General features: G+C 70.5%; 52 protein-coding genes and 1 rRNA gene (1 of these 53 cut by a window edge). 20 read left to right on the top strand and 33 right to left on the bottom strand.

From position 1 onward, the window contains the following. Positions 1-85, bottom strand: partial view of a response regulator transcription factor gene (locus AC067N_RS24780; protein ID WP_478681076.1) — the start only. It extends 665 nt beyond the left edge of the window; 85 of the gene's 750 nt are visible here — the first part of the coding sequence; the start codon lies at positions 83-85; the stop codon falls past the left edge of the window. A 244-nt stretch (positions 86-329) separates the two neighbouring features. Here AC067N_RS24780 and AC067N_RS24775 point away from each other — a divergent pair, with 244 nt between their 5' ends. After that, the gene (locus AC067N_RS24775; protein WP_478681223.1) at positions 330-1,634 is read left to right on the top strand and encodes a glycosyltransferase family 4 protein; all 1,305 of its coding nucleotides are present in this window, start codon (positions 330-332) and stop codon (positions 1,632-1,634) included. A gap of 26 nt (positions 1,635-1,660) precedes the next feature. Here the strand turns inward: AC067N_RS24775 and AC067N_RS24770 are convergent, their stop codons facing one another. Next, on the bottom strand, positions 1,661-2,740 hold the full coding sequence (locus tag AC067N_RS24770; RefSeq protein WP_478681222.1) for an LLM class flavin-dependent oxidoreductase: 1,080 nt from the start codon (positions 2,738-2,740) through the stop codon (positions 1,661-1,663). A 140-nt stretch (positions 2,741-2,880) separates the two neighbouring features. On the opposite strand from AC067N_RS24770, the gene AC067N_RS24765 reads away from it, so the two are divergent. Then, positions 2,881-3,699: a DUF6597 domain-containing transcriptional factor gene (locus tag AC067N_RS24765; protein ID WP_478681075.1), complete on the top strand. Its 819-nt coding sequence runs from the start codon at positions 2,881-2,883 to the stop codon at positions 3,697-3,699. Here AC067N_RS24765 and AC067N_RS24760 read toward each other — a convergent pair whose 3' ends face one another. Then, the gene (locus tag AC067N_RS24760; protein WP_478681074.1) at positions 3,700-3,855 is read right to left on the bottom strand and encodes a hypothetical protein; all 156 of its coding nucleotides are present in this window, start codon (positions 3,853-3,855) and stop codon (positions 3,700-3,702) included. Further along, a complete protein-coding gene (locus AC067N_RS24755) occupies positions 3,855-4,631 on the bottom strand; it encodes an SDR family NAD(P)-dependent oxidoreductase (protein WP_478681073.1) in 777 nt (258 codons plus the stop codon). Before AC067N_RS24755 ends, AC067N_RS24760 begins: the two co-directional genes overlap by 1 nt. A 104-nt stretch (positions 4,632-4,735) precedes the next feature. Here AC067N_RS24755 and AC067N_RS24750 point away from each other — a divergent pair, with 104 nt between their 5' ends. After that, positions 4,736-5,173, top strand: a complete 438-nt coding sequence (locus AC067N_RS24750) for an ester cyclase (RefSeq protein ID WP_478681072.1) — start codon at positions 4,736-4,738, stop codon at positions 5,171-5,173. 98 nt (positions 5,174-5,271) lie between these two features. Here AC067N_RS24750 and AC067N_RS24745 read toward each other — a convergent pair whose 3' ends face one another. Continuing rightward, entirely contained in the window at positions 5,272-6,465 is a 1,194-nt protein-coding gene (locus AC067N_RS24745) for an RtcB family protein (RefSeq protein WP_478681071.1), read from the bottom strand. 214 nt (positions 6,466-6,679) lie between these two features. Here AC067N_RS24745 and AC067N_RS24740 point away from each other — a divergent pair, with 214 nt between their 5' ends. From AC067N_RS24740 to AC067N_RS24730, 3 genes are all read left to right on the top strand, one after another. Next, positions 6,680-7,558 (top strand): DUF3558 domain-containing protein, encoded by an 879-nt coding sequence (locus tag AC067N_RS24740; protein ID WP_478681070.1) that lies wholly within the window; start codon positions 6,680-6,682, stop codon positions 7,556-7,558. Positions 7,559-7,700: 142 nt separating this feature from the next. Continuing rightward, on the top strand, positions 7,701-8,678 hold the full coding sequence (locus AC067N_RS24735) for a hypothetical protein (protein WP_478681069.1): 978 nt from the start codon (positions 7,701-7,703) through the stop codon (positions 8,676-8,678). A 264-nt stretch (positions 8,679-8,942) separates the two neighbouring features. Continuing rightward, positions 8,943-10,304: a DUF2637 domain-containing protein gene (locus AC067N_RS24730; protein ID WP_478681221.1), complete on the top strand. Its 1,362-nt coding sequence runs from the start codon at positions 8,943-8,945 to the stop codon at positions 10,302-10,304. A gap of 70 nt (positions 10,305-10,374) precedes the next feature. On the opposite strand, the gene lysS is transcribed toward AC067N_RS24730, so the two are convergent. Next, positions 10,375-12,120: a lysine--tRNA ligase gene (gene lysS / locus AC067N_RS24725; RefSeq protein WP_478681068.1), complete on the bottom strand. Its 1,746-nt coding sequence runs from the start codon at positions 12,118-12,120 to the stop codon at positions 10,375-10,377. 452 nt (positions 12,121-12,572) lie between these two features. Here lysS and argS point away from each other — a divergent pair, with 452 nt between their 5' ends. Beyond that, the gene (argS, locus tag AC067N_RS24720) at positions 12,573-14,360 is read left to right on the top strand and encodes an arginine--tRNA ligase (RefSeq protein ID WP_478681067.1); all 1,788 of its coding nucleotides are present in this window, start codon (positions 12,573-12,575) and stop codon (positions 14,358-14,360) included. Between the two features lie 66 nt (positions 14,361-14,426). Here the strand turns inward: argS and AC067N_RS24715 are convergent, their stop codons facing one another. Both AC067N_RS24715 and AC067N_RS24710 read right to left on the bottom strand, forming a co-directional pair. After that, positions 14,427-15,134, bottom strand: a complete 708-nt coding sequence (locus AC067N_RS24715; RefSeq protein WP_478681066.1) for a hypothetical protein — start codon at positions 15,132-15,134, stop codon at positions 14,427-14,429. Positions 15,135-15,363: 229 nt separating this feature from the next. Continuing rightward, entirely contained in the window at positions 15,364-16,599 is a 1,236-nt protein-coding gene (locus AC067N_RS24710; RefSeq protein ID WP_478681065.1) for an aminotransferase-like domain-containing protein, read from the bottom strand. Positions 16,600-16,784: 185 nt separating this feature from the next. Here AC067N_RS24710 and AC067N_RS24705 point away from each other — a divergent pair, with 185 nt between their 5' ends. Next, on the top strand, positions 16,785-17,717 hold the full coding sequence (locus AC067N_RS24705) for a phosphotransferase family protein (protein ID WP_478681064.1): 933 nt from the start codon (positions 16,785-16,787) through the stop codon (positions 17,715-17,717). Between the two features lie 261 nt (positions 17,718-17,978). Here AC067N_RS24705 and AC067N_RS24700 read toward each other — a convergent pair whose 3' ends face one another. Next, entirely contained in the window at positions 17,979-18,881 is a 903-nt protein-coding gene (locus AC067N_RS24700) for an SAM-dependent methyltransferase (protein WP_478681063.1), read from the bottom strand. Between the two features lie 289 nt (positions 18,882-19,170). Further along, entirely contained in the window at positions 19,171-20,622 is a 1,452-nt protein-coding gene (locus tag AC067N_RS24695; RefSeq protein ID WP_478681062.1) for a helix-turn-helix domain-containing protein, read from the bottom strand. Between the two features lie 248 nt (positions 20,623-20,870). Here AC067N_RS24695 and AC067N_RS24690 point away from each other — a divergent pair, with 248 nt between their 5' ends. Continuing rightward, entirely contained in the window at positions 20,871-21,632 is a 762-nt protein-coding gene (locus AC067N_RS24690; protein ID WP_478681061.1) for a DUF4232 domain-containing protein, read from the top strand. 169 nt (positions 21,633-21,801) lie between these two features. On the opposite strand, the gene hemB is transcribed toward AC067N_RS24690, so the two are convergent. Next, complete coding sequence (hemB, locus tag AC067N_RS24685) at positions 21,802-22,794, bottom strand: porphobilinogen synthase (protein WP_478681060.1); 993 nt, start codon at positions 22,792-22,794, stop codon at positions 21,802-21,804. A gap of 213 nt (positions 22,795-23,007) precedes the next feature. On the opposite strand from hemB, the gene AC067N_RS24680 reads away from it, so the two are divergent. Beyond that, positions 23,008-24,837 carry an APC family permease gene (locus tag AC067N_RS24680; RefSeq protein ID WP_478681059.1) on the top strand — a complete coding sequence of 610 codons (1,830 nt, stop codon included), beginning with the start codon at positions 23,008-23,010 and terminating at the stop codon, positions 24,835-24,837. On the opposite strand, the gene AC067N_RS24675 is transcribed toward AC067N_RS24680, so the two are convergent. The 7 genes from AC067N_RS24675 to AC067N_RS24645 all read right to left on the bottom strand — a co-directional run bounded on the left by AC067N_RS24675 (position 24,821) and on the right by AC067N_RS24645 (position 31,763). After that, positions 24,821-26,563: a hypothetical protein gene (locus tag AC067N_RS24675; RefSeq protein WP_478681058.1), complete on the bottom strand. Its 1,743-nt coding sequence runs from the start codon at positions 26,561-26,563 to the stop codon at positions 24,821-24,823. The genes AC067N_RS24680 and AC067N_RS24675 overlap by 17 nt on opposite strands. Next, complete coding sequence (locus AC067N_RS24670; protein ID WP_478681057.1) at positions 26,560-27,588, bottom strand: hypothetical protein; 1,029 nt, start codon at positions 27,586-27,588, stop codon at positions 26,560-26,562. Before AC067N_RS24670 ends, AC067N_RS24675 begins: the two co-directional genes overlap by 4 nt. Positions 27,589-27,593: 5 nt before the next feature. After that, positions 27,594-27,995, bottom strand: a complete 402-nt coding sequence (locus AC067N_RS24665; RefSeq protein ID WP_478681056.1) for a hypothetical protein — start codon at positions 27,993-27,995, stop codon at positions 27,594-27,596. Positions 27,996-28,093: 98 nt separating this feature from the next. After that, on the bottom strand, positions 28,094-28,456 hold the full coding sequence (locus AC067N_RS24660; RefSeq protein ID WP_478681055.1) for a hypothetical protein: 363 nt from the start codon (positions 28,454-28,456) through the stop codon (positions 28,094-28,096). A gap of 77 nt (positions 28,457-28,533) precedes the next feature. Further along, entirely contained in the window at positions 28,534-29,559 is a 1,026-nt protein-coding gene (locus AC067N_RS24655; RefSeq protein WP_478681054.1) for a helix-turn-helix domain-containing protein, read from the bottom strand. Between the two features lie 378 nt (positions 29,560-29,937). Beyond that, positions 29,938-30,477, bottom strand: coding sequence for an N-acetyltransferase family protein (locus tag AC067N_RS24650; protein ID WP_478681053.1), 540 nt, complete (start codon positions 30,475-30,477; stop codon positions 29,938-29,940). After that, positions 30,474-31,763: an XRE family transcriptional regulator gene (locus AC067N_RS24645; RefSeq protein WP_478681052.1), complete on the bottom strand. Its 1,290-nt coding sequence runs from the start codon at positions 31,761-31,763 to the stop codon at positions 30,474-30,476. Before AC067N_RS24645 ends, AC067N_RS24650 begins: the two co-directional genes overlap by 4 nt. 233 nt (positions 31,764-31,996) lie before the next feature. On the opposite strand from AC067N_RS24645, the gene AC067N_RS24640 reads away from it, so the two are divergent. The 5 genes from AC067N_RS24640 (at position 31,997) to AC067N_RS24620 (ending at position 38,015) form a co-directional block, all read left to right on the top strand. Next, positions 31,997-32,443 carry an ATP-binding protein gene (locus tag AC067N_RS24640; protein ID WP_478681051.1) on the top strand — a complete coding sequence of 149 codons (447 nt, stop codon included), beginning with the start codon at positions 31,997-31,999 and terminating at the stop codon, positions 32,441-32,443. A 437-nt stretch (positions 32,444-32,880) separates the two neighbouring features. Beyond that, positions 32,881-33,342, top strand: a complete 462-nt coding sequence (locus AC067N_RS24635; protein WP_478681050.1) for a glycine-rich domain-containing protein — start codon at positions 32,881-32,883, stop codon at positions 33,340-33,342. Between the two features lie 568 nt (positions 33,343-33,910). Continuing rightward, a complete protein-coding gene (locus AC067N_RS24630) occupies positions 33,911-34,258 on the top strand; it encodes a hypothetical protein (protein ID WP_478681049.1) in 348 nt (115 codons plus the stop codon). Between the two features lie 344 nt (positions 34,259-34,602). Then, the gene (locus tag AC067N_RS24625; RefSeq protein ID WP_478681048.1) at positions 34,603-37,152 is read left to right on the top strand and encodes a hypothetical protein; all 2,550 of its coding nucleotides are present in this window, start codon (positions 34,603-34,605) and stop codon (positions 37,150-37,152) included. Further along, entirely contained in the window at positions 37,152-38,015 is an 864-nt protein-coding gene (locus AC067N_RS24620; protein WP_478681047.1) for an immunity 49 family protein, read from the top strand. Before AC067N_RS24625 ends, AC067N_RS24620 begins: the two co-directional genes overlap by 1 nt. Here the strand turns inward: AC067N_RS24620 and AC067N_RS24615 are convergent. Beyond that, positions 37,945-38,490 (bottom strand): ATP-binding protein, encoded by a 546-nt coding sequence (locus AC067N_RS24615; RefSeq protein ID WP_478681046.1) that lies wholly within the window; start codon positions 38,488-38,490, stop codon positions 37,945-37,947. The genes AC067N_RS24620 and AC067N_RS24615 overlap by 71 nt on opposite strands. A gap of 163 nt (positions 38,491-38,653) precedes the next feature. Here AC067N_RS24615 and AC067N_RS24610 point away from each other — a divergent pair, with 163 nt between their 5' ends. Together AC067N_RS24610 and AC067N_RS24605 are read left to right on the top strand one after the other, a co-directional pair. Next, a complete protein-coding gene (locus AC067N_RS24610; RefSeq protein ID WP_478681045.1) occupies positions 38,654-39,490 on the top strand; it encodes a helix-turn-helix domain-containing protein in 837 nt (278 codons plus the stop codon). Then, positions 39,487-39,699, top strand: coding sequence for a DUF397 domain-containing protein (locus tag AC067N_RS24605; RefSeq protein WP_478681044.1), 213 nt, complete (start codon positions 39,487-39,489; stop codon positions 39,697-39,699). The genes AC067N_RS24610 and AC067N_RS24605 overlap by 4 nt, the downstream gene beginning before the upstream one ends. A gap of 73 nt (positions 39,700-39,772) precedes the next feature. On the opposite strand, the gene AC067N_RS24600 is transcribed toward AC067N_RS24605, so the two are convergent. The 5 genes from AC067N_RS24600 to AC067N_RS24580 all read right to left on the bottom strand — a co-directional run bounded on the left by AC067N_RS24600 (position 39,773) and on the right by AC067N_RS24580 (position 45,597). Next, positions 39,773-41,524 carry a bifunctional uroporphyrinogen-III C-methyltransferase/uroporphyrinogen-III synthase gene (locus tag AC067N_RS24600; RefSeq protein ID WP_478681043.1) on the bottom strand — a complete coding sequence of 584 codons (1,752 nt, stop codon included), beginning with the start codon at positions 41,522-41,524 and terminating at the stop codon, positions 39,773-39,775. Continuing rightward, complete coding sequence (gene hemC / locus AC067N_RS24595; RefSeq protein WP_478681042.1) at positions 41,521-42,513, bottom strand: hydroxymethylbilane synthase; 993 nt, start codon at positions 42,511-42,513, stop codon at positions 41,521-41,523. The genes AC067N_RS24600 and hemC overlap by 4 nt, the downstream gene beginning before the upstream one ends. After that, a complete protein-coding gene (locus AC067N_RS24590) occupies positions 42,510-44,249 on the bottom strand; it encodes a glutamyl-tRNA reductase (RefSeq protein ID WP_478681041.1) in 1,740 nt (579 codons plus the stop codon). The genes hemC and AC067N_RS24590 overlap by 4 nt, the downstream gene beginning before the upstream one ends. After that, entirely contained in the window at positions 44,246-45,001 is a 756-nt protein-coding gene (locus AC067N_RS24585) for a redox-sensing transcriptional repressor Rex (RefSeq protein WP_478681040.1), read from the bottom strand. The genes AC067N_RS24590 and AC067N_RS24585 overlap by 4 nt, the downstream gene beginning before the upstream one ends. Before the next feature lie 317 nt (positions 45,002-45,318). Further along, a complete protein-coding gene (locus AC067N_RS24580) occupies positions 45,319-45,597 on the bottom strand; it encodes a glutaredoxin family protein (protein ID WP_478681039.1) in 279 nt (92 codons plus the stop codon). A 158-nt stretch (positions 45,598-45,755) separates the two neighbouring features. Between AC067N_RS24580 and AC067N_RS24575 the strand changes: the two genes are divergently transcribed. The 3 genes from AC067N_RS24575 (at position 45,756) to AC067N_RS24565 (ending at position 49,472) form a co-directional block, all read left to right on the top strand. After that, complete coding sequence (locus AC067N_RS24575; protein WP_478681038.1) at positions 45,756-46,694, top strand: HAD family hydrolase; 939 nt, start codon at positions 45,756-45,758, stop codon at positions 46,692-46,694. Positions 46,695-47,072: 378 nt separating this feature from the next. Further along, complete coding sequence (locus AC067N_RS24570; protein ID WP_478681037.1) at positions 47,073-47,897, top strand: ECF subfamily RNA polymerase sigma factor, BldN family; 825 nt, start codon at positions 47,073-47,075, stop codon at positions 47,895-47,897. 294 nt (positions 47,898-48,191) lie between these two features. Then, positions 48,192-49,472: a DUF5667 domain-containing protein gene (locus AC067N_RS24565; protein ID WP_478681036.1), complete on the top strand. Its 1,281-nt coding sequence runs from the start codon at positions 48,192-48,194 to the stop codon at positions 49,470-49,472. 87 nt (positions 49,473-49,559) lie between these two features. Here the strand turns inward: AC067N_RS24565 and AC067N_RS24560 are convergent, their stop codons facing one another. The 9 genes from AC067N_RS24560 to rrf form a co-directional block, all read right to left on the bottom strand. Next, complete coding sequence (locus AC067N_RS24560; RefSeq protein WP_478681035.1) at positions 49,560-50,639, bottom strand: lysophospholipid acyltransferase family protein; 1,080 nt, start codon at positions 50,637-50,639, stop codon at positions 49,560-49,562. A gap of 14 nt (positions 50,640-50,653) precedes the next feature. Continuing rightward, the gene (locus AC067N_RS24555; protein WP_478681034.1) at positions 50,654-51,721 is read right to left on the bottom strand and encodes an NAD-dependent epimerase/dehydratase family protein; all 1,068 of its coding nucleotides are present in this window, start codon (positions 51,719-51,721) and stop codon (positions 50,654-50,656) included. 274 nt (positions 51,722-51,995) lie between these two features. Further along, positions 51,996-52,094, bottom strand: a complete 99-nt coding sequence (locus AC067N_RS24550; RefSeq protein ID WP_003948845.1) for a 30S ribosomal protein bS22 — start codon at positions 52,092-52,094, stop codon at positions 51,996-51,998. 167 nt (positions 52,095-52,261) lie between these two features. After that, positions 52,262-52,474 (bottom strand): helix-turn-helix domain-containing protein, encoded by a 213-nt coding sequence (locus AC067N_RS24545; protein ID WP_004984898.1) that lies wholly within the window; start codon positions 52,472-52,474, stop codon positions 52,262-52,264. A 129-nt stretch (positions 52,475-52,603) separates the two neighbouring features. Continuing rightward, entirely contained in the window at positions 52,604-53,419 is an 816-nt protein-coding gene (locus AC067N_RS24540) for a phosphatase (RefSeq protein ID WP_478681033.1), read from the bottom strand. Between the two features lie 183 nt (positions 53,420-53,602). Beyond that, the gene (locus tag AC067N_RS24535) at positions 53,603-54,775 is read right to left on the bottom strand and encodes an acetoin utilization protein AcuC (protein WP_478681032.1); all 1,173 of its coding nucleotides are present in this window, start codon (positions 54,773-54,775) and stop codon (positions 53,603-53,605) included. Beyond that, a complete protein-coding gene (locus AC067N_RS24530; protein ID WP_478681031.1) occupies positions 54,726-55,946 on the bottom strand; it encodes an MFS transporter in 1,221 nt (406 codons plus the stop codon). The genes AC067N_RS24535 and AC067N_RS24530 overlap by 50 nt, the downstream gene beginning before the upstream one ends. Before the next feature lie 54 nt (positions 55,947-56,000). Continuing rightward, positions 56,001-56,645: an HAD family hydrolase gene (locus AC067N_RS24525; RefSeq protein ID WP_478681030.1), complete on the bottom strand. Its 645-nt coding sequence runs from the start codon at positions 56,643-56,645 to the stop codon at positions 56,001-56,003. Positions 56,646-56,740: 95 nt separating this feature from the next. Continuing rightward, positions 56,741-56,827, bottom strand: a 5S ribosomal RNA gene (gene rrf, locus AC067N_RS24520); the annotation flags it as partial.

Below are 56,827 nucleotides of genomic sequence, written 5' to 3'. Positions count from 1 at the left end.
CCTCGTAGCCCTCCAGCGTCAGCGCCCGCTCCAGGGCATGGCGGATGGCGCGGTCGTCCTCGGCGAGCAGCACGTTCTGGGGCACCTCACCAGTCTGCCAAGGCCACGGCCGCGCACCACCTCGCCGAGTGCGCCCGATCGCCCCTTCTTACCGGCCTCTCACCCCGGCCGTGCGGCCGTCTCACCCCGCCGAAGCACCGTGTTCGTGTGACACGGGCCCGCAAGGGAACCCGGGCGGAGAGGGCGCATGAAGTAAAAAGGGTCCGAACCCGCCCCAATTCTCCGATACATCACCAATACCGTCGGGAAGGTAGTGCATGAGCCGCCGGATGAAGATCGTCTTCCTGCTGCACAACGCGTACGCCATCGGCGGCACCGTCCGTACGACCCTGAACCTGGCGTCGGCGCTCGCGGACCACCACGACGTGGAGATCGCCTCGATGTCCCGCCACCGGGACGAACCCCGCTTCACGGTCGACCCCCGGATCACCCTCGTCCCGCTGGTGGACATCCGCCCGAACAGCCCGGACCTGCGCGACCCGGCCGTGATGCGGCCGGCCGTCGACTTCCCGGCCGCCGAGAAGCGCCACCACCAGTACAGCCGCCTCACCGACCGGCGCGTGCGCGGCTATCTGGCCGGCTGCGACGCCGACGTCGTCATCGGCACCCGCCCCGGCCTCAACGTGTACGTCTCCCGCTTCGCCCCGCGCCGCGCGCTGCGCATCGGCCAGGAGCACCTGCGCCACGACGCCCACTCCAGGCAGCTGCGCACGGTCCTCGCCCGCCACTACCGCACCCTGGACGCGGTCGTGACGACCACGGCCGCCGACGCCGAGGTGTACCGCACGCGGATGAGGCTGCCGGGCGTACGGGTCACGCCCGTACCCAACATCGTCCCCGCCACCGGCGTCACCCCGTCGGACGGCACGGCCCCCGTCATCGCCGCCGCCGGGCGCCTCGCGCGCGGCAAGCGCTTCGACCTCCTCCTGGAGGCGTTCGCCAAGGTCGCCCCGAAGGAACCCGAGTGGGAGCTGCGCATCTACGGCGGCGGGAAGCAGAAGGACCGCCTGGAGGCGCTGATCGAGGACCTCGGCCTCACCGGCCGCGCCCATCTGATGGGCGCGCGCACTCCCGTGGAGGCCGAGTTCGCCCGCGCCTCCCTCGTGGTCAGCGCCTCCGACGCCGAGTCCTTCGGCATGACCATCGTCGAGGCCATGCGCTGCGGCGTCCCCGTGGTGAGCACCGACTGCCCGCTGGGCCCCGCCGAGATCATCACCGACGGAGTCGACGGCCGCCTCGTCCCCGTCGACGACCCCCACGCCCTCGCCGACGCCGTCCTCGACCTCATCGGCGACGACGCCCTGCGCCGCGACATGGGCCGGGCGGCCCTGAAGTCCGCCCACCGCTACGACCCCGCCCCCATCGTCGCCAGGTACGAGGCCCTCTTCGAGGAGCTCCGCGCGACCAGGCTCCGGCGCACCTGGGAGAGGGAGACGACCAGGGCGAGGAGCTGGCTGCGCCGCCGGGCCGCGGCGTGGAGGAGGGCGACGCTGTCGGCCTCGGGGGCCGCGGGACTGTCACAGGTGCGGCTCCGCCGCGCGGGCGCGACCGGCCACGGACAACGCGCGGCCTGAAGAGACCGCACCCCCGACGGCGGGACTCAGCCCTTCGCCCCCGCGGCAGCCGCCGACCCATGGGTCGGCGCATCCGGTACCCCGGCCGGACGGCGCTTCGCGAACTCCTCCCGCAGCACCGGCACGACCTCCTCCCCCAGCATGTCGATCTGCTCCAGCACCGTCTTCAGCGGCAGACCGGCGTGGTCGACGAGGAACAACTGCCGCTGGTAGTCCCCCGCGTACTCCCGGAAGGACAACGTCTTCTCGATCACCTGCTGGGGCGATCCCACGGTCAGCGGCGTCTGCTCGGCGAAGTCCTCCAGGGACGGCCCGTTGCCGTACACCGGCGCCACGTCGAAGTACGGCCGGAACTCCCGTATCGCGTCCTGGGAGTTCTTCCGCATGAACACATGCCCGCCGAGCCCCACGATCGCCTGCTCGGGGGTGCCGTGCCCGTGGTGGGCGTACCGCTCGCGGTACAGCTCCACCATCCGCCGGGTGTGGTCGGCCGGCCAGAAGATGTTGTTGTGGAAGAAGCCGTCACCGTAGAAGGCGGCCTGCTCGGCGATCTCGGGCGAGCGGATCGACCCGTGCCAGACGAACGGCGGCACCCCGTCCAGCGGCCGCGGCGTGGAGGTGAAGCTCTGCAGCGGCGTACGGAACCTGCCCGCCCAGTTCACGACGTCCTCGCGCCACAGACGGTGCAGCAGCGCGTAGTTCTCGATGGCGATGTCGATGCCCTGCCGGATGTCCTGCCCGAACCAGGGGTAGACCGGCGCGGTGTTGCCGCGCCCCAGCATCAGGTCCACCCGGCCGTCGGCCAGGTGCTGGAGCATCGCGAAGTCCTCGGCGATCTTCACCGGGTCGTTGGTGGTGATGAGGGTGGTCGCGGTGGAGAGGATCAGCCGCTCGGTGCGGGCGGCGATCCAGCCCAGCATGGTCGTGGGCGACGACGGCACGAACGGCGGGTTGTGGTGCTCTCCGGTGGCGAAGACGTCGAGTCCGACCTCCTCCGCCTTCAGCGCGATCTCGACCATCGCCTTGATGCGCTCACGCTCGGTCGGCGTGCGGCCCGTCGTGGGGTCCGGCGTCACGTCACCGACGCTGAAGATCCCGAACTGCATCATCGTTGCCACCCTCTCAGGTTGTTTACGATTCAACCATACCCTCGAACGGGTGCCCCACCTCCACTATTCCGCCGACACCCGGCACCGGCCTCCCCGCACCACCGCTGAATGTCAGTCCCCGTCCCTACCCTCCTCCCATGGCCGCCCCACGCCGTGACACCCGAGGCATCGTGGACGCCGCGGAACTCTTCGCACGCGTCCGCTTCCGCCGCCGCGAACCCGCCGGACCGCTCCGCCCCTATCTGGAGCACTACTGGCTGATCGACTGGGACCTGCCCGAGCCCCACGTCTCCCGGGTCGTCCCGCACCCCTCGGTCAACATCGTCTTCCAGCGGTACGCGGGACAGGCCCCCTTCGCCGAGGTCTCCGGCATCGGGCTCGGCCTCTTCGCCCGGAAGCTGGAGGGCAGGGGCCGGGTCTGCGGCATCCAGTTCCGCCCGGGCGGCTTCCGCCCCTTCACCCCCCGCACCCCCGCGTCCCACTGGACCGGCCGACGCGTACGGCACCCCGAGGTGTTCCCGGACACCGACCCCGGCGACATCCTCGCCCCCGACGACGAGGACGCCCGCGTCGCCGCGCTGGACGCGTTCCTCCTGGGCCTCGGCCCCCGCCCCGACCCCCAGGCCGACCTCGCCATGACCCTCGTCGACCGCATCCGCACCGACCGCGCCATCCGCCGCGTCACCGACTTCGCCCGCGCCGAGGGCCTCTCCGTACGGCTCCTGCAACGCCTGTTCGCCGCGTACGTCGGGGTCGGCCCCAAGTGGGTCATCCTGCGCTACCGCATCCACGAGGCCCTGGAACACGCCGAGACCGAACGCGCGGTCGACTGGGCCGCGCTCGCCGCCGACCTCGGCTACGCCGACCAGGCCCACCTCGTCCGCGACTTCACGACGACGGTAGGCGTCCCGCCGACGGCGTACGCCCAGGCCCTGGCACCGTCCGCCCCCGTCTGATCACTCGGCGTGCATCACCGCGTAGATCATCACGAACGCCACCAGGTGGATACCGAAGAGGAAGTACGCCAGGTACCACCACACATACCGCTCGTTCTTCTTCTCCTCGGCGAGCCTGCGCCGCTCGGAGTCGAGGTCCCGCTCCCCGGACGGCATCACAGCTCCCGATGGACCTTGGTGTTGGAGGCCTGGGCACGAGGACGCACAATCAACAGGTCGACGTTGACATGGCTGGGCCGGGTGACCGCCCAGGTGATCGTCTCGGCCACGTCGTCGGCGGTCAGGGGCTCCGCGACCCCCTCGTACACACGCTCCGCCTTCGCCGCGTCACCGCCGAAACGGGTCAGGGCGAACTCCTCGGTCTTCACCATGCCCGGCGCGATCTCGATGACCCGCACCGGAGTCCCGACGATCTCCAGCCGCAGCGTCTCCGCGAGGACATGCGCCCCGTGCTTGGCGGCGACATAGCCCGCGCCGCCCTCGTACGTCCCGTGACCCGCCGTCGACGACACCACGACCACCGTGCCGTCACCGCTCGCGGTCAGCGCGGGCAGCAGGGCCTGGGTGACGTTCAGCGTGCCGATGACGTTCGTCTCGTACATCCGCCGCCAGTCGTCGGGGGCGCCGGTGGCCACCGGATCGGCGCCGAGCGCGCCGCCCGCGTTGTTCACCAGCACACCGATCGTCCGGAAGGCCGTGGCGAACTCGTCCACCGCCGCCCGGTCGGTCACGTCCAGCGCGTACGACGTGGCCTGGCCGCCCGCCGCGTTGATCTCCTCCGCCAGCGCCTCGATCCGGTCCTTGCGGCGCGCCGTCAGCACGACGCGGTACCCCGCAGCGGCCAGCTGCCGCGCCGTCGCGGCGCCGATCCCGCTGCTCGCACCCGTGACGACGGCGATACGGGAGGCGGCGGAGGGTGCGGCTGTGGCCATGAGCTGCTCCTGGTGCGCGAGGACTGTGTTGCCCGGCCAGGATAGGCATGCGGTGGGACAATGAGATGAACCAGACGGGTGATCCCCTGTTGAGGAGGTGGATCATGGGACAGGCGCGCGAGGTCATGGACCAGCTCACCGAGGCCCTCACCACACACCAGGACCCGAAGACCATCGGCAACCTCTTCGCGGAGGACGCCGTGGCCCACACACCCGACGGCGGAGAGATTCACGGCCGGGAGAACATCGCCGAGTACTGGCGCCAGATGACCGACGCCGTACCCGAGGCCAGGTTCGAGTCGCTCAGCGCCTTCGAGGTCGGCGACACCGCGATCGACGAGGGCATCTACAGCGGCAGGAACACCGGCCCCCTGGCATTCCCCGACGGCACGTCCCTCCCCCCGACCCAGAAGGACGTCAGCATCCGCGGCGTGGACTTCGCCACGGTGGAGAACGGCCAGATCACCAGCTACCGGCTGTACTTCGACCAGCTGGACTTCCTCGCCCAACTGGGCCTGCTGCCGGAGGAACTGACGCAGTAGCGCCCAGGCCCGCCAGCGGCGTCAGGTCCCGATGCCGACCAGCGCTCAGTGGAACCGCAGTGGCCCGAGCCGGCAAGGGCTCGGGCCGCTGGCGCTGTTCATCCCTTGACGCAGACGACCTGCTTCAGCTTCGCCACGACCTCGACCAGGTCCCGCTGCTGGTCGATGACCTGCTCGATCGGCTTGTAGGCACCCGGGATCTCGTCGACGACGCCGGAGTCCTTACGGCACTCCACGCCCCGTGTCTGCTCCTCCAGGTCCTTCGTCGAGAAGCGGCGCTTGGCCGCGTTGCGGCTCATCCGCCGGCCCGCGCCGTGCGACGCGGAGTTGAAGGCCTTCTCGTTTCCGAGGCCCTTCACGATGTACGAACCGGTGCCCATCGAACCGGGAATGATCCCGTAGTCGCCGGAACCCGCGCGGATCGCGCCCTTGCGGGTCACGAGGAGGTCCATGCCGTCGTAGCGCTCCTCGGCCACATAGTTGTGGTGCGCGCTGATCTCGGGCTCGAAGGCCGGCTTCGCCTTCCTGAACTCCTTGCGGATGACGTCCTTGAGGAGCGCCATCATGATCGAGCGGTTGTACTTCGCATACTCCTGCGCCCAGAACAGGTCGTTGCGATACGCCGCCATCTGCGGGGTGTCCGCGACGAAGACGGCGAGGTCGCGGTCGATCAGGCCCTGGTTGTGCGGAAGCTTCTGGGCCACACCGATGTGATGCTCCGCAAGCTCCTTGCCGATGTTGCGGGAGCCGGAGTGCAGCATGAGCCAAACAGAACCGATCGAATCAGTGCAAACTTCGACAAAGTGGTTTCCGCTGCCTAGCGTACCTATCTGCTTTTGTGCCCGTTCGTGACGGAATTTGACCGCTTCCGCCACACCGTCAAAGCGCCCCCAAAATCCGTCCCACCCTGCCGAGGCGAAGCCGTACAGCCGCCCCGGGTCGACGGGCTCGTCATGCATCCCCCGCCCCACCGGGATCGCCTGCTCGATCCTCGACCGCAGTCGGGAGAGATCGCCCGGCAGGTCGTTGGCCGTCAGGGACGTCTTCACCGCGGACATGCCGCAGCCGATGTCCACGCCCACCGCCGCGGGGCACACCGCGCCCTGCATCGCGATGACCGACCCGACCGTCGCGCCCTTCCCGTAGTGGACGTCCGGCATGACGGCCAGCCCCTTGATCCAGGGAAGGGTCGCGACATTGCGAAGCTGCTGGAGGGCGACGTCCTCCACCGACGCCGGGTCGGTCCACATACGGATCGGCACCTTCGCGCCCGGTATCTCTACATACGACATCTCGCCCTCATTCCCCCGCAATTCCATAAAAAGCCTCATAACGCAAAACCGGCGCCAAGGTCAACGAAAGGGATTCCGGACCGGCGTCCACGGCCGTGCGTGCGATACACATGGTGCCCGGGGGTCACCCCCGGTCGGCAAGCGAAATAAGCACAGGCCACGGCACAGGACTGCGCAGGCGTCCCCCAGGGACCCCGTCGAGAGGAGCCCCACGGTGCAGCGGAAGGCGTACGTACCCGGCGTCGCCGTGCTCCTCGCGGCACTGCTGACCGCGTGCACGGGTTCGGGCGACGGCGACGACAGCGACGACCCGCGCCCCGGCGAGGTCACCGCGTCCGCCTCGACCGCGCAGCCCGGCCGCTACGACACACTCCCCGAAGCCTGCGGTTCCATAGACGCCGAAACCCTCGACACCCTCCTCCCCGGCCTGAGGCAACTCCCGGACGCGGAGCAGCGCGAGGAGGCGTACGAGGGCGAGGCGACGCTGACCTACGACACGGACCGGAAGGCCGGCTGCCACTGGAAGGTGGAGTCGCCGACCGCCACCGACTATCTGTTCGTCGAATTCGAGCGCGTGGTGTCGTGGAAGGGCGCGGTCAGCGACGACAGCAAGGCGCAGGAGGTGTACGGCGGGAAGGTGGAGGCGGCGGACCTCCCGGAGCCGTCGCCGAGCGCGACCGAGGGAGAGGACGAGGGGGAGGGCGAGGACGGCGGCTCCACGGCGTCTCCGTCGCAGAGCGGTTCCCCCTCCGATTCGCCCAAGTCGCCCAAGCCGTCCGGCTCATCAGGTTCTTCCGATTCCTCCGGCTCTTCCGGTTCTTCCGATCCGTCCGGTTCCGCTACGGCGTCCGCGACTCCGGCCTCCCTTCAGCCCCGTACGCTCGACGGTCTCGGGGACGAGGCGTTCCTGGACGACACCCTCGGAACGAGTCGGCAGCGCACGGTGACTGTGGTGTTCCGCACGTCGAATGTGATCGTGACGGTCGAGTACGAGGAGCAGCCGGCGACGACGACGGACGTGCCGGACAGTGAGGAAATGCAGGACAGGGCCCGGAATCTGGCCGAGTCGCTGGCGGAGTCGTTCGACGAGTGAGCGGTTGCCGGGGGTGGTCGGGGCGGCCGGGCGAACCCCCTGATTCAGGACCGCGTTTCTTCCTCACCGCGTACCGTGGCCCCTCGGACCCGATCCGACCGCAGGAACCACGAGCGTGATGAACGTCATGAGTGAAGGAACCATGCAACGAGCCGCAGAGTCAGGTCATCGTCAGCAGCAGTCGCGTACCGCGGGGTGCACGGGCGCCGCTCGTGCCGGGCGTCCGGGGCGGGCACGGGTGCTCGTCGGCGCCGCTGTCGTCCCGGTGATGCTGTTGGCGGTCGGCTGTTCGTCGGACTCCGGCTCCGACGGCGCGTCGGAGGACAAGGCGTCGGCGGGGGCGACCTCGGCGGCGACCACGTCGCCGACGCCGGAGGTGGTCGAGGCGGCGTACGCGGTGCTGCCGGACGCGTGCGAGGTGTTCGCGTCGAAGACGCTGAAGTCGCTGGTCCCGCAGGGCACGAAGTCGGGGAAGGCGATCAACACCGCCGAGAAGAACGTGACCGGCGACTGCCGTTGGACCAGTCTCGACAACAACGGTGTGGACGGTTCGCAGTACCGCTGGCTGAGCGTGTCGCTGCATCTGCTGGCGTCGGACGCCGCGAACGGTCCGGGCGAGGACCGCGCGCACGAGGCGTTCGAGTCGAAGGTGGCCGCGGCGAAGGCCGTGGACGGGGCGAAGAAGGTCAAGACGGAGCCGGTGACGGGCCTGGGCGACGAGGCGACGGCGGTGCGTTACGACCTGAAGAAGGACGGCGACACCTTCAAGCAGCAGACGATCGTGGTGCGCACGGAGAACGTGGTCGTCACCCTCGACTACAACGGCGCCGGTCTGGCCGGTGACAAGACCCCGGACCCGGCGGCGCTGCTGAAGTCGGCGAAGTCGGCTGCGAAGGAGGCCGTGGAGGCGGTCGGGGACGCGAACGACGGCGACGGCGGCAAGTCGTCCCCGTCGGCGAGCGCGTCGAAGACGCCGTCCAAGGCGCCGTCGAAGACGCCGTCCAAGGGGGCCACGAAGGCGGCGGGCTCCGGTTCCGGCTCGGACCTCGGCTCCGGCTCGGATTCCGGCTCCAAGGACTCGACGAGCGGCTCGTCGTCGACCCGTAAGACCTCGCGGTAGCGGACGCGCGGGACCGGTCGGCACCGGGCAGGGCGCCGCGTCGGCGCGGTGCCGGTCGGGCCGGGGTCGCGTAGTGCCCAACTCGTAATGCGCGGCGGTTGGCGACCCGCCTCACCAGGGGTTTCGCCGGGGCCCGGTCCTCTCGTGGGCCGGGCCCGGTACGTACCGGCAACCCGTTCGCCGTACACATGTGCCACCCTGTTGCGCGCAACAACACGCAAGGGGAGGGGAGTACGGGTGGCCGCGCCAATGCAGCTGACTCGAATGCACCGCGTTCTCATCGGCGTGGTCGTGTTCGGCGCCGTCATCATCGCCGGGATCGGCTTCGCGGGTTCCTACGCGGCGGTGCGGGAACTGGCCGTCAAGAAGGGCTTCGGGAACTTCTCCTATGTCTTCCCGATCGGTATCGACGCGGGTATCTGTGTCCTGCTGGCCCTGGATCTGCTGCTGACCTGGATCCGCATCCCCTTCCCCCTGCTGCGTCAGACGGCGTGGCTGCTGACGGCGGCGACGATCGCGTTCAACGGCGCGGCGGCCTGGCCGGACCCGCTGGGTGTGGGCATGCACGCGGTGATCCCGGTGCTGTTCGTGGTGTCGGTCGAGGCGGCGCGGCACGCGATCGGCCGGATCGCCGACATCACCGCGGACAAGCACATGGAGGGCGTACGCCTGACGCGCTGGCTGCTCTCCCCCGTGCCCACGTTCCTTCTCTGGCGCCGGATGAAGCTCTGGGAGCTGCGCTCCTACGACCAGGTGATCAAGCTGGAGCAGGAACGTCTCGTCTACCAGGCCCGCCTGCGCTCCCGCTTCGGCCGGGCCTGGCGCCGCAAGGCCCCGGTGGAGTCCCTGATGCCGTTGCGGCTGGCCCGCTACGGCGTGCCCCTGGCGGACACGGCCCCGGCGGGCCTGGCGGCGGCGGGCATCGAACCGGCGCTGCTGCCGCCGGCGCCGCAGGCCGACGTCGACGTGACCGCGGGGAGCCGTCCCGCCGGGGCGGCTCGGGCGGGCGTGGCCGCGCCGGCCGGCGAGCAGCGCCCCCAGCTGGAGAGCGTCCCCGCCCAGCAGCCGGAGTACCCCGAGTACCGGCAGCAGGGGTACGCCGAGCAGGAACCGCCGGCCGAGGAAAGCCCGTGGCTCCACGCCCGCCATCCCCAGGAGGTCCCGTACCAGGGCGGCTACGACCCTTCGTACGACCCGGAGGAGGAGTACGAGCGGTGGTACGAGGAGCAGGACCCGGAGCAGTACCAGGCGGAGCAGTACCAGGCGGAGCAGTACCAGGCGGAGCAGTACCCGCCCGAGCGGTTCCGGCAGCGGTTCGAGGAGCCGGAGGCGCCGGAGGAGGAGCCCTCGCCGGAGGAGACGGGCAGCTTCCCGATCCCGGTGGCCCCGGGCCGCACCCGTGAACTGGGTGAGGGCGGCGGTACTCCGGAGCCGGACGAAGAGGCCTACTACCAGGTCTTCAAGCAGTCGATAAGCCCTGGCAGCGGCTACCCGACGCCCCGTGAGTTCAGCGACAACATCCAGATGACCTTCGGTGTCAGTGTCCTGGACGCCGAGGCCAAGCGCATGGTGCTGCGCTTCCAGAACCGCCACACCGCGGAGCTGGAGGACGACCACATCGCGTGAGCGGCGTGCAACGCGAGGAGGGGGCGCCCGGTGGTGATCACCGGGCGCCCCCTCGTCGTCTGTGCGGGTCCTACTCGCCGAGCAGGGCCCGTACCCGGTCCTGGCCGACCGCGAGGAGCAGCGTGGGCAGGCGCGGGCCGGTGTCACGGCCGACGAGCAGGTGGTAGAGCAGCGCGAAGAACGACCGCTGGGCGGTCTTGATCTCCGGCGGCAGTTCCTTGGGCGTGGCGTCCGCGGAGAACCCGGCCTGAACCTTGGGCACGCCGTAGACGAGGTGCGTGAGCCCGTCGAGGGACCAGTGGTCGGCGAGTCCGTCGAGCAGCAGCCTGAGGGAGCCCTGGGCCTGCTCGTCGAGGGACTTCAGCAGCTCGGCGTCGGGTTCGTCGCGCACGATGGTCCGCTGGTCGGCGGGGACGTGCGTGTTGATCCAGGCCTCGGCCTTGTCGAGGCGGGGCCGTACGGCGTCGAGGGAGGACAGCGGGTCGGTGGGGTCGAGCTCGCTGAGGATGCGCAGGGTCTGGTCCTCGGCGCCCGCGGTGATGTCGGCGACGGACGCGAGGGTCCGGTACGGCATCGGGCGGGGCGTGCGGGGCAGCTCGCCGGCGGCGGTGCGCACGGCACGGGAGTGGGCGGCCACGTCGGCCGGCAGCGCGGAGCCGTCGGCGACCTTGGCGTCGAGCTTGTCCCACTCGTCGTACAGGCGCTGGATCTCCTGGTCGAAGGCGATCTTGAAGGACTGGTTGGGGCGACGGCGGGCGTAGAGCCAGCGCAGGAGCTGCGGCTCCATGATCTTCAGCGCGTCGGCGGGGGTGGGCACACCGCCCTTGGACGACGACATCTTGGCCATGCCGCTGATGCCGACGAAGGCGTACATGGGTCCGATGGGCTGCTTGCCGCCGAAGATCCCGACGATCTGACCGCCGACCTGGAAGCTCGACCCGGGGGAGGAGTGGTCGACACCGCTGGGCTCGAAGACGACGCCCTCGTACGCCCAGCGCATCGGCCAGTCGACCTTCCAGACGAGCTTGCCGCGGTTGAACTCGTTCAGCGCGACGGTCTCGGCGAAGCCGCAGGCGGTGCAGGTGTAGGACAGCTCGGTGGTGTCGTCGTCGTAGGCGGTGACGGTGGTGAGGTCCTTCTCGCACTGCCCGCAGAAGGGCTTGTACGGGAAGTACCCGGCGGAGCCGGAGCTGCCGTCGTCCTCGGCGGCGGCGCCGGAGCCCTCCGCCGCCTCCAGCTCGGCCTCGTCGACGGGCTTCTGCGACTGCGGCTTCTTGGCCGGGTCCTTCTTGGTGCGGTACTGGGCGAGGATCGCGTCGATGTCGCCGCGGTGCTTCATGGCGTGCAGGATCTGCTCGCGGTACGCGCCCGAGGTGTACTGCTCGGTCTGGCTGATCCCGTCGAACTCGACGCCCATCTCGGCGAGCGCGTCGACCATCGCGGCCTTGAAGTGCTCGGCCCAGTTGGGGTGGGCGGAGCCCTTGGGGGCCGGGACGGAGGTGAGGGGCTTGCCGATGTGCTCGGCCCAGGTGCCGTCGACACCGTCGACGCCGTTGGGGACCTTGCGGTAGCGGTCGTAGTCGTCCCAGGAGATCAGATGGCGGACCTGGTGGCCGCGCCGGCGGATCTCGTCGGCGACGAGGTGCGGCGTCATCACCTCGCGGAGGTTGCCCAGGTGGATGGGGCCGGACGGGGAGAGCCCGGACGCGACGACGACCGGTTTGCCCGGGGCCCGACGCTCCGACTCCTCGATGACCTCATCCGCGAAACGGGAGACCCAGTCGGTGGTCTCGGTGCTCTGAGCCACGATCGGCACGTCCTCTTTTTCTGAGTGTTCTCCGGGGCAGACCGGTACGGTCCCCGGCCGACGGGGCCCATTCTCCCAGCTCTGGCCATAACCACGAAACCGCGTTTCGGAGGGGGCCGGGTGCCTCGGAGCTCGGGGGTACGCGTTCGTTGGCGGCTACGGGTGGTGTGTGGTTTCTCGCGCAGTTCCCCGCGCCCCTGAAGGCATGGGCCTGCGGCCCGGCCTTCAGAGGGTGTCGCCGTTGCGATCGGATGGGCGCCCGTTGAAAAGCACCGGACGCGGCCCCGGTCGTCTTTCAGGGGCGCGGGGAGCCACGCGACAAGCCCCCACCCACTCGCAGTCGCCCGACAACAGCGGCCCCTGAGCCATGAGGCGACCTCCGCTCGCCAGAAAAACCCCTTTACCCCCGTGGGATACTGAACGACATCCATCCGTACCCCGAGGAGAACGGCTCCCCTCTCATGGCCCCGGTCACGTCCCTCACCGCCTCCGTCCACCAGCGCCTCGCGACCGCCCTCTCGGCCACCCTGCCGGAGGCCCCCGCGGACCCGCTGCTGCGACGCAGCGACCGGGCGGACTTCCAGGCCAACGGCATCCTCGCCCTGGCGAAGAAGGCGAAGGCGAACCCGCGGGAGCTGGCGACGCAGGTCGTCGCGAAGGTCGAGTCGGGGGTGACCAGCGATCTGATCAAGGAGATCGAGGTCTCGGGCCCCGGCTTCCTCAACATCACCCTCACCGACGCGGCGATCATCCGTAACCTCGCGGAGCGCTACGCGGACGAGGCCCGCCTCGGCGTCCCCCTGGCGGAGCACCCGGGTACGACGGTCATCGACTACGCCCAGCCGAACGTGGCGAAGGAGATGCACGTCGGGCACCTCCGCTCCGCGGTGATCGGTGACGCGGTCGTCCAGATCCTGGAGTTCACCGGCGAGAACGTGGTCCGCAGGCACCACATCGGCGACTGGGGCACCCAGTTCGGCATGCTGATCCAGTATCTGCTGGAGCACCCGCACGAGCTGGACCACAGGGCGGACGGCGCGGACACGGCGGTCTCCGGCGAGGAGGCCATGTCGAACCTGAACCGCCTCTACAAGGCGTCGCGGGCGCTGTTCGACTCGGACGAGGAGTTCAAGACGCGGGCCCGGCGCCGGGTGGTCGACCTCCAGGCGGGCGAGCCGGAGACGCTCGCGCTGTGGCAGCGGTTCGTGGACGAGTCGAAGATCTACTTCTACTCGGTCTTCGAGAAGCTGGACATGGAGATCCGGGACCCGGACATCGTCGGCGAGTCGGGTTACAACGACATGCTGGACGAGACGTGCCGGCTGCTGGAGGAGTCGGGTGTCGCGGTCCGCTCCGAGGGCGCGCTCTGTGTCTTCTTCGACGACATCAAGGGCCCGGACGGCAACCCGGTGCCGCTGATCGTGCAGAAGTCGGACGGCGGCTACGGCTACGCGGCGACCGACCTGTCCGCGATCCGCGACCGGGTCTTCCAGCAGAAGGCGAACACGCTGCTGTACGTCGTGGACGCCCGGCAGTCGCTGCACTTCAAGATGGTCTTCGAGACGGCCCGCCGGGCGGGCTGGCTGAACGACGAGGTGAAGGCGCACCAGCTGGCGTTCGGCACGGTCCTCGGCAAGGACGGCAAGCCGTTCAAGACCCGTGCGGGCGAGACGGTCCGGCTGGAGGACCTGCTCGACGAGGCGGTGCAGCGGGCGACGGCGGTGGTCCGGGAGAAGGCCGAGAAGGTGGGCCTGTCCGAGCAGGAGATCGTCGAGAACGGCCGGTACGTGGGCATCGGCGCGGTGAAGTACGCCGACCTGTCGACGTCCGCCGTGCGGGACTACAAGTTCGACCTGGACCAGATGGTGTCGCTGAACGGCGACACGTCGGTGTACCTGCAGTACGCGTACGCCCGTATCCAGTCGATCCTCCGGAAGGCCGGCGAGACCCGTCCGGCCGCCCACCCGGAGCTGGAACTGGCCCCGGCGGAGCGGGCGCTGGGTCTGCACCTGGACCAGTTCGGCGAGACGATCGCGGAGGTCGCGGAGGGGTACGAGCCGCACAAGCTGGCCGCGTACCTCTACAAGCTGGCGACGCTGCTGACCACGTTCTACGACCAGTGCCAGGTGCTCTCCGCGGACAACGCGCCCGAGGTGGTGGAGAACCGCCTGTTCCTGGTGGACCTGACGGCCCGCACCCTCCACCACGGCATGGCGCTGCTCGGCATCAGGACGCCCGGGCGTCTCTGAGCGCGGAACGCCCCACCTCGTCACGCGGGGGCACCCCCACGTCGTGCCCCCGCGTGACGGTGTCCGTCAGCGCTTGCCGATCCAAGCGTTGAACTTCACGTTCACCGTGGAGGTGGTCTGCGGCAGGGCGAGCGTGGTGGTGCCCGCGGAGCGGTACAGCGGCTTGGCCTGCCACGTGGTGGTGGCCTGGATGTTGCGGCCGCTGACCCTGAGCGCGTCCTTCTGCAGCGGGGTGATGGCGAAGGCACCGTTGAGGTTGGTGACGGAGCGCTTGTACTTCGGGGACTTCACGGCGGTGCCGTAGTCGTAGGACAGGACGGTCTTCTGGGTGATGACCGTGATGCCGTAGATCCGCTCGCTGGCGGTGAAGGTCAGGGTGATGTGCGACCCGCCCGGGGCCTCCTTGCGGACGCCCTTGACGTCCGCCACGAAGCGGACGTCCTTGTTGTAGGCCTGCTCGTTGTGGCCGCCGCGGTTGATGTAGCCGCCGGCCCGGACCTTGTACGCCTCCTGGACCTTCCGGTTCTGGAGGTAGTCGACGAACTTCTGCTGCCTGGCCTTGGGCAGCTTGTCGAACGCCTTGAGCACCTTGAGGGAGGCGGCGCCCTCGTCGTTGTTCTTCAGCCAGTCGCGGTACTTGGCGACGGTGAGCTTGCTCGCCTTGCCCTGCGGGGCGGCGACGGCCGTGCCCTGGGCGGCGACGCCGGTGAACAGCAGGGCGCCGGCGGTGGCGGCGAGGACGCCGGTGCGGGTGGCGGTGGCGAAGGTGCGCATGGGTGAGGGGGGCCTTCCGAGACGGTTGGGGTTGTTCAACCAACGTAAATTGCACGCGAGTTGGCCGAAATCGTCTCTTGGGGCACTGCCCTTTGGGTCACGGCGGAGCGCCGCCGGGCCCGTTGCCGGCAGCCCGGGCGGGCCGCGGGCCCGTCCCTTCAGGGGCGCGGGGAACCTCGCCGGAAACCACGAACCGCCCGCACCCGCCGACGGGACCCGCACCCCCGGGCTATGGGGCGGCATCCACCCCCAATCCCTTCCCCAGCCTCCGCAGCCCCTCCCGGATCTCCCCCGGCGCCTGCGTCACGAAGCACAGACGCAGCGTCGAGCGGTCCGCCGCGCCCGCGTAGAACGGCGCACCCGGGACGTACGCGACGTCGTGCTCGACCACCCGTGGAAGGAGCGCCGTCGTGTCGTACGCCGCGGGCAGCCGGGCCCACAGGAACATGCCGCCCTCGGGCCGGTTCCAGGCGGAGCCCTCCGGCAGGGCGTCCGGCAGCCCCGCGAGCATCGCGTCGCGGCGCTCGCGGTAGGCGGCCGCGACGCGGGCCACATGCGCGTCGAGGTCCCGGTCGGCCAGGTATCGCGCCGCGGCGAGCTGGTTGACGGTCGGGGTGTGCAGATCGGCCGCCTGCTTGGCGACCGCGCAGGCCCGGCGCAGCGCGGCCGGCGCGCGCAGCCAGCCCAGCCGCATACCGGGGGCCATCACCTTGGAGAACGAGCCCAGCAGTGCCGTCCGGTCCTCGGCGCCGGGGAAGGAGGCGACCCACGGCACGCGCTCCCCCTCGAAGCGGAGTTCGCCGTACGGGTCGTCCTCGACGATCCACAGCCCGAGCCGGGCCGCGACGGAGGCGACGGCCGCCCGCCGCTGTGCGGGCAGCGTGCGCCCGGTGGGGTTCTGGAAGGTGGGCACGGTGTAGAAGAGCTTGGGCCGGGTCCGCGCCACCAGCTCCGCCAGCGCGTCGGGGTCGACGCCGTCCGCGTCGCCGGGCACGGCCAGCACCCGTGCCCCCGCGAGCCGGAACGCCTGAAGTGCGGCCAGGTAGCAGGGGTCCTCGACCAGGACGACGTCCCCCGGTTCGAGGAGAGCGGTGGCGAGCAGCGACAGCGCCTGCTGCGACCCGGTGGTGACGAGCAGTCCGTCGGCGTCCGTCGGCAGGCCCCGGGCGCCGTACCGGGCGGCGAGCGCCTCGCGGAGCACCGGCTCGCCCTCGGTCGTCGCGTACTGCAGCGCACGCCCGGCCGATCCGGCGAGGACGTCCCGGTAGGCCGCCGCCATCCCCTCGGTGTCGAAGAGCTCCGGCGCGGGCAGACCGCCCGCGAAGTTGACGACTTCGGGCCGTGAGGTGACGGCGAGGATGTCCCGTACGGGGGAACCTCCGACGGAGGTGACGCGCTCGGCGAGGGACGGTACGGGCGCCCCGGCGGCCACCGTCACCGGGCCTCGCACTTCGCGCGGAACCATCGAAACCTTGACAAAGTCTCCGCCGTTCACGGCCCGCACAGCGTCCACAGCACCCACCCCACACCCGTAGTGGCATATTCAGGGCGGTTCGGCGCCGCCCCGGCCCTCACTCTAAAGAGATATATGCCCCCTACATCCACCGATTCCGCGATACGGACCGCCCCCGTACCCCCTAGGCTGCGCGCATGCTGCCCAGCGTGGACACAAACGACGAACTGCAGGAAGTCGTCGGTGACGAGGCGCTGCTGCGACCGGCCGCCCAGGATCTCTGTGCTCAACTCGGTCTCGCAGGCGCGCGAATCGTGCGTTTCCCCGAGGGTTCGTTGCCGGTGTACGCGGTCGGTGACACCCTCGTCCTGAAGCTCTATCCGGCCTTCGAGGCGCCGGAAGCCGTGCGGGAGGCACGCCTGTTGTCCCACCTGTGGGGACAACTGCCGATACCCACACCCCGGTTGCACGCCGCCGAGCAGTACAAGAACGGCTGGCGCTTCGTCCTGATGTCCCGGCTGCCCGGCGAGGACCTCAACGAGGCCTGGCCGCGCATCCCGAGGGCCGACCGGGAGCGGATCGTCGCGGAGACCGCCGAGTGTCTCGCCGCCCTGCACTCCCTGGACCCGGCCCCGGTGTCCGCCGTCACCGGACCGCCCGACTGGTCCAGGTTCGTGGCCGGACAGCGGGCGGCCGCGGTCGAGCACCAGGCCGCCGGAGGCCTGCCGGAACTCTGGCTGGAACAGATCCCCGACTTCCTGCGCTCCGTACCGCTCCCCGCCCCCGTCCGGCCGGTGCTGCTCCACACGGAGCTCATGCGCGAGCACCTCACCGTCGACCCGCACGAAGGCTGGCGCCTCACCGGCCTGTTCGACTTCGAGCCCGCCATGATCGGCGCGCCCGCGTACGACTTCGTCAGCGTCGGCCTGTTCCTCACCGGCGCCGACCCGGCGCTCCTCAAACTCTTCTACGAGGCGTACGGCCGCCCCCCGTTCGACCCCCGGGAACTGATGGCGTACACCCTCCTGCACGTCTACAGCGACCTGAACTGGTATCTGCGCAGGCTCCCGGCGCCGCCCCGCCAGGACTTGGACAGCCTGGCGGAGACCTGGTTCGGGACGGGGGGCTGAGAGCTCCGAGCAAAAGTGGAGTCCGATCGGCTCGCGGCGTCTGGTGCGTGCGATCGCAAGGCGCCGGAAGCTCCTTGTAGCGGGGCTACCAGGGGCTTTCGGCAACGCGGCGAGCGTGCGTGCCAGGCGTCGCGAGCCGGGCTCCACTTCTGTTCGGAGCTCTGAAAGGGGAGGCGGTGCGGCCGCCGCCCCCTTCCCGGGCGGGGGCGGGGGCCGCTCCCCCCTGCCGCGGGGCCGGCTACCCCCTCCCTGCGGTGGCCGCTACCGCTTCCTGCCGGTGGCCGCGTACACGTTGATGTCCGCGTCGGTCACATCGTTGATGTCCCGGTAGCGGACCTTCTCGATGTCGTCCAACGCGGCGAACGCCTGCGGTTCCACCTCCGGAGGCAGCGGCGCGCCCTCCTCGAACCGCCAGTGGTGGACGGGAACGACCCCCGGCTCGTCCACCACGAGCCCGCTCTGCTCGAAGAACCGGGCGACCTCGTCCCTGGAGCGCAGCACGAAGGTGAACCCCCGTTTGGTGTACGTCTCCTGCACCGCGCGGATCTTCGACGGGTTCAGGTCCTCCGTGAGATGGGTGAGGACGAGCCGGCTCCCGGCGGGCAGCGCGTCGACCAGCCGGCGGACGACGGGGTAGGCGACCTCGTCCTCGACGAAGTGCAGCAGCGCCACCAGGCACAGCGCGATCGGTTGGTCGAAGTCGAGTGTCCTGGCGGCCTCTTCGAGAATGCGCGCCGGTTCCCGGAAGTCGGCGTCGACGTAGTCGGTGGCGCCCTCCGGCCCGCTGGTGAGCAGCGCCCGGGCGTGGGCGAGCACCACCGGGTCGTTGTCGACGTAGACGACCCGGGTGCCGGGGGTGATGTCCTGGGCGATCTGGTGGACGTTCTCGGCGGTCGGCAGCCCGGTGCCGATGTCGAGGAACTGCCGGACGCCCTCGTCCTTGGCGAGCGTGGTCACGGCGCGGCGCAGGAAGTCCCGGTTGTGCCGCACGTCGAGGTACCCGCGCGGGTTGGCCGCGAGTGCTGCGCCGGCCGCCTCACGGTCCACGGGGTAGTTGTCCTTGCCGCCGAGGAAGACGTCGTAGACACGTGCCGGATGCGCCTTGCCGGTGTCGATCCTCCTCCGCAAGTCGGCGGGGTCCTGGCTGAGCGCGTCACCGGCCATGAAGCCTCTCCTGGGGAGTCGTCGTTGAACGCACAACAACCTATCGTTAGGCGGGAGTTGATGTCGCCGAAATCCGGCCGTCCACCGACCCTCCGCCCACCCGGCCCTCCGCCCACCCGGGCCTCCGCCCGTCCGGGCCAGGGCCTCGGTCACGCGACCGGCCGCGCCCCGGTCACACCGCGAGCCCCTTCGGGTCGGCGCCGTACCGGTTCTCCCCGTGTTCCCCCTCGGTGGCCATGAAGGACGACCCTCACGATCGTGCCGACACACGCCGACCGACCGTCCCGGCTCAGCCGTCCCCGCCCAGCGTCGTCCCCTCCTTGACCCAGTTCTTCCCGTTCAGCGGGAACTCGTAGGCCGGGCGACCGTTGTTGCCGCTGGTGCGGAACGGCCTGCCGTCGTCCCCCACCGTCAGCGTGTCACTGCGGTCGCCGGCGGACCACGTGACCTCCAGGTACCAACTGACGTCGTACGCCGAGGCGTCGGCCGTGATGTAGTACACCTCCGGGTCGGACTCGCTGACGGAGTAGGGGAAGTCCCTGCTCCCGGCCACGGGCCGGACGAGGGGCCGCGCGGCGTCGAGGGCGACCGTGAAGGACCGGGTCGGCACACCGGCCCCGCATCCGACACCGGGATACCCCATGACGTAGTCGTTCCAGGGGAGCGGCTGGCGCTTGGCCACCGTGCGGACCTTGATGCTGTTCACGACGACCGTCTCCTTTCCGGTGCCCTGGAGGGTGAGCGTCAGGAACTGTTGGCCGGACGAGACGGCCCCGGCCGAAGCCACCCAGGAGGCCGCTTCCTGCTCCAGCGGCGGCTCGTCGACCTCCGTGGGCGGCCGGTTGACCAGGTACCGCTGGGAGCACGGGCTCTCCCAGGAGTACGGCTGCACCTTCACGGACAGCGGCGGGTCGAGGGAAGCGGAGTCATCGCCGCCCGCCCCGGAGCCCGTCGGCCCGGCGCCACCGGCGGATGCCCGCGCCCCCGTCCCCTCACCCCTCGCGTCCTTTCCGCCCTTCGCGCCCTTCCCGTCCCCCGCGCTCCCGGAGGGCGAGGGCGAGGCGTCGGACGGCGACGCGGAGACCTCGTCCGCGGCCGCCCCGCCCCCGGAGGACGCGGCCCCGACGGTGCGGCGTCCGCCCTCGTCCCCCGACTCGCCGGGCGGCAGACTCACCGCGAGCGTGACGGCACCGAGCAGCGCGGCGGCGGCCACCCCCGCGACGAGGGCACGCCGCCGCGGTCGTGAGGCCCCACGGGACTCCCGGGCACCCGAGCCGCCCTCCACGACCGTCTCCTCCACGACCGTCTCCTCGGCGACCGTCTCCTCGGCGACCACGGCCTCCGGCGGGCCCGGCGCCTCCCGCCCGCCCGAACCCGAGGCTTCCGCCGCCGGGGCCGGCGTCTGCCGCTCCCGCGCGCCCTTCGGCGAAGCCTGGGATGCATCGCCGCCGGCGGCATGGACGTCCCCCGCCCTGCGCCCCCGCGTGGCATCCGCGAGCACCCATCTGCGGTGCAGCTCGACCAGTTCCTCGGGCGTCGCCCTGCAGAGACGGGCCAGCCGCTCGACGGGCGCGTAGTCCGCCGGTACGGCGTCCCCGTTGCAGTACCGGTGCAGCGTCGACGTACTCATGTGGAGCCGCTTGGCGAGCACCCCGTAGCTGAGCCCGGAGCGCTCCTTCAACTCCCGCAGCTGTTCCGCGAAACCAGCCGCCATGCCGTTCCCGGCACCGCTCCCCGACACGTTCTCTCCATCCCCTCACCGCCCCGACGTCCCGTTCCGCGTTCCAGGGAAGGGACGTTCATCCAGGTCACAGGCATTGCGAGCATTCCAGCGTCCCTGATCGTCCCCCCGGTGTGGCGGCCGGGACGGATCAGCCCGCAAGCTCTGGTCATCCAAACACGCCGCTCCCGAAAGTCCGGTCGAGCGGCGCGGGTTCGACCACTTGTTCTCAGCCTGCTCCACCGGCTTTGTCCGAAAGGGACTCCGTCATGCGTACGTACCGCACCGCCCGCACCGTCCGCCCCTCCCGTCTGCTCGTCGCGGCCGGAGCGGCCCTCGCGGCCCTCTCCCTCACCGCGTGCGGCGACGGCACGGGCACGAAGGACGAGGGCGCCGCCCACTCCACGGTGTCGACCACCGACGGCTCCCCGCGCACGGGCACGGACAAGGGCACGGGCAGCGGTACGGACAGCGGCATGAACACGGCTACGGACACGGGCACCGGCACGGACACGGGCACAGGCACGGACACGGGCACAGGCACGGACACGGGCACCGTCAACCAGGCGTCGAAGAAGGGCGGCGCCCCGTCCGCCCCGGCCAACCGGGTCACCTGCAACGGCTCGAACACGGCCGTCACGATGAAGCCCGTCACCCGCCCCCTCAACCACATGCTGATCACCGTCAAGAACACCGGCACGAAGGTCTGCGACCTGTACTACTACCCGACCGTCCGCTTCGACCAGGTCCAGTGGGCCCCGAGGGTCGTCGAGGAGTCCCAGCCCCAGGCCGTCGTGACCCTCGCCCCCGGCGAGTCCGGCTACGCGGGCGTCCTGCTGTCCGCCGCCGACGGCAGCGGCGAGAACGGCACCACCGCCAAGAAGGTCGCCATCGGCTTCCAGGGCAGGGAGACCGGCAGCAACGGCGGCGCCACCGCGTCCCCGTCCCTGCCGGCGAAGGGCGTCTACTACGACAGCACCCTGGCCGTGACGTACTGGCAGTCGACGATCGACGACGCCCTCATGTACTGACCGGACCAGGACCGCGACGGCCCGGAACGACGGACGACAGACGACGGACGACGGACGACAGACGACAGACGACGGACGACGCTCCCGAACGACGCTCCCGAACGACGGACGGCCCCGGCCGACGCACACCGCGTCGCCCGGGGCCGCTCCCGCACGGGGATCGCGCCGCTCAGCGCACCATCCGGGCCGCCTCGACGGCCCAGTACGTGAGGATGTTCTGCGCGCCGGCCCGCTTGATGCCGGTCAGCGTCTCCAGGATCGCCCGGTCCCGGTCGATCCAGCCCTTCTCCGCGGCGGCCTCGACCATCGAGTACTCACCGGAGATCTGGTACGCGGCGACCGGCACGTCCACGGCGTCCGCGACCTTCGCCAGGATGTCGAGGTAGGGACCGGCCGGCTTCACCATCACCATGTCGGCGCCCTCCTCCAGGTCGAGGGCCAACTCCCGCAGCGACTCCCGTGCGTTGGCGGGGTCCTGCTGGTAGGTCTTGCGGTCCCCCCGGAGCGAGGAGGCGACGGCCTCGCGGAAGGGGCCGTAGAACGCGGACGCGTACTTGGCCGTGTAGGCCAGGATCGCCACGTCCTCCCGCCCGATCTGGTCGAGCGCGTCGCGGACGACACCGATCTGGCCGTCCATCATGCCGCTGGGCCCGACCACGTGCGCACCGGCGTCGGCCTGCACCTGGGCCATCTCGGCGTACCGCTCCAGCGTGGCGTCGTTGTCGACGCGGCCCTCCGCGTCGAGCACCCCGCAGTGCCCGTGGTCCGTGGTCTCGTCGAGACACAGGTCCGACATCACCAGCAGCTCGTCGCCGACCTCGGCCCGTACGTCGCGGAGGGCGACCTGGAGAATTCCGTCCGGGTCCGTCCCCGGCGTGCCCAGGGCGTCCTTCTTCGCGTCCTCCGGCACCCCGAACAGCATGATCCCGGAGATCCCGGCCTCGACGGCCTCCGCGGCGGCCTTCTTCAGGCTGTCGCGCGTGTGCTGCACGACCCCCGGCATCGCGGCGATCGGCACCGGCTCGCTGACCCCTTCCCGCACGAACGCGGGAAGGATGAAGTCCGCCGGATGCAGCCGCGTCTCCGCGACCATCCGGCGCATCACGGGCGAAGTGCGCAGCCGCCGCGGCCGCGTACCGGGAAAGGATCCGTACGTCGACATACCCCTACGCTACGCCCGCCCCGGCACCCCCTTTACCGACGTACCGTCGGCGGTCCGCTCCCCCGCCCGGTGACGATCCGCTGACCCCGCCCGGTGACGATCCGCTCCCCACCCGGTGACGATCGCGTCATTCACCTCACCAGGCGTGTCCACGCGTGCGTAACCTGCGAGTAGGGCAGTTCGTACCGGTACTCAGGTCAAAGGGGGATGGCGTTGGGTGGTACGGGGGAGCGTGGTCCCGCGTGTGAGAACACGGCGGAGGCCGCGGACGAACGACGCCGCCTGTCCACCCTGGACCTCGTCGGCCTGGCGGCCGGGGGCGTGGTGGGGTCCGGCTGGCTGCTCGCGGCGGGCCCCGCCTTCTGGGGGCTCGGCGCGGACGCCATATGGGGGTGGGTGGCCGGCGGGGCGCTGATGCTGCTGATCGCCGCCGTGATGGTCGAACTGGGGATCGCCGTCCCCAAGACCGGCGGGCTGATCTTCCTGCCGCTCCAGGCCGCCGGGCCGCTCGTGGCCACGGTCGTGGCCACCGGCCTGTGGGTCGTCTACGCGGCGAACCCGGCGAGCGAGGCGGCGGCCATGGTCCGCGGGCTGGCGTACGAGTACCCGTGGCTGCTGGAGAACGGGGACCGGCTGGCGGTGGCCGGCGGGCTCACCGAGAGCGTGCCCCGGCCCTACGACCTGTCGGGCACCGGTCTGCTGTGCGCGGTGGCGTTCCTGGCGTTGATCATGGCCGTCAATCTGCTGCCGCAGCGCAGGCTGATCCGGCTGAACCTGGTCGTCACCGTGGTGAAGGTCCTGATCCCGGTGCTGATCGTCGTCTGCCTGTGGCGCTACGCCCTCGACACCGCCCACACCTGTGTGCCGAAGGACGTCTGGTACCTCAGCGGGCAGGAGGACACCAAGGCGGCCCTCCAGGCGAGGGCCGGGCACCCGGAGCCGCAGGACTTCCTGTACATGGTGCTGGGCGGCAGCATCATCTACGCGTACATCGGCTTCCAGGCCCCGCTCGACTTCGCGGGCAACGTCAAACGGCGCGGCCGGGGCGAGGCCGCCCGGCTGCGGTGGGCGGTGTACGGCACCCTCGTCGGCGCGTTCGTGCTGTACACGGCTCTCCAGTGGATCTTCGGCGGGCTCTGCGGCGAGCTCACCGGGAACATGCTGGCGTCCCCCTACGCCCAGTTCGCCACGGCCCTGGGCGGGGTCTGGCTGGTCTGGCTGATCCGCCTGAACGCGGTGCTGTCCCCCATGGGTTCCGGGATCGTCTTCACCCACGCCCTGACCCGCGAGGTCGCCGCCCTGAGCCGCGCCCACCTCACCCACCGGGGACTGCAGACGGCCCGCCGGGCGTCGTTCCGGTTCCGGGGTGCCGAGATCGACGCGTTCTGGATGATCCTGCTGGTCAACTTCACCATCGGCCTGGTGATGCTCCTCCTGGTGGAGGGCAGCTGGGAGGACCTGGTCGCCCTCAACAGCGTGCCGGCGCTGGTGGTGTACGCCATGCCGGGTGTCGTCCTGGTGGCGTTGAGACCGCCGGGGTTCCCGGGGGCCCGCCGTGTGCTGCACCTGGTGCTCTCCTTCACCGCGTTCATCGCGATCGCCGTGGTGATCCACGAGGCCGGGTGGGGCAAGGTGTGGCGGGGCATGGCCGCCGTGGGGGTGGGCTCGGCCCTGCTGCTCGGCCTGCCGTGGCTCGCCCGGCTCGACCTGCCCCTCGTGGGGCGTCTGTTGCGCCGCTACGACGCCCGCGACCACGTCTCCCGCTTCGCGCGCCGCGACGACCCCGCCGTACGGCCGGCGCTGCTCTTCCTCGCCCATCTGGCGGTGCTCGTGCTGTGCACCGGGCTGCGGGACGCCCTGGACGGGAGGTTCGAGGACGTGGGTCTCGTGACCCTGCCCGTCTCCGCCCTCTCCGCGGCCGTCCTCTTCCCCCTGCTGGTCAAGGCATGCCGCCGCTACATGGCCGCCGTGCCACCGACCCTGCCCGCCCCCCGGCACGAACCGGCTCCGGAGCCGAGGGCGGCGGTCACCGCAGGGACTTGATGACCCACTCCGCGGCCTCGCGCCGCCCGGCGTCCCGCAGCGCGGTCACCGCGTCGTCGCGGTGCCCGACGTCGGACCAGCGGCCCACGGTGGCCCGCAGCAGCAGTTCCGCGTCCGGCAGCGGCAGCGCCAGCACCCCGCCGACGACCTCGACCACATCGGCCGGGGTCACCAACTGCTCGTTCTCCAGCAACCGTTCGAGCAGGGTCCAGGCCACCTTGTGCAGCCCGGCGCGGTGCAGTCGCCCCGCGACATCGGCGACCAGCGCGGCGTCGACCGTCAACGCGTGCGAGGGGTCGGACAGTTCACGGTAGGCGGCGCGTACGGCGACGGAGTACCTGGCCTCGTGCAGCGCGCGCAGACAGTCCACGAACCGGTCGCGGTCCGCGTGCGGCCGCATCACGGCCGTGGCGAGCCGCCGCCCCACGGTGTCGGCGGCCCGGGTCCGGTCGCGGCTGCGCGCGACCCGGCCCAGCAGGGTCACCAGGTCGGCGCCGGAGCGCCCCTCGACATGGACGGCGGCCGCGTGTCCCAGCATCTGGGAGCAGCGGGGGTCGGCGTCCTCCACCCGCAGCCACTCGTCCAGTTGCCGCAGCTCGTTCAGGGTGCGGGGCACGGCCGGCCCGCCGCCCACGGAACCCCCGGCATCCCCGGCATCCCCGGCGCCTGCGGCGCCCGCGGCGCCCGCGGCGCCCGCGGCGCCCGCCACGATGTCCGTCAGCAGATCGCGGGTCGTCCGCGTCAGGGCCGGCTCCTTGTGCCAGAACGCCACCAGCACGGCCAGTTCCTGCACGTTCTTGTGCCCGGCCGCGTACCGCCGTACCAGGGCGCACTTGGCGGGGGACGCCGTGTCCCCCCTGGCGAGCAGCGCGCAGAGCTTCACCACGTGCCGGGGCTGCGCAGTGCGGCCGATGTGTTCGGCGAGGGCGTCGTGTCCGGCGCCGCGCCGGGCGATGAGCCGCGCCACGAGTTCCCTGGTGCGTTCCACCTCGGTGGCGTCGGAGGCGTTCAGCCGCTCCTCGACCCAGCGTTCCAGGATCCGTCCGGCGGGGCTGAGGTGTTGGAAGGCGCCCGCGAGGTCGGCAATCTCCTCGTCCTCCTCGCCCGCCCCGGCGGCGCCCGGCGGGCTGTCGGCGATCGCCCGCAGGGTCAGCCCGAGCAGCCGGTCGGCCTCGCGGTGGCAGCCCTCGTCGCGCAGCGCGGTGTGCAGCAGCGCCTTGTCGAGGTTGGTGCGGCCGGAACCGGGGCTCGCGAACACCTGCACGGTCCGCTTGGCGAGCGCCGGTTCCCGCTGCTCCAGGACACGCACGAACACCGCCACGTCGAACGCGGTGCGCTGGCAGGCCACGTCGTGCACGATGCTCGCGGTGATCGGGGCCCGCTCGCCGCCCGACTCGGCCTCGTACTGCATCAGCGCCAGCTCGGCCGCCTCGCCCACCGGCCGGGACAGGGCCGCCGTCGCCATCAGCATCACCGCGTCCCGCCCGTCGAAGTGGTCGGCGAGGCGGACCAGTTCGTGGACGGGGCGGCGCAGCGCGAAGGCGTGCAGGGCCCGCATGGCCATGGCCTCGCGGTGCTCCTCCCGCATCCGGCCCAGGATGCCCACGAACTGCGCGACCTGGATCCGCGTCACCCAGGCGTACGCCTCGTTGAGCGACTCGGCGAGGTCCAGCTGGAACAGATGCTCGGTCCGGCGGTCGGCCCCCTGGCCGTCGGCGCCACTCATCCGCCGCCCAGCATCGCGGGTTCGATCTCGCCCCAGTACCTGACGAAGTCGACCGGCTCCGGCAGGAGTTCGGCGGCCCGCCGGTCGACGCGGCGGGCCAGTTCGCGGCTCTGCTCGTCGCCCGCCTTCAGTCGTACGACGACCCGGCCGGCGAGGTCGGGGCGGCGCATCAGATCGGGCAGATTGCGCTCCCCGTTGAGGAGCAGCTCGCGGACCCATCCGTCCACGGTGTCCGGCACGCGCGTGCGGGGTCGGCGGCCCTTCGCGTGGTTGGTGAACAGCGTGGCCGCCTCGGAGGCGTCGTTCAGCAGCATGCGGGGGGCGTGGTGGACGCCGCACTCCTGCATGCTCTCGTCGATGCCGGCGCGGAGCGCGCCGAGGGTGAGGTCGTCGTCGTGGTCGGGCATGCCCTCGCCGAGCACGTTCAGCAGATGACCGCTGAAGGGGGTGCACGTGTCGAGGGGGCTGGGCAGGTTCGCGCAGGCGTCGGCCCAGGCGTTGTGGACGGTGCCGCCGACCGCCGTGAGCACACAGGTGCCCTGGTGGCGGGTGCCGAGGGCGCCCGGCAGCGCGGACTCGGGTCCCAGGTGGGGCAGCATGTTGGAGTAGCAGCAGTCGGCGATCAGCACCTTGAGGCCGGCCTTGCTCTTCCTGATGGCCCGGTACACGTACCAGGCGGACAGCCAGGTCCAGGGCTCGTTGATCCGGGACGAGCCGACCGCGAAGTGCACCTGCCCGCCCGGCACGTCCTGCCAGTACGCCCCGTGCCCGACGTACACCACGAGCAGGGTGTCCTGGTGTCCCTCCCCGGCGGCGGCCGCGTCGTGGAGGGCGCGCATCACCCCGTCCGCGGTCCGGGTCCGCTCCGGCTCCAGCACCGCGGCGCCCGCCTCCGCGCCCCACTGCGGGTCCCGGGCCAGCGCCGCCCCGTACGCGCGGGCGCTCGCCTCGATCGTCGGATACCCGTCTATGCCGGAGTCGTCGTCGTACGCCCCGACCCCGATCACCAGTGCCCGCGACGCCATGGCCGTCAGCTCCCTTCGGGGGTGGCGGGGCCCGCGGGCCCGCCCGCGTCGTCACCGGAGCCCTGTGGCGGCTCGGGGTCCTGCGCGGGCTCGGGCGTCTGCGGAGCACCCGGAGCCCCGGGGGTCTGCGGCATCTGGAAGACGATGGTGACCGTCGGCGGGTCGAGCCGCCGTCCCCGCCAGGTGTCGACCGCCCGCTGTGCGGCGACCCCGATCGCGGCGCCGACAGCGCCCTCCAGCAGCGCTTCCAGCAGGGTGAAAGCGATGTCGCCGCCCAGCGTGCCCTTCTGCCCGACCGTCTCCAGCCGCCAGTCCAGCCCCGTCTCCCGGCCCAGCTCCTCCAGGAGCTCCTGCGGCTCGTCCAGCCCGACCGGCCCCTCGACCTTCACCGAGATCATCGCTGTCATGCTCCCGTGCCTCCCCCGTCGGCTCGCGCGATACACGTCCACTCTGCCAGCGCGAACACCGGCTCCGCGAGGGCCAACTGACGCACGCCGCGTTCTTCTTACGCCCCCTGGACGCCACCTCCTGGCGTACGGGTGTCTTCCTCGCCCCGGACGACGCGCAACGCGGGCCCCGGCGCGAACTCGCCGACCTCGAACGCGGCGTCCCGCCAGTGCGCGGCCAGGTCCAGTTGCCGCTGGGGCTCATGGTCGGCGGGCGGCCCCGGCTGGCAGGGCAGTACGGGGTGCAGAACGGCCACGGCGAACCTCACCGCGTGCATGGCGGCTCCGGCGTAGGGTTCCGCGTAGCCTTCCCCGGCGCCCGTACGCTTCAGTTCCTCCAGCGCGGCGGCCGCTTGGCGCAGCGTGTTGTACACCTCCACGTAGGCGGAGTGGGTCGTGTGGTGTGGCATGGGGTGGGGCATGTCGGCTCCCTCGACGTGGTGGGGCGTGTGGTCGGTTGGAAGGCTCGTACGTCTCGCGAGGGGCTTCCTGTCCGGGCTCAGGACGCGCGGGCGCGGACGGCTTCCGCCTCGGCGGTACGACGATCGCGCTCGGCGCGACAGTCCCGGCACCACGTGCCCTCCGGTTGACGGAAGGCACGATTGCAGCCACCCGCGCAGTCGACCATGGAATACCGGCTGGACGGCTCGGTCTCTGGAGCCTCGCCCTCGGAAACGTCCGGCAGGGGCGGCAGCGGCGGTGGCAGCAGTTCCCGCAGCCGGTAGGCGAGGAAGCCGGCCGGATGCTCGACGAGGGCGGGCACGTCGGCGGTCATGGCGTGGTGCACCGCCGTCGCCGTGGCACCGTTGTCGAACCAGGCGATGACGGCGGGAGTGAGGCGGCGTACGTCCCGCCGGGAGAGCGTGAACCGGCTGTCGGTACGGCGCAGCCGCACGAGCAGGGCGACGGCCTTGTCGTGGTGTTCGCTGCCGGGCGACTCGGGTTCGGCGGACTCCGGTGTGGTGGGCTCGGGTGCGGCGCGTACACGGTCTTCGGCACCGGAGGCGCTGTCCACGCCCGGCGCGACCGGAGGCGCCGCGACAGCGGGAGCCACGGAGGCGGACGCCCCCTCGGAAGCGCCCTGGCCGACCGACATGGCTCTCGGCGGCATCGCGGCACCGCAGCCCGCCCCGTCCGCCGCCGTCCGACGGGCACGCGTGAGCGCCGGGGCGTTGTACGCGTACGTGCGCGTGACGACACGCCCCCCGTCGACCCGCTCGCGCACCCGCTCGATATATCCGTGCGCCTCCAACTCGCGCAGGGCGAAGGCGATCCGGTCCCGCCCCTCGGGGAACCGCTCGGCGAGGGTGCGGATGTCCGCGGAGGCGCCCTGGGGCAGCGACAGGATGTGCGTACCGAGCCCGATGGCGGTCAGGGACAACTCGCGGTGCTGTGCGAGGTGGTTGCCGATGATCGTGAACCGGTCGGGCTGGTACTCCCTGATGTGGGTGACCCCGGAACGGGTGGCGCTTTGCCGAACAGGCGGCTGCGGGCACACGGCGCCGCTAGGCTTCGTCTCAGCCATGGGGGAAGAGGTCCTGTCTTCCTCAGTGGTCAGGCCCTCGCATGGGAGTGCTAGTCCCGGCGGGGGCCGACGCATGTCTGCGGTTGTCTTCGCCGAGACTGCACGCCCAAACCCTCCCCACGCCAGTCGACTTGAGACATTTCACCCCAGCGAGTGACGAACACGGGGTTTGGATGGTTTGGAAGGTTTCTTTCCCAGGATTTCTTTCTCTTTTACCGCCCGGAACCCCGACGCCCGCCCGACCGGGACCAGGGTTTCCGGGCTCCGGCGCAAGGTGCTTGGGTCAGCCGACGAATACGACTCTGGGCGGCTCCCCGAAGTCTGCTGCTGTCTTCCTTCAGCGGAGCCCGAGGCGGGGAGGCGTCCTGCGTGCACCAGTCAGCGGGTGGAGCGGATCATGACCGTGAGAACGGGTGAGGCCGGGGACGGCTGACTCTGTCCGATGTCCTCGTATCCCCACGACCTGTAGAGCGCGTGGACCTTTCCGTCACCAGCGGCCGGGTTGACCATGAGTGTGACGAAGGGCTCGTCACACGTGGCAAGAAGAGCGTCATGGATACGGCGTGCGGTTCCCGTGCCACGCCACTGGGCGCGGACGCCGATCTCCTTCAGAGCCACGGCCGGGTACTCGGTGTACTTCTCCGCAGGCACCGGGCTCGTGCGCTGCCAGTACCGGTCGCTGTGCTCGATGGTGTTGCCGTAGGCGTAGCCGACCGGATGACCGTCCGCGTACGCGAGGACGGCGATGAACCCCGGCTCGCTGCCATGCCGGTCCAGACGTTCACCGAACGCCGTGACCGCGTAGTTCGGAAGGTGGAGCAGCGGGGCACGCACGTCGGCATACACGCCGATGAGGTCGCCCCGGACTGGGCCGAGGACGGTGAACGTGCGCAGTTCGATGGCGGGTACCGTGGTCATGCGGTGTTCCTCAAGGTGGCGACGTGCTCGGTCCAGGTCTGCACGGCGGAGCTGCCAGGCGCGGTGGCGCGCAGCGCGCCCCCGAACTCTTGCAGCATGCGCGTTACGCGGGCGTGTTGGGTAGCTGCGTCGGCCGGTACCTTCATCGCGGTGGCCGTGGCGGTGTCGGCTGCACCCTGCGCGAGCTGAGCGTATGCAAGCCGGGTTGTGGCGATGGCCCGCGACCGGACCATATGGGGCCGCAGGGCGGACAGACAGCGATGGGCGTGGAATTCAGCGGTCGGGTAGTCTCCGAGCGCCAGATATGCCGAGAGAGCCAATGAGTCCAGCTCAGCCTGGTCATAGAACGCGAGCATCCACACCGGCCGGCAGTCGGCGGGATCGGCGCGAAGCATGGCGTCCTGCGCCTGAACCACTGAACGGATAGTGCCGCTCCGATCATGTGCCGCGCCTTGAATGGCCGCCTGCCGGGCCAACCCCAGGGACGTGAATAGCGGGTCGCGGCGCGTGATGTGCAGGTTGCGGGCGACATCGTTCGCCGCGAGAGCATCGACGGGGCGGCCCATATGCCGGTACATCGTCCCCGCGTGACTCCAGATGCGGAACTTGATGGCCTGATCGCCGGACATTTCGGCGAGGATCTGAGCCTCACGCATGTGCCCTCTCGCGTCGTCGTGGCGGCGACCGTCGATTGCGGCCCACATCGCCGAGGAACGGAACGCCGCAGCGGAGGCGTAGAGGCTATTGCGTACGCGCTGAGTGGCGCTGCCTGCCCTCTGAAGGTTCAGCGCCTCGTCGGCGAGCGCTACGGCACGCTGTTCGATGCCGAGTCGTCCGCCGTGGCGGTGATCACTCGCGACGACCTCTGCAAAGCGCTTCTGTAGACGCTCGACATCGCTCATGCCGATACGGCGGGGCGCTGCGGGGCCGGGACCGGCAGCCGCCGCAGCGGCAGCCGCCGCAATGCCGCCGACGAGGGTGCGGCGCTTCATGTCGGAATCCTCCAAGTGCTGCAATGGGGTCGGGACGGAAGGAGTCCTGCCCCGTGGCACGAAACCGAGAGTGGTGGCCGAGAGGCCGGTCACTTCCTCAAGTGCCGCGCGGGTAACCGATTTGGGCCACTTGACCCGGCCCGCCTTCCAGTCCCGGACCGATGCCCCGTCGAGGCCGCCCGGCCGCCCGGTTAACTGCTCGATGGCCCTGTTCACGGCGTCAGCAAAGCGGTTGGAGCTGTAGCCGTGTTCGGCCATCCACGCCTCAAGAACAGCGTTGCGCGTGGTGTCCATCTACGCACGGTAGCCCTCAGCACCTCCACTCACCAGGTAAAGCAGAAGTCAAATCGCCCTAGTTCGTTACGTCGGCTGACGAGGTGAACGCCCTAACCGACGTGGTGGGAAGAGGAGTTGTCTGGTCATCGGTCGCCCTTCATCCCGTACGGGCGGCTGTTGACGGCCTAGCCCGCCCCGAAGCCTTACGAGGGGTGAGCTGAGCACCGAGACAACGCGAAGGCTCCATACCGATGACGAGTCTCAATACGCCGGTTAAGGCCTCCCCCGTCGGCCACCCCACCTACAGCCGGACTTTTCCCTGCGAGCCCGAGACGGCCGAGATAGGCCGCAAGCTCGTCCGGGACGCCCTTCACGTATGGCGTCTCGAAGATCTCGCCGACGGGGCCACTTTGATCATTTCTGAACTGGTGGCGAATGCCGTCAGGCATACCACCTGCCGCGAGATCCGCTTGACTGTCCGCCGGTCGAACGCGACACGGGTACGTGTTGGCGTGGTGGACCGCGCCCCCGCACACCTGCCGGTGCTCCGCCAGGCCGATCACGACGGCGAGTCGGGCCGAGGGCTGCTCCTGATCGATGCAGTGGCCGACTGCTGGGGCTACGACCTGCGCGGCTCACGCAGGCACATGTGGGGCAAAGAGGTCTGGGCGGAACTCGCAAGCGGAGGCAACGAGTGAGTGCCCTGGCCGCGGCGACGCCGCTCCTTCCGGACATGGCCGTGCTCAGGCCCCGTCAGCAGATGGCGATGGACTGTGCCCACTGCGGCCGACGCCTGGGGGCGAATGGCCGGGTGTTGGGCGATGTCCGCCACCGGGGCCTGATGTTCCGGCTCTGGGTCTGCCGACCCGACTGCCAGCCGCCCGCCTCTGGGCGCCCCGCCGGTACTCCAAGCTCCGTCACTGGATCGCGGGCCGTCCCCCCACCCGGGACGGCCGAAGAATCCGTGCGGTGAAGCAAGGGCTAGACAGCCGCGCGGCCCAGGCCCGGTCCCTCAGCCCTCTCAGAAAGGGGGGCCGACCCACACTCCCGTCCCACTCACCAAGTCGAGAAGGCCGAAGCAGGCGGGACGGGCGGCAAGTACCCGCAACCATCCACCAGCCATGGAGGCAAGAGCATGACCACGATGCAGTACCGTCCCACGACCGACGCACGTACGCTGATCAGCGCAGACATGCGAGCCACCCTCGTGTCCAACATGCGCGCCAAGTTCCCGCAGCTCACCGAGGAGAAGGCAGACCGTGGTGTCGGCCAGATGCTCGCCTTCCTCGCGGCGTCTGCCTACGCCGACCGTCCGCTCAGCCCCTCGCCGCTCGTCGATGACTTCTGGCACGCCTTCCTGCTCCACACCAGGGCGTACCAGGAATTCTGCGAGTCGACGTTCGGCAGGTTCCTGCACCACCAGCCCGGGTTCCTCGACAAGGAGGAGCACGGCGGGGGCAAGGCCCTGCGCGCCCGGACCGTCGACTCGATCACCCTCGCCGGGTATGAGATCGACATGGAGTTCTGGCCCGAGCTGGACCTCGCCGAATGCTCGCAGTGCCACGCGAATTGCTCGGACAGCCCCAACCACCCCTGACAGGTCCTCTTCCGGCTCTCGGTCTGTGCCACGCTGTGGCCAGGCCGGGGGCTGGTCCCCACCGCTCGACCGACTCGGGAGTACGCGGGTGGACCGCATCGAATGGCACGACCTACCGGCAGCAACGCGGGCAGCCGTCGAGCGGCACACAGGCCCTGTCGAGGCGACCGAGACCGCGCCGCACGGGGTCATGTCCCGGCTCGCCTGCACCGTACACACCCGAGGCGGCCGAGTATTCGTCAAGGGCACACGGAAAGACGACTCACAAGCGTGGGTGTACCGCCACGAAGCGCAGGTCACGTGCCACGCACCGCGCGCACCCCACGTGCTGTGGGACGTCGACGCCGGCGGATGGCTGCTCTACGGATACGAGTACATCGACGGCCGACATCCATCGCTGGCTCCGGGCTCCGGAGACCTCGCCCTTCTCATCGGGGCCCTTGCTCTCCTGTCCCGGACACCATGGCCCGAGCCCCTGCGCAAGAAGCCGCTTCACACACGGTGGGCAGGCTTCCTGCCTGTACACGTACCGCCCGGGTTTCAAGGCAGAGGACTCGCTCACACGGACATGTCCCCTCACAACATGCTGGTGACCCCGACAGGCGAGTTGCTGCTGCTGGACTGGGCCCTTTCCTGCCCCGCCCCAACGTGGGCAGACACCGCGCTGACGGTACCCAGACTGATCTCCGCCGGACACACGCCGGAGCAGGCAGAGACGATCGCCCGGCAGGTTCCCGAGTACCGCACGGCCGATCCCACCACGGTCACCTCCTTCGCAGGCACCCTCTATGCCGCGTGGGAGAACTGGGAGCGGACCCGCCCACTCCCGCACCGTGCCGCGCTGACCGCCGCAGCGCGGAAATGGGCGAGGTACCGCCAACGGACGACAGACACCGACATCACATCTGCCAGCTGAACCTCTACCGCCGCCTCTCCGCCCTCACCCCGATCCTGTTGTCGCGGCGGTCAACTACTCGCATGTGTACGCCTTGAAGCGGTCCGTCTCGACCCGCTTGGAGCGGTCCTCCTCGGGTCGTAGCACTGCACGAAGTCCTTGACGGTCGAGTGTGGGGGCCGGGTACCCCCGACGGGCGAGCTTTGGCCAGAAGTACGTGGGATCGCGATCGCAATTTTGGTACAAATGATCGACTGAGCGCTCCTCACACGTTCATACGTCGGAGCATCAGACATGCGGTCACGGTGCCCACTTGAGGGCAGCGATCTGCGAACGAATCCGCGAGTGCGTCCACGGGGGTAGGCGTGAGCGAGGACAGGCCCGTTGCCTCGGCCGAGATACCGGAGTTCACCGGAAATCTGGAGCAACTGGAGAAGGATGCCGGCGACATAGCGTTCGACGGGATGGCGGTCGGTGCCGCGGGGCTGCTGATCGACGCCAACTTCAACCTGCTGGAACCTTTCTACAAGGCCCCCGAGGCCGACCAGCTCTTCGCGACGACGGCGCCCGTCTCGGCGGCCGGCCACGACCTGCAGACCGAGCTGGGGACGGTCTCCAAGGCGCTGCTCGACTACGCGGCCGAGGTCCGGCCTCTGGTCGACCGGCTCAACACGCTCCGCGAGGAGGCGGCGGCGTTCGAACGGCGCGTCGCGGACGACGAAGACTGGGTCGCGGACGGCGACCTCATCGACGAGAACACGGCCCGCCGCAACGCGGTGAACGCGGCCTGGTCCGCCTTCCAGGCCGCCGAACGGGCCTGCCACAACAAGATCGTCGCACTGATCGGCGAGGATCCGCTCGTCATCGACGACGGCTCCGGCAAAGACAACATGTACGGCTATCGCGCCGAGGACCTCGACAACGCCGGGGGTCTGCCGTGGGGTGACGTCGTCGAGGAGTCCAATCCCTGGTACTACTTCCACGAACACGCCTGGGACTTCACGGTCGGCTTCGTCGTGGACGGCGTGTGGGGCACGATCAAGGGCCTCGGCACGCTGGTCGGCGTCAACGGTTGGGACGCGGCGGGACAGGCCTGGGTCGGCCTCGGCAAGCTCGCGACCGGCGTCCTGATCACGGGAACGCCGCTCGGCGCCGCGTACTGGCTGACCCCGGCGGACAAACTCCCCTCCTGGCTGCGCGACTCCCGTACGGCGGTCGTGGAGACCGGGAAGGCGCTCATCGCGTACGACGAGTGGGGCAAGAACCCCTCCCGGGCGGCCGGGGCGGTCACCTTCAACGTCCTCACCACCGTCTTCACGGGTGGGGCGGGAGGAGCGGTCGCCGCGACCGGCAAGGCCGGTGCGATCGCGAAGGCCATCTCCTTCGCGGGCAAGGCCGGGCGGATCGTCGACCCGATGACGTACATCGCGAAGGGCATCGGCGGGACCGCCATGAAGATCAGTGACGTCATGGCCGGGCTGCGGGGGATCACGAACGGCACGCACATCAGGCTCGGCGAGGGCACGTACCGGATAGCCGACACCCCGAACATCGCCGACGACCTCCCGGCCGGCCTCACCCCCGAGAACTCCGTCCGCATGACCACCCCCGACGGCGAGGTCGTCTACGTCGACACCAAGACCCTGGTCATGCACAACGCGGACGGGACGGTACGGGAGTCCCTGGACGCCATCCGGCACGAGCGGACGGCGGAGCAGCGCGCCGGGGAGACCGGGGGGCTGGGGGAGCGTACGCCGGGGACGGCGGGCGCACGGGAGACCACGGCGGTCGGGGCCCGCGCGGGGGACGGTGCCGGGGCCGTCGGCCGCGGAGGAGACGGCATCACCACCGGCGGTGGGCGGGGCGGTGACGGACTGCCGCCCCCGTCGGGTGGCTCGGGCGGGTCCGGCTGGCTGGACGATCTGGGGCGGTCCGGTGACGAGGCGGGTGGCCCCGGTGACGAGGCGGCCGCGGGAGGCAGGACGGACGAAGCGGCCGACGGCGGAGGCCGGCCGCGTCCGGAACGTGTCGACCAGATGGACGCGCGTGCCGTCATGCAACGGCACGTGGATCTCGCCAACAACGATCCGCGCTGGTTCAAGGACCATTACCGGTCAAACGGTTACCGCAGGTCCGCCTCGGTCGAGGTGTTCGGACAGCGTCTGCCCATTCTGGTCCGGGATCCGGCGGATCCCACCAAGTGGATCTCCAAGAGCGACCTGCCGCCCGCGATCCAGGCACGGTACGTGGACCCCAATCCGCACGGGACAGGGGTCCGGACGAGTGTCGACAGCGGCGTGCTGAAACAACTCGACGAATGGGCGGCCTCGCGTCGCGACGCCATCGTGGCCGACAAGGCGGCCGAGAAGTCGCTGACCGCTGCCGAGAAGGAGTACCTGAAGCACCGAACCGCCGAGGCGGAGGCGGCGATGGACGCCGCCGAGGCCGCCCACTCCCCGCTGCACGGCGACATGCTCAAGCAGAGTGAACTGTTCGGGGAGCGGGTCGCGGAGCACCACGCCATACCGGAGCGCTATCCGGGAGCACGGCGTGTGGACGACGGCGCCTTCGGCAACAACCGGTTCGATCAGATCTATGAGAAGCCGGACGGAGGTTACGTCGTCGTCGAGGCCAAGGGATCCACGACCGCGAGGATCGGAGAGCGGACGAGTCATCTGGGCAACCGCGTCCAGCAGGGCACCCGTGAGTACTTCGAGACCATCCTCGAAGAAATGGACAAGCGGGCGAACAGGGCGAAGGACAATGCCGAGGCGGACCTCGCGAGCAAGCTGCTCATGGCCCTCGCCACAGGGAAGGTCGACTACGTGCTGGTCAAGGCGGATGCCACACCGGGCGGCAAATATGCTGGTTACGAGATGCAGCAGTTCGACATCGGCAACCCCGGGAGCAACTGATGACCGTACGTGTGCCACGGGACGACGAGCCTTCGCCTGGGGATGCGACGAACTTCATCGAGGCGGCCGACCGGCGCTTGCTCGAAGAGATAGAGGTTCTCTCGGAGCATCCCGAGATGTTCGGCCTGATCTTCAGCAGCGCCTTGAGCAAGGCGGCGCTGCACTGCCTCCACGATCCCACCGCCGACAAGTCCGAGACCTGGGAAGCCTGGGTGGCTGCGATGCAGGTCGGCTCCGCCCTGTTCGCGGCGGCCACGACCTCGGAGGATTCGGTGGAGTGCCGGATTGCGCATGAGAAGCGCACGATTCCGGCGATCGGCGCGCAGCACTTCACCGACGCGGGAAACTGGATCACCGCGTTCTGGCTGGCGATCGTCTGCCGGGACCAGGAACGGATGACGCGGCTCTGCGACGTGCCGGTCGATCTGCTGCGGGCCTCCGGTGCGGTCTACGACGAGTACGTGTACCACTGGGTCGACGCGCTGCAGGCCTACTGGATGGAACGTCCCGGCCTCGGCGACAAGTTCACCGCGGCCTTCCATGGCACCGACCCGGACCGGCTCCGGGTCGCCCCCCGCGAGCTGATGCTGAAGATTCTCTATCCACCGCTCGACCTGTTCCTGCAGTTCCTCAAGCGTGACGAGGAGCAGTTCAACGCCACACTCGTCCAGGCGCTACGACTTCACAAGGAGTACTGGAACGCGGACAAGGACCGACGGGAGTCCATCAGCGGAACCGTCGCCCTCGGTCCCCTCGCGATCGCCTGCCTCGCCTACGACGTGGGCATGCCCATCAACGTCGAGTCCGAGTACCTGCCCAGGCATCTGCTGGAGCGTTCCTGGGTGGGCGAGTTCGAGACGTGAGGCCCGCCTGCGGCGTTGTCGGATCCAGCTCCGCCCAGACGGTCTTGGACGGCCCCGGCCCATCCGCGACACCCCACCGATCCGCCAACTCCTCGACCAGCAACAACCCGTAGCCTCCTTCGGCCGGGGCGCCGGCGGCCACCGGCGCACGCACGGGCAGACGATCACCCCGGGAGTCGGTCACTTCGATACGGAGCGCGCCGGGCGGAGTGACTTCGAGGGTGAGGCGAAAGCTCCGGCCGAGGACCCGGCCATGGAAGGCCGCGTTGCTGGCAAGCTCGGCGACGATGAGCCGCGCGGGGTCCAACGGCAGCCCCCACGAGCGCAGTTGCTCCGTGGTCAGCAGTCTGGCCAGGCGGGCTCCGCGACGGGTGGCGGACAGCGGTACGGAGAACCGCTGGGGCGAAGCAGCAACGGCGGCGGGCGCGGAGATCGCGCTAACGGAACTGCTGGTTCGGGTGATCTGATCGCTCATGTCACACAGAGTGGTTGCGCGTGCATAGCCTGTGAAGGGATGCCGCCCGTGCGGAGAGTGGCTGTCCGGGTGGCTGTCGACCGCTGTCCGGGCCGCACCGGGGTGACGCGGCGCGGGCGACGGAGTTGGGCAAGAGGTGGCGTGACGGAAGGCGGCGGACGACGTGGGTGACTGGGACGCGGGTCCGGAGGACGACGAGGCCGGGGCGGTGATGAAGACGGTCGCCCGCCAGCTGAAGCTGTGGCGCGAGGCGGCGGGTCTCACCCAGGCGGAGTTCGGGGCGGCGATCGGGTACGGGGAGGAACTGGTCTCCTCGGTGGAGCGGGGTCGGCGGATTCCCCGGCCGGAGTACCTGGAGCAGGCGGACGAGGTACTGGGCGCGAACGGCAAGATCATCGCGATGAAGCGGGACCTGGCGGAGGTCCGGTATCCCAAGAAGGTGCGGGACCTGAAGAAGCTGGAGGAAGAGGCGGTCGAGTTGTGCAACTACAACAACTCGGTCATCCACGGGCTTCTGCAAACCGAGGAGTACGTGCGAGCGTCCTTCGCGACCAGACGGCCACCCTTCCGGGAGGACGAACTGGAGCAGCATGTGGCCGCCAGGCTGGCCCGGCAGGAGATCCTCGACCGATCGGCAGCGCCGCTCGCCGTCTTCAGCTTTGTCCAATGCGAGTCGACGCTGCGCCGCCCCATCGGGGGCAGAATGGTGATGCGAAGGCAGCTCGAACGCCTTCTGGAAGTCGGCCGGTTGAGGAACGTCGACCTTCAGGTCCTCCCGCTGGCCTGTGAGGACAACGCCGGGTTGGCGGGCTCGTTCAGACTGCTCAGACTGCGGGACGGCAGCGCGGTGGGACACAACGAGATCCAGCTCGTGAGCCGCGTGATCACCGACCCGAAAGAGGTCCAGCTCCTGGACATCCGCTATGGAATCATCCGGGCACAGGCTCTCACGCCTCGGGAGTCGATGGCCTTCATCGAGAAGATGCTGGGAGAGACATGATCCGCAGGCCCCCGACCGGGGACGGACAGGCACCGGAGTGGATAAAGAGCAGCTACAGCACGCCTGACGGCCCCGACTGCCTCGAAGTCGCCACCACCCCCGCCACCATCCTCATCCGCGACTCGAAGAACCCCCGAGGCCCCCGCCTCGCCCTCACCCCCGCCGCCTGGTCGGCGTTCCTGCCGTACGTCACCGTCACCGGCACCTGACTGAGCGACCGCACAAGACGGAGGGGCGGCGGTCCCGAAGAACCGCCGCCCCTCCCGTACGACCGCTGACCACTCAGGTCGTGTTGCGCCTCCGCCGAGCCCCCGGCCGCCGTTCGCTCGGCCGCGTCACCGGGTCCCCGGCGTCCAGCGCGGCGGCGCGGCGCCGCAGCCCGAAGTCGGCGAGCGCCTCCGCCAGCTTGTGCACGGACGGCTCGGGAGCCATCACGTCCACCCGCAGCCCGTGCTCCTCGGCGGTCTTGGCCGTGGCGGGCCCGATGCAGGCGATCACCGTCACGTTGTGCGGCTTGCCGGCGATACCGACCAGGTTCCGCACCGTGGACGACGACGTGAACAGCACGGCGTCGAAGCCACCGCCCTTGATCGCCTCACGGGTCTCCGCCGGCGGCGGCGACGCGCGCACGGTCCGGTAGGCGGTGACGTCGTCGACCTCCCACCCGAGCTCGATCAGCCCGGCGACCAGCGTCTCGGTGGCGATGTCGGCACGCGGCAGGAACACCCGGTCGATCGGGTCGAAGACCGGGTCGTACGGCGGCCAGTCCTCCAGCAGCCCGGCCGCGGACTGCTCCCCGCTCGGCACCAGGTCCGGCTTCACACCGAACGCGATCAGCGCCTTGGCGGTCTGCTCGCCCACCGCGGCGACCTTGATCCCCGCGAAGGCGCGGGCGTCGAGCCCGTACTCCTCGAACTTCTCCCGGACGGCCCTGACCGCGTTCACCGAGGTGAAGGCGATCCACTCGTACCGGCCGGTCACCAGGCCCTTGACCGCCCGCTCCATCTGCTGCGGGGTGCGCGGCGGCTCGACGGCGATCGTCGGCACCTCGTGCGGCACGGCCCCGTAGGACCGCAGCTGGTCGGAGAGCGAGGCGGCCTGCTCCTTGGTCCGCGGCACGAGGACCCGCCAGCCGAACAGCGGCTTGCTCTCGAACCACGACAGCTGGTCGCGCTGGGCCGCGGCGGAACGCTCACCGACCACGGCTATCACCGGCCGCCCGCCCTCCGGGGAGGGCAGCACCTTGGCCTGCTTCAGCACCTGGGCGATCGTGCCCAGCGTGGCGGTCCAGGTCCGCTGCCGGGTCGTCGTACCGGCGACGGTGACGGTCAACGGCGTATCGGGCTTGCGGCCGGCCGCGACCAGCTCACCGGCGGCGGCGGCCACGGTCTCCAGCGTCGCCGAGACCACGACGGTCCCGTCGGACGCGCCGACCTCGGTCCAGCACCGCTCGGACGCCGTACGCGCATCCACGAAGCGCACGTCCGCGCCCTGAGCGTCCCGCAGCGGGACACCGGCGTACGCGGGCACACCCACGGCGGCCGCGACACCGGGCACCACCTCGAACGGCACGCCCGCGGCGGCGCACGCCAGCATCTCCCCGGTGGCGTAGGCGTCCAGGCCAGGGTCCCCGGACACCGCACGGACGACCCGCTTGCCGCCGCGCGCGGCCTCCATGACAAGATGTGCCGCATCCCGCACAGCGGGTGCACCAACGGTTGTCGACGCGCCGTCAACAACCGTCAGCTGAGGCGTGCCTGTGCCCGAAAACGTATCCGCTGAAGTAGCCGCGGAAGAGGCCGAGGACGCCACGGCAGCGGGCGAAGGCGGGCCCGTGTCGGTGTCCAGTACGGCGACGCCCGGACGGGCGTGCGCACGCACCACGTCGAGCACGTCGTGCTCGGCGACGAGGACGTCCGCGTTCGCCAGCGCCTCCACGGCGCGCAGTGTCAGCAGTCCCGGATCCCCGGGTCCGGCACCGAGGAAGGTGACGTGACCGTGGTCCGGACCGGCGGGAAGGGTGGTGGGGCTCAATGTGCTCGCTCCCCCATCAGACCGGCCGCGCCCTTGGCGAGCATCTCGGCCGCGAGTTCACGGCCGAGCGCCATTGCCTGGTCGTACGTCCCGGGCACGGGACCGGTGGTGGACAGCTGCACCAGCGTCGAGCCGTCGGTGGTGCCGACGACGCCGCGCAGGCGCATCTCCTTGACAGTCTGCCCGTCGGCCAGAAGGTCGGCGAACGCACCCACGGGCGCGCTGCAACCGGCCTCCAGGGCGGCGAGCAGGGACCGCTCGGCGGTCACGGCGGCCCGTGTGTACGGGTCGTCGAGTTCGCCGAGCGCGGCGACCAGCGCGGCGTTGTCCGCCACGCATTCGATCGCCAGTGCCCCCTGGCCGGGGGCGGGCAGAACGGTGTCGACCGACAGGAAGTCGGTCACCTCGTCGATCCGGCCGATCCGGTTCAGTCCGGCGGCGGCCAGCACGACGGCGTCCAGCTCACCCTTCCGCACATATCCGATCCGGGTGTCTACGTTCCCGCGGATCGGCACCGTCTCGATCGTCAGGCCGTGGCTGCGCGCGTACGCGTTCAGCTGGGCCATCCGCCGCGGCGAACCGGTGCCGACGCGGGCGCCGTCCGGCAGCTGGGCGAAGGTGAGGCCGTCGCGGGCGACCAGCACGTCCCGCACGTCCTCGCGCACCGGCACGGCGGCCAGCGCCAGCTCGGCGGGCTGCGCGGTGGGCAGGTCCTTGAGCGAGTGCACGGCGAAGTCGACGTCGCCGCGCAGCAGCGCCTCCCGCAGCGCGGTGACGAACACACCCGTGCCGCCGATCTGCGCCAGATGCTCGCGGGAGACGTCGCCGTACGTCGTGATCTCCACGAGTTCGACGGGCCGTCCGGTCACCTGCCGGACCGCGTCCGCCACCAGCCCGGACTGGGCCATGGCGAGCTTGCTCCGCCTGGTCCCGAGCCGCAGCGTCCCATCGGCTCGCCCCTGGGGCGCCTCACGTGCCTGCTCACTCATGATCGCCCTCGGTTCTCGGCGTTCTCTTGGCTGTCATCGGCCCGGGACACGGCGGCGACCGTCTCCTGGTCCAGGTCGAACAGGGTCCGCAGCGCGTCGGCGTACCCGGCACCGCCGGGCTCGGCCGCGAGCTGCTTGACCCGTACGGTCGGCGCGTGCAGCAGCTTGTCGACGACGCGCCGCACGGTCTGGGTGATCTCGCCGCGGTGCTTGTCGTCGAGGCCCGGCAGCCGGCCCTCCAGGCGGGCGATCTCGCTCGCGACGACATCGGCGGCCATGGCGCGCAGCGCCACGACGGTGGGCGTGATGTGCGCGGCCCGCTGGGCGGCGCCGAAGGCGGCCACCTCGTCCGAAACGATCCTCCGCACCATGTCCACGTCGGCGGCCATCGGCGCGTCGGCGGATGCCTCGGCGAGGGACTCGATGTCGACCAGCCGCACCCCGGGCAGCCGGTGCGCGGCCGCGTCGATGTCCCGCGGCATGGCCAGGTCCAGCAGCGCCAGCACGGGCTCGGGCCGGGGCACCTCGACGACCGGCTCGGGCCGGCGCAGTTCGGTGATCCGTCCGGTGACGGCGAAGGTCGCGGCGAGCGCGGCGATCAGCTCCGCGTCGGCGGCGGGCGTCCGGCGGGCGGCGGTGCGCCGGTCGACGGTCGCGTTGTCGACCCAGGCCGCGTGCTGCTCCAGCGTCGCCGCGTCCATCCCGGCGACCGCGGCCTCCCCGTGCACGGAGAAGCCGCCGCCCTGCACGGCGGGAAGATCGAGCGGGCAGTCCTCGTCGTCACCGACGGCGGTGGGCGGCAGCACGGGCCGTATGTCGCCCCGCACGTCCGTGCGGCCGTCGTGCACGGCGGCGAACGCGCCCTTGGGCACCCGCTCCTCGACCGCGTCGGCGACGGCGTCGGCGGTCAGGACCAGTCCCGTCGCACCCGTGCAGGAGACGACGACGTCGGCACGTGTCAGCTCGGAAGGCACCGATTCCATCGGTACCGCGCGGGCCGCCACGTCCGTTTCGCCCTGTTCGGCAAGGCGCTGTCCATATTGCTCTTCGAGCAGGAGCGCGAGCCGCTCGGCCCGGTCGAACGTCCGGTTGGCGACCACGATCTCGGCGACCCCGGCACGCGCCAGCGTGGCGGCCGCCAGCGACGACATCGACCCCGCGCCGATCACGACGGCCCGCTTGCCCCGGGCCCACTCCTCGACGGCGCCACCCGCGGTGAACTGCTCCAGGCCGAAGGTGACCAGCGACTGTCCGGCCCGGTCGATCCCGGTCTCGGAGTGCGCCCGCTTGCCGACCCTGAGGCCCTGCTGGAACAGGTCGTTCAGCAGCCGCCCGGCCGTGTGCAGCTCCTGCGCGCGGGCCAGCGAGTCCTTGATCTGCCCGAGGATCTGCCCCTCGCCGACGACCATGGAGTCCAGCCCGCAGGCCACCGAGAACAGATGGTGGACGGCCCGGTCCTCGTAGTGCACGTACAGGTACGGCGTCAGCTCGTCGAGCCCCACCCCGCTGTGCTGGGCGAGCAGCGTGGACAGCTCGGCGACACCGGCGTGGAACTTGTCGACGTCCGCGTAGAGCTCGATGCGGTTGCAGGTGGCGAGGACGGCGGCCTCGGTGGCCGGCTCGGCGGCGACCGTGTCCTGAAGCAACTTGATCTGCGCGTCCGGGGACAGCGCGGCCCGCTCCAGCACACTCACCGGAGCGCTGCGGTGACTCAGCCCGACGACCAGGAGACTCATGCCGGCATCACGGCGGGGACATCCCCGTCGGGCCCTTTCCCGGACTCCTTGGGAGCCAGCGGTACGGCCCCGGACTCGCCCGCGGCCTCCTCCCCGGCCTTGCGCTGCTCGTGGAAGGCGAGGATCTGCAGCTCGATCGAGAGATCCACCTTGCGCACGTCGACACCGTCCGGCACGGAGAGAACGGTGGGCGCGAAGTTCAGGATGGACGTGACCCCGGCGGCGACGAGCCGGTCGCACACCTGCTGGGCGGCACCGGCGGGGGTGGCGATCACGCCGATGGAGACCCCGTTGTCGTCGATGATCTTTTCCAGGTCGTCCGTGTGCTGGACCGGAATGCCCGCGACGGGCTTGCCCGCCATCGCCGGGTCGGCGTCTATCAGCGCGGCGACCCGGAACCCACGGGAGGCGAACCCGCCGTAGTTGGCCAGGGCGGCGCCGAGGTTGCCGATACCGACGATCACAACCGGCCAGTCCTGGGTGAGGCCCAGCTCACGGGAGATCTGGTAGACGAGGTACTCGACGTCGTAGCCGACGCCCCGCGTTCCGTAGGAGCCCAGGTACGAGAAGTCCTTGCGCAGCTTGGCGGAGTTGACCCCCGCCGCGGCCGCCAGCTCCTCGGATGAAACGGTGGGTACCGAGCGCTCCGACAGCGCGGTCAGGGCACGGAGGTACAGCGGAAGCCTGGCGACGGTGGCCTCGGGAATCCCTCGGCTGCGGGTCGCCGCTCGGTGAGTTCGGCCAGTTGCCACGGTGCTCCTGCGGGTAGAGCGGGGCTGCGGGCGGTCATGCGTCCCCAGACCGCCCCGTCGACAGCAGGCTATGTCTTTGTGAACGCGTGCACAAAGATGGTGTCCGATTTGCCCGGCCAACGTGACCGGGGTCACGCACGCTCGACGCACACGTGGGGAACCGGCACACCCGTGCCTTCGTTCCTCACTCGACGCCCAGCCAGGCGCCTTGCTCCACGGGGGCAAAACCGCACACTCTCCTCACGAATCCCGCCCCCGAGACCAACCAGCCCGTCGATCCTAAGCGACTTTTTGGACGACTTGGACTGGCCGGTCAGTCACATCTGTGTAAGGGCTTTGCGCAGACGCGCCTCGTCCACCCGCCAGAACGTGTGCTGCGCGCCGTCCACCAGCACCACCGGGATCTGCTCCCAGTAAGCGCGGTGCAGTTCCTCGTCCTGGGTGATGTCCTTCTTCTCCCAGGGCACCCCGAGCTCCCCGCACACCTTCTCGATCACCGACTGTGCGTCATCACACAGATGACACCCCGGCTTGCCGATCAGTGTGACGAGCCGCTCCCTCGGATCGCGCGACCGTCTGCGGAACATGGCACTCATACCGCCATTGTCGCAGCGCACGACCCGCCCCCTCGCCACCCGCCCCACATGTGGACACGCCGTGCGGACCACCTCATTAACGACACGGCCGCGGAGAGTTCACACCTTGCGAACCTCTCTGCTCCGGAAGTCCCGAACAGACTGGCTATGCTCACGACATGGCCGCTCTAGGATGGCTCACTCCTCGTAGGCGCTCCGCCACGGCACGGAGCGTGTTGGCAGGCGAGGCCTCTGCTGAGGCCGCACGCAAGTCCTCCCGGGAACTGGAGGACATCACTCCCGCGCCCGACACCCCCGCCGCCGAACCGGAGTTCCCGGTCCTCGGCGACGAGAAGGCCGCCGCCTTCTTCGACCTCGACAACACCGTCATGCAGGGCGCGTCGCTGTTCCACTTCGGCCGGGGCCTGTACAAGCGGAAGTTCTTCGAGACCCGTGACCTCGCCCGATTCGCCTGGCAGCAGGCGTGGTTCCGGCTCGCGGGCTCCGAGGACCCCGAGCACATGCAGGACGCCCAGGACTCCGCCCTCTCCATCGTCAAGGGCCACCGCGTCGCCGAACTGACCATCATCGGCGAGGAGATCTACGACGAGTACATGGCCGAGCGCATCTGGCCGGGCACCCGCGCCCTCGCCCAGGCGCACCTCGACGCCGGCCAGAAGGTGTGGCTGGTGACGGCCGCGCCGGTGGAGATCGCCCAGGTGATCGCCCGCCGCCTCGGCCTGACCGGCGCGCTCGGCACGGTCGCCGAGTCGGTCGACGGCGTCTACACCGGCAGGCTGGTCGGCGAGCCGCTCCACGGCCCCGCCAAGGCGGAGGCCGTCCGCGCCCTGGCCGCCGCGGAGGGCCTGGACCTCTCCCGCTGCGCCGCCTACAGCGACAGCCACAACGACATCCCGATGCTGTCCCTGGTCGGCCACCCCTACGCGATCAACCCGGACTCCAAGCTCCGCAAGCACGCCCGCTCCATGGACTGGCGCCTGCGCGACTACCGCACCGCCCGCAAGGCGGCCAAGGTCGGCCTGCCGGCGGCGGCCGGTGTCGGCGCGGTGGCCGGCGGCACGGCGGCCGCGATCGCGCTGCACCGCCGCCGCCGCTGACCGAGGACTGTTTTCGAACGCCGAAGGGGCCGGGGGAACCGGCCCCTTCGGCGTTCGGCGTACCCGGCGGCCGCCCGGCATTCCGGCTCTCCTACCCCCACCGCGCGCCCCTCAGTCACACCATCCGCACCCGACCACAACCTGCCCCGCACCCAGACGGAACGCGAACCCAACCGATCAGCAACTGATCACACACCGACACTCGAGCAGGCGTCAATCGGCAACAGAAGCGACGTAATCGACGATTTGAGCAACTGGGTGTAGCAGTGCCTGCACGAAGCGTTATTCTCCTCAGACGCAAACCGGTACCCCTCCGTCGCTACGACGGGTGAATGGTTCCGTACTGCACGTGATGGAAGCTCTGCCTCTGGGAGTCCCGTGTACCCACACGTCGGGGTTGACGCCTCGGGCCTGGCTACGCTGCGCGCGACGGTCAACAACCTGCTGCGCGGCTTCGTCCCCACCGCGTACGCCGTCCCCGCCCTCGCCTCCGCCGCCGCGCCCGTAGGCCCGTGCTACGCACTCGCCGACGGGATCGAACAGGGCTCGGCACGCAGCGCCGTCGTGGGGGGGCGGAGGTCGGGTGACGGGCGGGAGTCGGGCAGACGAGGCCGTTCGGGATCCACCACCACCCGCCGTCCCGCCGCGGACAGCGACAGCGCCCGCATGATGGACCTCGTCGAACGCGCCCAGTCCGGCGAGGCCGACGCGTTCGGCCGGCTGTACGACCAGTACAGCGACACCGTCTACCGCTACATCTACTACCGCGTCGGCGGCAAGGCGACCGCCGAGGACCTCACCAGTGAGACGTTCCTGCGCGCCCTGCGCCGCATCGGGACGTTCACCTGGCAGGGCCGCGACTTCGGCGCCTGGCTGGTCACCATCGCCCGCAACCTCGTCGCCGACCACTTCAAGTCCAGCCGCTTCCGGCTGGAGATCACCACCGGCGAGATGCTCGACGCCAACGAGGTCGAGCGCTCCCCCGAGGACTCCGTCCTCGAGTCCCTCTCCAACGCCGCCCTCCTCGAGGCCGTCCGCCGCCTCAACCCCCAGCAGCAGGAGTGCGTCACCCTCCGCTTCCTCCAGGGCCTCTCCGTCGCCGAGACCGCCCGCGTCATGGGCAAGAACGAAGGCGCGATCAAGACCCTCCAGTACCGCGCGGTCCGCACCCTCGCCCGCCTCCTGCCGGACGACGCCCGCTGACCCGCCCCCGGGCAGGACCCCACCCCGCCGAGCCCCCGCCGGCCCCACGCCGAGCCTCTGTCCGTACACGCTCGGCAACCGCCAACTGACCCTCCGTCGCCGCTTGTTGACTTCTTCGCCGGTTCATCCGCGGTCCGTAACCCAAGTGCCGCGCCACTCGTTGTGCGGGATACAGGCTCCCTGTGGTCACGGCCCGGCCGACCTCGATCACCCGATCGTGTGCATCGGTCGCGGGCGTGCAACCCTCAGGACCCCCTGGGGAGTCGACCGTCATGACGAGAGGAGGTGCCGCCAGTGATCGCGAACGTATCGGCGCACCGGCGGGCGAACGCCTTCGCCCAGGCCCTGGAGGAGCTGTCCGACCAGGGCACGGCAGCCGAGCAGCCCGAGGGATCGGCACCGGCCCCGGCAGTGGAACAGACCGACCAGGGCCGCCTGTTGACCCTGGCGACCGGTCTCGGCGAGCTGCCCAAGCCGGAGCTCGACCCCGAGGTCAAGGTGGTCCAGCGCGCCCAACTGGTGGCCGCGATGGAAGCCATGCTGAGGGACGGCACGCTCACGGGGCGTGAGGCGAAGGACCCTTCGGTGCCGACCCAGAAGGGGAGCGCAGCGACTTCCGCAGAAGGGCGGTGGCGGGAGACGGGCGGGCGTTCCGGCAAGGCGCGGGGCGCTCACCGGGCAAGCCCGCTGGGAAAGCTGCGACCACGGTCACGGCTGACGAAGGGACTCGCCGCGGGGGGACTCAGCGTCGGTGTCGCCGCGGGAGCCTTCGGAGGTGTGGCCGCCGCCAGCTCGGACGCCCTTCCCGGTGACTCGCTCTACGGCCTCAAGCGCGGCATCGAGGACGTGAAGCTCACCCTGGCCGACGACACCGACGACCGCGGCCGGCTCTATCTCGACCAGGCGTCCACCCGGCTCAGCGAGGCCCGCAGGCTCATGGAGCGCGACCGCGGCGGACAGCTCGACCACGAGTCCGTGGGCGACGTCCGCCGGGCCCTGACCGGCATGCGGCACGACGCCGCCGAGGGCCACCGCCTGCTCCGCGAGGCGTACGAGCGCAACCCGCGGTCCCTCGGCCCCATCCAGGCCCTGTCCGCCTTCTCCCAGTCCCACCGGGACGCCTGGGGCACGCTGCGCGAGCGGCTGCCCGTACAACTCGGAGACGTCAGCCGACAGGTCTCGTCGGTCTTCGACGCCATAGACGAAGAGGTCGCCCCGCACCGGTCGCTGCTGCCGCAGCCCCCCGCCCCGGGTGGCGACGGCAAGCAGCACCGCTCCCCGGGCTCCCGCGCCCCCGGCTCGGCCGACTCCGGCCGCCCGGCGCCCAGCGCCAGCGGCGGCTCCGCCGGCAGCCAGGACACCAGCGGCAAGCCCGACCCGTCCGCCTCGGACAGCGGCGGCGACAACCTCGTCGGCGGCAACACCGGCGGCCTGCTCGACCCGCCCCAGGACGACACCTCCAGCACCTCGCCGTCGACCGGCAGGAGCGCCCCCGTCCAGGAGCCCGACGTCACCGTCCCACCCCTCCTCCCCGGCCTCCTCCCCGGCCTGGGCATCGACGACGACACGGACTGACCCGGCACGACGATGGGGGGCCCTTCACCCGAAGGGCCCCCCATCGTCGTACGACGGCGTCCTCGCAGACCTCGCGGGAACCGCGCCTCAGAAGAACACCGACCGCCGCTGCACCAGCAGCTTGTACAGGGTGTGCTGGATCTGCTCCCGTACCTGGTCCGTCAGGTTGAACATCAGCATCGGGTCCTCCGCGGCCTCCGGCGGGTAGCCGTCGGTCGGAATGGGCTCGCCGAACTGGATGGTCCACTTGGTCGGGAGCGGGACCGCGCCCAGCGGGCCCAGCCACGGGAACGTCGGGGTGATCGGGAAGTACGGGAAGCCGAGGAGGCGGGCGATCGTCTTGGAGTTGCCGATCATCGGATAGATCTCCTCCGCGCCGACGATCGAGCACGGAATGATCGGCGTGCCCGCGCGCAGCGCGGTGGAGACGAAGCCGCCGCGGCCGAACCGCTGGAGCTTGTAGCGGTCCCCGAAGGGCTTGCCGAGGCCCTTGAAGCCCTCCGGCATGACACCGACCAGCTCGCCCTGCTGCAGCAGCCGTGAGGCGTCCTCCGCGCACGCCAGGGTGTGCCCCAGCTTGCGCGCCAGCTCGTTCACCACCGGCAGCATGAAGACCAGGTCCGCGGCGAGCAGCCGCAGATGGCGTCCGGCGGGGTGGTTGTCGTGGACGGCGACCTGCATCATCAGGCCGTCCATCGGGAGCGTCCCGGAATGGTTGGCGACGATCAGGGCGCCCCCCTCCGCCGGGATGTTCTCGATGCCCTTCACCTCGACCCTGAAGTACTTCTCGTACAGGGGCCGCAGCAGGGACATCAGCACCTGGTCGGTGAGCTCGGCGTCGTAGCCGAAGTCGTCGACCTCGTAGTCCCCGGTGAGCCGCTTGCGCAGGAAGGCGAGGCCGCCCGCGATCCGTCGCTCCAGCGCGCCGCCGTCCGCTGCCTCGGCGGCCTCCTGGGGCGGCTCCGGCTTCTCCCGTGTCACAGGAACATCATCGGTGCCGACCGGCAGTCCGGGGAGGGCCTGGACCTCGCCGGATTCCCGGACGTCGCGTACGACCGCGCTCTCGCCCTTGCGCCGGCTCCCCGCGCTCCGGCGGCGCGACGGGCGCTGCGCGGCGCCCCCACGGGTCCGGTCGTCGTCGAACGGAATGACCTTGGCATCCGCCATCGTTGATGCGCTCCTCAGTTGGCGCTCTGCGTCGGGGTGTGACCGCCGGCCGGACCGGTCACCGGAAGCGCGGCGAGCCGGTCGATGGCCCCCGCGACGGCCTCGGGGGGCAGCAGGCCTGGACCCTTGCCGCGCGCGAAGTCCGCGAAGGTCTCCGCGGTCGTGTACTTGGCCCGGTACCCGAGCGTCTCGCGCATCTGGTTCGTCGACACGACCCGGCCGTGGGTCAGCAGCCGCAGCTGCTCCGGCGAGAAGTCCGTCACCCCCAGCGTACGGACCATCGAGCCGACCCAGCTGACCGCCGGCATCAGCAGCGGCACCGTCGGCCGGCCGAGCCGCCGCGCGCACTGCGACAGCAGCAGCACACCGTCGCCGGCGATGTTGAACGTGCCGCTGTTGAGGGTGCCGCGCTCCGGCTCGTGCGAGGCGATCCGCAGCACCTCGATCACGTCGTCCTCGTGCACGAACTGCAGCCGGGGGTCGTAGCCGAGCACGGTCGGCAGCACCGGCAGCGAGAAGTACGAGGCGAGCGGCGAATCGGCGCTGGGCCCGAGGATGTTCGCGAACCGCAGCACGCACACGGCCACATCGGGCCGGCGTCGCGCGAAGCCGCGCACATAACCCTCGACCTCGACGGTGTCCTTGGCGAAGCCACCGCTCGGCAGGGACTTGGGCGGCGTGGTCTCGGTGAACACGGCCGGGTCGCGGGGCGCGGAGCCGTACACGTTCGTACTGGACTTCACGACCAGACGCTTGATCAGCGGGGACTTCTGGCAGGCACCGAGCAACTGCATGGTGCCGATGACGTTGGTCTCCTTGAGCGTGGCCCGGCCGCCACTGCCCAGCGGGGTGCCCGTGACGTCCAGGTGCACCACGGTGTCGACGTTGTGCTCGGCCAGCACACGGGCGATGGCGGGGTGGCGGATGTCGGCCTGCACGAAGTCCGCGCCGCCCAGATGGTGCTCCGGCGGCACCGCGTCCACGGCGATGACACGGTCCACATCCGGGTCACGCTGGATCCGACGTACGAACCGGCCGCCCAGCTGACGGGCCACCCCGGTCACGAGCACGACCTTCCCCAAGATCAGCGCCTTCCTTCCCAACGTCGGCGCCCGTAGGCGTATCTCTGCTCGTCTCTGCCGCGTTCCCCGTGTGCGGCCACGTTAGCGGGTTGTTGTTGCGCTGTGATGACTGCGACCCCGCCAACGACCGGCAAAAACACTGATGCCCCCCACCGGGAAACCGGTGGGGGGCATCAGCGACGCGCTCTCCACAGCACTCGCACAAGCGTGCAAGGCGTGCGACGCCCGTACGGAACGGGCGTCTACCGGGCCCCTCTTCAGGGGCCGGGCCGCCTTACTTCTTGTTGCGACGCTGAACGCGGGTGCGCTTGAGCAGCTTGCGGTGCTTCTTCTTCGCCATCCGCTTGCGCCGCTTCTTGATAACAGAGCCCACGACTACCCTCGCTCACTTCTCATCACTCGGTGTTTGGGCGCCATGGGCCCATACGACCTACGAGGGGCCAGCCTACCCGCCCGAGCGCTGAGGTCGTAATCGAGGGCGAGCCGGGGGTATCCCGGAAGCCCCGCGGGGCCCCCGGGAACTCCTGGACCCGATGACCGTCAGGCAGTCTCCACCCCCACGTAGCTCTCGCGGAGGTACTCGTGAACCGCTTGCTCCGGCACCCGGAAGGACCTGCCCACCCGGATCGCCGGCAGATGACCGCTGTGCACCAACCGGTACACGGTCATCTTCGACACTCGCATCACCGAGGCGACTTCCGCCACGGTAAGGAACTGAACCTCGTTCAGAGGCCTCTCGCCAGCTGCAGCCATGACACACCTGAACCTTCCGCACTCGACGGCCACCGGCTTCCCCTTCCGGTGACTCTTCGTCGCTGCGTGCTCACTCCCCAATGTAGGGGCGGGTGATGCGAGTGGGGAAGAGGGGATGCCATCGGCGGCCTACTGTGACAGACACGCCCGATTGAGTACGTAGCGGGTCAGCGGTCGGTAGTAATCGGACCGCACGCCGTCATCAAGTGGAACGACGACGGCCACCCGCCCCTCCGCCTCCCCCACGAACGGCGCCGGATCGTCCGTGTCGGCCAGCCCGATCGTCTCGAACCCCAGCTGACCTGCACCGCAGACCCATCCATGGTCTCCGACCACCAGTTCCGGGAGCGGCCCGCCACCCTCCGCGACGGCCGCCAGAACCGTCCGAACCGGCAGCGGTGAATGTGTGTGCACGCCGGTCGCACAACGGGAGCGCGAAGCGGTCGCCTCCCGTACCACGGAGACACCTCGTACGTAGTCGAGGTTGTACGTGCGTAGACCGAACCGGGTCGTTATGTCGACACGTCTACCCGTCGCAGGGGTGAGGACCTCACACCCCGCCGCCGACAAAGCGTCCGCCAAGGCGCCGTAGAAGCCGATCAGCCGATGCGGGTGCCCGGTGCCGAACAGCACCGGCCCACCACTGCGAGCGACCGCCCCGATCCGCTCCGCGAACCGGTCCAGCGCCGCCAGGGTGCACCGCGGGTCGATCACATCCTGCCCGGTCGTGCACCCAGGATCGGCCGAAACCCCGCACCTCCGGGCCATCAAACCGAGCACATCCGGCTGCCGCCAGGTCATCTCGGGATCCAGGCCGATCAAGAAGCGAGGATCACGAGCCGCGAACAGCCGGTAACTCCGCAGACTCGACTCCCGCGAGGTGGCCACCCTCCCGGCCAGCCCCGCCGCCACCAGGTGAGCCCGCAACGCCCCCGCACTCCACACCCCCCGATGCTGACGCACCGGGCCCACGCCCTCACCGGAATCCCTGACCGAACCACACAGTTGGCCTAGGATCTGCCGTTTGGATCAGGCCGGATTCGCGATCGATGCCTCGGACCGCGGGTGCGCCTGCCACAGCCCCGCGTACCCGGCATGACCGGACGGCGGACCCCGAGGGTCCTGGCCCTACGGCAGCAGTCCCCGCAGCGGGAAGACCGCCTTGCGCGTGGCGAGCACCGCCTGGTCCAGCCGGTCCGCCGGGTCGTACCCGGCCTCCCACCTGCTCCACTCCACCGGCCACCGCCCGTCGGTCATCCGCATCGGCGCCAACTGCCGTGTCCGGGCGAAGACCTGCTTCCGCCACTCCTCGGGAATCATGGTCTCCGGCGCGATCTCCCGCCCGGCCACGATCCCGACGAGATGCGTCCACGACCGCGGTACCACGTCCACCACCGCGTATCCGCCGCCGCCGAGCGCGACCCACCGCCCCTCGGCATGCTCGTGCGCCAGGTCGTGCAGCGCGACCTGCACGGCTCGCTGCGCGTCCAGGGACACGGCCAGATGCGCCAACGGGTCCTCGAAGTGCGTATCCGCCCCGTGCTGGGTCACCAGCACCTGCGGCCGGAAGTCGGCCAGCAGCTCCGGCACCACCGAGTGGAACGCCCGCAGCCAGCCCGCGTCCCCGGTCCCGGCCGGCAGCGCGACGTTCACGGCCGCCCCCTCCGCCGTGTCCGCCCCGGTCTCCTCCGGCCAGCCGGTCTGCGGGAACAGCGTCCGGGGGTGCTCGTGCAGGGAGATCGTCAGGACTCGCGGATCCTCCCAGAACGCGGCCTGGACCCCGTCCCCGTGGTGCACGTCCACATCCACGTAGGCGACGCGCTCGGCACCCAGCTCCAGCAGCCGGGCGATGGCGATGGACGCGTCGTTGTAGACGCAGAACCCGGACGCGCCACCCGGCATCGCATGGTGCAGCCCGCCGGCGAAGTTCACCGCGTGCAGGGCGTCCCCGCGCCACACGGCCTCCGCCGCTCCCACCGACTGCCCGGCGATCAGCGCGGACACGTCGTGCATCCCGGCGAAGGCCGGATCGTCCATGGTCCCGAGCCCGTACGACCCGTCGGCGCCGCCGGGGTCGGCGGACGCGGCCTTCACCGCGGCCACATAGTCTTCGCGGTGCACGAGGCGCAGGGTCGACTCCCCCGCCGGCCTCGCCGAGACGACGTCCATCTCCCGGTCGAGCCCGAAGGCGCTCACCAGACTCCGGGTCAACGCGAGCCGGACCGGATCCATCGGATGGTCCGGGCCGAAGTCATAGCCCGTTACTGCCTCGTCCCACATCAGCTGTGCGCGGCCGCTCATGCCCGCCACCGTATCGGTCCGGTTCAGTCTCGAACGACCTGGCGTACGCCAACGTCACCAGCACCAACGCCATGGGTACGAGCATCGCCCCGCGATAGCTCCAGGCGTCCCCCAACGCCCCCACCAACGGTGAACCGATCAGAAAGCCCACATAGTTGAAGATGTTCAGCCGGGCGACGGCCGCGTCCGAAGCCCCCGGGAACAACCGTCCCGCCGCCGCGAACGTCTGCGGCACCAGCACACACAGCCCGAGCCCCAGCAGCGTGAACCCGAGCATCCCCACCCACGCCCCGGGCGCCCCGGCCACGACCGCGAACCCGACGGCCGCCACCACGGCTCCCGCCCGTACGACGACGGCGGCCCCGAACCGCCGCACCCCGAGGTCCCCTATGGACCGCCCCAGCAGCGTGGTGACCATGTAGACGTTGTACGGAACGGTCGCGAGTTCGTCCGAGCTCCCGAGCACGTCATCCAGATACTTGGCACTCCAGTTGGAGACGGTCGAGTCCCCGATGTACGCGAAGCACATCACCAGACAGAGCGGCAGCAGCAGCTTGAAGGCGACCTGCCCGCCGCCCGCACCGGCGTCCGCCGCGGCCTTGTCCTCGGGGCCGCCCCCGTCGACGTACCACCGGCTCCCCACCAGCGCGGCCGGCAGCAGAACGACGACCACCGGCAGATACGACAGGAGCAGCGGCAGATCCCAGTGCGCCCCCACCCACGCCAGCGACGCCCCGGTTATCCCGCCCAGGCTGTACACGGCGTGAAACCCGAGCATGATGCTCCGCCCGTACGACCGCTGGAGGCTCACCCCGAGCATGTTCATCGAGGCGTCGAGCGCCCCGACCGCCAGCCCGAACGCGGCCAGCGAGACCGCGAGCTCCACCATGTGCCGGCCGGCTCCCACCCCCAGCAGCGCCAGCAGCACGACGGGCTGCGACCACCGCAGGACCCGGCTCGCCGGGACCTTCTTCACCAGGTGCTCGGTGCAGACACTGCCGACACCGGCGAGTACCGGGACCGCGGCGAGGAAGGCGGGCAGCAGCGCGTCCGAGATCCCGTACCGGTCCTGAATGGCCGGAATTCGTGTCACGAGCAGTGCGAAGGCGACGCCCTGGGCGAAGAAGCCGAACGCCAACGCGGACCGGCCGCGCCGCAGCACATCTGTCATGGCGGAACAGTAGGGGTCGCCTGCTACTCATGGGTAGAGGAAGTTGAAGATTGCTCAACTCAGCAGGGGGAGCAGCTCAGTCATGTCCGAGAAGTGCCCCCGCACCCCGGTGAGCTTCTCCGCCGGTGTCATCGCCGTGAACCCGTACACGTGCATCCCGGCCGCGATCCCCGCCTGCACGCCGAGGGGGCTGTCCTCCACCACCGCGCACCGCTCGGGTGCGACCCCCATTCGCTCGGCCGCGTAGAGGAAGAGGTCCGGCGCCGGCTTGCCCCGCCCGACGTCCTGCGCGCTGAACACCAGCCCGTCTCCGAACCACCGGTCGAGCCCCGTGGTCCGATGCCCCACTCGGATGCGCTCGTGGCTTCCGGACGACGCCACGCAGTACGGCACCCCCTCGGCCACCAGCTTCTCCAGCACGTCGACGACCCCGGCGACCGGTATCAGCTCCCGCTCGAACGCCGCGAACACGCGCGAGTGGAAGACCTCGTCGAAGTCCTCGGGCAGCCGCCGCCCGGTTCGCTCGTGGATCAGTTCATGGATCCGGTGCATGGCCGACCCCATGTAGTCCCGGATGGATTCCTCGTACGAGGTCGGGTGCCCGAGCTCGGTCAGATAGGCGGCGAGGTGCCGGTTGGAGATGGGCTCACTGTCGACGAGCACACCGTCGTTGTCGAAGATCACGAGGTCGTAGCGCATCCAAGCACTCTACGGACCCGCCGCCCCGACACCGAAAGGAACGGGCGAAAAGCAGAAAGGCCCACACCGTAAGGTGTGGGCCTTTCCCAATGATTGTTCGGCGGCGTCCTACTCTCCCACAGGGTCCCCCCTGCAGTACCATCGGCGCTGTAAGGCTTAGCTTCCGGGTTCGGAATGTAACC

The sequence above is a fragment of the Streptomyces sp. NPDC042364 genome (genome assembly GCF_056437585.1).
This window is presented reverse-complemented; position numbering and strand designations above follow the sequence as displayed.

Bases quoted from the DNA above. Each gene is read 5' to 3' on its own strand.
- AC067N_RS24775 (WP_478681223.1), top strand. From the start codon at position 330: ATGAAGATCGTCTTCCTGCTGCACAACGCGTACGCCATCGGCGGCACC.
- AC067N_RS24770 (WP_478681222.1), bottom strand. From the start codon at position 2,740: ATGCAGTTCGGGATCTTCAGCGTCGGTGACGTGACGCCGGACCCCACG.
- AC067N_RS24765 (WP_478681075.1), top strand. From the start codon at position 2,881: ATGGCCGCCCCACGCCGTGACACCCGAGGCATCGTGGACGCCGCGGAA.
- AC067N_RS24760 (WP_478681074.1), bottom strand. From the start codon at position 3,855: ATGCCGTCCGGGGAGCGGGACCTCGACTCCGAGCGGCGCAGGCTCGCC.
- AC067N_RS24755 (WP_478681073.1), bottom strand. From the start codon at position 4,631: ATGGCCACAGCCGCACCCTCCGCCGCCTCCCGTATCGCCGTCGTCACG.
- AC067N_RS24750 (WP_478681072.1), top strand. From the start codon at position 4,736: ATGGGACAGGCGCGCGAGGTCATGGACCAGCTCACCGAGGCCCTCACC.
- AC067N_RS24745 (WP_478681071.1), bottom strand. From the start codon at position 6,465: ATGTCGTATGTAGAGATACCGGGCGCGAAGGTGCCGATCCGTATGTGG.
- AC067N_RS24735 (WP_478681069.1), top strand. From the start codon at position 7,701: ATGCAACGAGCCGCAGAGTCAGGTCATCGTCAGCAGCAGTCGCGTACC.
- AC067N_RS24730 (WP_478681221.1), top strand. From the start codon at position 8,943: ATGCACCGCGTTCTCATCGGCGTGGTCGTGTTCGGCGCCGTCATCATC.
- argS (WP_478681067.1), top strand. From the start codon at position 12,573: ATGGCCCCGGTCACGTCCCTCACCGCCTCCGTCCACCAGCGCCTCGCG.
- AC067N_RS24715 (WP_478681066.1), bottom strand. From the start codon at position 15,134: ATGCGCACCTTCGCCACCGCCACCCGCACCGGCGTCCTCGCCGCCACC.
- AC067N_RS24710 (WP_478681065.1), bottom strand. From the start codon at position 16,599: ATGGTTCCGCGCGAAGTGCGAGGCCCGGTGACGGTGGCCGCCGGGGCG.
- AC067N_RS24705 (WP_478681064.1), top strand. From the start codon at position 16,785: ATGCTGCCCAGCGTGGACACAAACGACGAACTGCAGGAAGTCGTCGGT.
- AC067N_RS24700 (WP_478681063.1), bottom strand. From the start codon at position 18,881: ATGGCCGGTGACGCGCTCAGCCAGGACCCCGCCGACTTGCGGAGGAGG.
- AC067N_RS24690 (WP_478681061.1), top strand. From the start codon at position 20,871: ATGCGTACGTACCGCACCGCCCGCACCGTCCGCCCCTCCCGTCTGCTC.
- hemB (WP_478681060.1), bottom strand. From the start codon at position 22,794: ATGTCGACGTACGGATCCTTTCCCGGTACGCGGCCGCGGCGGCTGCGC.
- AC067N_RS24675 (WP_478681058.1), bottom strand. From the start codon at position 26,563: ATGAGTGGCGCCGACGGCCAGGGGGCCGACCGCCGGACCGAGCATCTG.
- AC067N_RS24670 (WP_478681057.1), bottom strand. From the start codon at position 27,588: ATGGCGTCGCGGGCACTGGTGATCGGGGTCGGGGCGTACGACGACGAC.
- AC067N_RS24665 (WP_478681056.1), bottom strand. From the start codon at position 27,995: ATGACAGCGATGATCTCGGTGAAGGTCGAGGGGCCGGTCGGGCTGGAC.
- AC067N_RS24660 (WP_478681055.1), bottom strand. From the start codon at position 28,456: ATGCCCCACCCCATGCCACACCACACGACCCACTCCGCCTACGTGGAG.
- AC067N_RS24655 (WP_478681054.1), bottom strand. From the start codon at position 29,559: ATGGCTGAGACGAAGCCTAGCGGCGCCGTGTGCCCGCAGCCGCCTGTT.
- AC067N_RS24650 (WP_478681053.1), bottom strand. From the start codon at position 30,477: ATGACCACGGTACCCGCCATCGAACTGCGCACGTTCACCGTCCTCGGC.
- AC067N_RS24645 (WP_478681052.1), bottom strand. From the start codon at position 31,763: ATGGACACCACGCGCAACGCTGTTCTTGAGGCGTGGATGGCCGAACAC.
- AC067N_RS24640 (WP_478681051.1), top strand. From the start codon at position 31,997: ATGACGAGTCTCAATACGCCGGTTAAGGCCTCCCCCGTCGGCCACCCC.
- AC067N_RS24635 (WP_478681050.1), top strand. From the start codon at position 32,881: ATGACCACGATGCAGTACCGTCCCACGACCGACGCACGTACGCTGATC.
- AC067N_RS24630 (WP_478681049.1), top strand. From the start codon at position 33,911: ATGTCCCCTCACAACATGCTGGTGACCCCGACAGGCGAGTTGCTGCTG.
- AC067N_RS24620 (WP_478681047.1), top strand. From the start codon at position 37,152: ATGACCGTACGTGTGCCACGGGACGACGAGCCTTCGCCTGGGGATGCG.
- AC067N_RS24615 (WP_478681046.1), bottom strand. From the start codon at position 38,490: ATGAGCGATCAGATCACCCGAACCAGCAGTTCCGTTAGCGCGATCTCC.
- AC067N_RS24605 (WP_478681044.1), top strand. From the start codon at position 39,487: ATGATCCGCAGGCCCCCGACCGGGGACGGACAGGCACCGGAGTGGATA.
- hemC (WP_478681042.1), bottom strand. From the start codon at position 42,513: ATGAGTGAGCAGGCACGTGAGGCGCCCCAGGGGCGAGCCGATGGGACG.
- AC067N_RS24590 (WP_478681041.1), bottom strand. From the start codon at position 44,249: ATGAGTCTCCTGGTCGTCGGGCTGAGTCACCGCAGCGCTCCGGTGAGT.
- AC067N_RS24580 (WP_478681039.1), bottom strand. From the start codon at position 45,597: ATGAGTGCCATGTTCCGCAGACGGTCGCGCGATCCGAGGGAGCGGCTC.
- AC067N_RS24575 (WP_478681038.1), top strand. From the start codon at position 45,756: ATGGCCGCTCTAGGATGGCTCACTCCTCGTAGGCGCTCCGCCACGGCA.
- AC067N_RS24560 (WP_478681035.1), bottom strand. From the start codon at position 50,639: ATGGCGGATGCCAAGGTCATTCCGTTCGACGACGACCGGACCCGTGGG.
- AC067N_RS24545 (WP_004984898.1), bottom strand. From the start codon at position 52,474: ATGGCTGCAGCTGGCGAGAGGCCTCTGAACGAGGTTCAGTTCCTTACC.
- AC067N_RS24535 (WP_478681032.1), bottom strand. From the start codon at position 54,775: ATGAGCGGCCGCGCACAGCTGATGTGGGACGAGGCAGTAACGGGCTAT.
- AC067N_RS24530 (WP_478681031.1), bottom strand. From the start codon at position 55,946: ATGACAGATGTGCTGCGGCGCGGCCGGTCCGCGTTGGCGTTCGGCTTC.
- AC067N_RS24525 (WP_478681030.1), bottom strand. From the start codon at position 56,645: ATGCGCTACGACCTCGTGATCTTCGACAACGACGGTGTGCTCGTCGAC.